We start from the raw sequence: 57,671 nt of genomic DNA on the forward strand, positions 1-57,671 counted from the left end.
AGGCTTCGGCCTGCACATCCTGGGGCAGACAAAGCGTCACAGCGCCGGTGGTAGCCGGGTTGGTCAAAGTCTCCATGGCTCTCATCAGGGAGGCCGACAGCTGCTCGGGCCGGTCGATTCGGTCCCAGTACCGACTGACGGCCTTAAAGGAGTCATTGGCGGAAATATCGTTGGACTGTTCATTCTCGACCTGCTGCAGAACCGAGCCTGTCCGTCGGGTCGAGAAATAGTCGCTGGGAAGCAAAAGGACCGGCAGACGGTTGACCGTCGCAGTGCCAGCCGCAGTGATCATATTCGCTGCACCAGGCCCTATCGAGGTAGTGACAGCCATGGCTCCCATTCTGTTCATCTGGCGGGCGTAACCGACGGCTATATGTGCCATGCCCTGCTCGTTCTTCCCCTGGATGAAACGGAATCGGTCGATCTCCTCCAAGAGCGCCTGCCCGACCCCGGCTACATTGCCATGGCCCAGAATGCCCAGAGCCCCGCCGAAGAAGGTGGATACCTGCCCATCCCTTTCCACTTTCTGGACCTCCAGAAAGCGAACGACGGCCTGTCCAACAGTCAGCCTGACTGTATTATCAGTCTTGCTCGTCCCTATCATTTCCTCACACCTTTCCTATTAGCCGCCGTGACCCTCTCAAACTGGGGTAATGCAAACCCCGCGCTGTCCGCCATGGACTAGGCCTGCGGGGAACCGTCACCGCTTGCCCTAGTTCGCTAGGGTTAACGGTCCATAGGTCAATCATGGCCGTCGACGGCCGCGCTCTTGGCAACCAAGGTATAAGAGCAAGTAATTTCATAACTATCCTGCATTTTTTGTATATCGACCCGGTACCCCGCAATGCCACGCCCTTCTTCCTGCCCTCCGACAGCCCAAGGCGGAGGTCGAACCGGAATGAAGCCGTCTTAGAAAATGGCTAGGAATCTTATAAATACTTGCAGACCTGCCGGGATCACCCCTGGAGGATGCAAGGTTGTGGCCTAGAACTGGAGAACAACCAATGTCTGGAGACAGAGTCGTGCCAGACAGTATCAGCTGAAAGGAATGGCCATGTCGTCATTTGAAACGCTGGCTAAAGCCGAGAGCCCCGCTGAGCTATCCAAACGCCGCACCCATTACACCCGGCTGATGATATGCCTGGGACTGTGCGCAGGGGGGCTGTACGGATACACGCTGACAGCCCTATCCGGCGCACTGATAACCATGAACATAGGATCAGGCCAGCTGGGCCGCCCCACCGACTTCGAACAGGGGCTCATCACCTCGGCAATGCTGCTGAGCGCAGCGGTAGGCGCCTTTGCGGGCGGCAACCTGAACAACCGCCTTGGGCCGAAAAAGATGATCCTGACCGGAGCAGTACTGGCAATCCCCGGGGCAGTAATCTGCGCTGTAACGCCCAGCATTCTCATCCTGTGCCTGGGCAGGGTCATTCTCGGCCTGGCGATCGGCTTCACATCGACCATCGTCCCTATTTATCTGGGGGAGATGACCGGAGCCGCCAATAGGGGACGCATCGTCTCGGTCAATTCAGTCATGATCGTGGTCGGACAGCTCCTGGCTGTGTCAGTCAACGCCATCCTGACACAGATGGGCATCGGCTGGAGGGCCATGCTGTGGGCGGCCGTCGTCCCAGGTATCCTGCTCCTGCTGATAGCCTTTGTCATCAAGGACAGCCCCGATTACCTGATTCGGCACGGTCTGCAGGATCAGGCCATCCAGCTTCTGACTGAAACCCGGGACCTGCCCGAGGCCGAACAGACCTTCAAATCACTTTCCCAGGCCCTTGAGAACAGCAGTCGAACCGCCGCCCAGAACAACTCCGACAGCAGTTTTGCGACACCGTGGCTGCGGAGGGTGCTGATAGTTGGCATCGGGCTGGCTTTGATTAATCAGCTCAGCGGGCAGAATATGGTCAATTACTACGCCCCAACTATTTTCACCAAAACCTTGGGCTTTGCGCCATCCATGTCCATACTGGCCACCGTACCTGTCATTCTGGTCTCCGCCATCGCTGCCACAATAGGCGGCCTGGGTTTCATCGACAAAATCAATCGACGGACCATTCTGACTGTCGGCCTGGTCGGCACGATTATTTTCCTGGTCGCTATCGGCATCAGCTACCGCTTTATCGATCCCTCCAGCAGTTCCCGTGCTGCCTCCTGGGTCATGATCGCCATGATGATGATCTATCTGGTGTTCGTGCAGGGCATGGTAGCGCCGGTGACATGGCTCTTGATGGCCGAAGTCTTCCCCACCAGCGTCCGTGGCAAGGGCATGGGATACGCCAACATAGCGCTCAATTTGGCCAACTTCCTCTTGTCACTGATCTTCCCGCTCCTGCTCAGCGGCCTGGGAGGCTCGGGAACCTACCTGCTGTTCGCCCTTATCAACATCGGGTGCCTGGTGTTTGCAATCACCATGATTCCTGAGACCAGAGGGAAGAGCCTGGAGGAGATCGAGGCCGAAGAACGCGCCTTGGGACAGCGGAAGTAAAAGGATTGAATAAAGGAGACAGGATGACTCAATGGGTATATCCAAACGGCAGCGCAGCCAAGGGTGATTGGGAGGTGAGCCTGGGAGCCTCGGACTCGCAACCCGTTCCAGGTTGGCAGTACACCGGCATCAGGGTCGCCAACCCCCGGAAAAACCAGGTTCTTACCCTGCCTGCAGCAGATGAGGAACGCCTGGTCGTCCCCCTCTTCCAGCGATTCGATGTCAGAACACCGGATGGTCTTTATCACCTGCGCGGACGCCAAAACGTCTTCACTGCACCAACCGATGTCGTATATGTAGGCACGGGAACGCCCTTGGAGATATATGGCCCATCGGGGGGACGGGTTGCCGTCGCATCAGCGCCCGCCAGCACCCACTACCCAGACCAGCTGGTCAAGGCGGAAGACAATGAAACCGTCCTCAGGGGCAACGGGCCCACCTCCAGGCAAGCCCGAAACTTCGGCATGATGAACAACATCGAAGCTGAACGGCTGTTGGTGTGCGAGGTCATCACCCCCAGCGGCAGCTGGTCCTCCTACCCCGTCCACAAACACGACCAGAACAATGACCATGAGACCGCTCTCGAGGAAATTTACTACTTCCAGATGAGGGCGCTGCCGGGTGCCCCTGACCAGGCCCGGCCCCTGGCCTACCAGGGTGCCAGCACAGCCGACGAACGGCCTCTGAATATTATGACCGAAGTGCATCCCGGCGATACGGTGCTCATCCCCTACGGCTGGCATGGCCCCTCCATCGCCGCCCCCGGATACGACCTTTACTATCTGAATGTGATGGGCGGCGGCGGACAGCGCGACTGGAAGGTGACCATCCGCGACGATCAGACCTGGATCAATCAAGCCCTGCAGAGCCAGCCCCGCAATGATCGGCTGCCCATGATCGACTAAAAGGGGCTCGGATCGCAGATTTCTATTGCAACAGAACAACTCCAACCCCAACAAGGAGAGCACTATATGGACATCACCGGCGCTGTGCTGAGGACGATGGGTACGCCTGGCCCGTATGCACGGACCGGACCGCTGTCTATCGAACACCTTGAACTGGATCCGCCCCAGCAGGACGAGATATTGGTCAAGGTCACCGCTTCCGGCATCTGCCATTCGGACCTGTCGGTCGTCAACGGCAGCAGACCAAGGCCCATGCCGATGCTGCTGGGCCATGAGACCACGGGCATCGTGCAGGCCTTAGGGCCTGGGGTTGAGGACTTGAAGGTCGGACAGCATGTCACCCTGGCCTTTCTGCCCCGCTGCGGCAAGTGCGCCAACTGCCTGACCGGAGGCCGGCTGCCCTGCACTCCTGGCTCCAAGGCCAATCAGGCCGGCACCCTGATGAACGGTGGCATTCGCATCCACAAGGGACCGGAGCGGATATACCACCACGTAGGCGTCTCCGGCTTCGCCACCTACGCCGTCGTCGATCGACGCTCAGCTGTGCCTGTCCCAGAGGAACTTCCCTCTGCCATAGCAGCCGTCCTGGGTTGCGCCGTCCTCACCGGCGGAGGCGCCGTGCTCAACGCCGCCGACCCCCAGGACGGACAGGATGTCATGGTGGTCGGACTGGGCGGAGTCGGCATGAGCGCCCTGTTGACGGCTGCAGCACTGGGCAGAGGCCGGGTCATAGGGGTGGACCGCAACAAGGATAAGTTCAACGATGCCTTGGGCATGGGCGCCACCGATGTCTACACGGTTGACGAAGCCCTAAGCAAGGGCATCAAAGCGCCTATCGTCATCGAGGCAGCCGGCGCTCCAGGAGTCCTGGACCAGGCCTTCGAACTGACAGACATCGGTGGCAAAACCATCACGGTAGGGTTCCCGGATCCCTCGGTCAGAGCGTCACTGCCATCCAGCATCATCACCGGTGAGGCACGAACCGTCATCGGCAGCTACCTGGGATCGGCGGTCCCCGCTCAAGACATACCCAGATATGCCCGACTATGGCTGGACGGCAAGCTGCCGGTGGAAAAGCTCATCAGCAATCACATCAGGCTTGATGACATCAACGAAGCCATGGACGATCTCGACAGGGGCCAGGCCTTGCGGCAAATCATCGAATTCGACTCATGAGCCAAGACCCGAACCGAACTAGCACCGCTTACGCCTTGATGAGAAAGGACACACAGTGAAGTGGACAAAGAAAATCGACACAGTGCTGCCAGAGGCATCGAACACCCTGTTTATTAACGGGCAATGGAGGAAATCCCGGACAGGAAGAACATTCGCCGTCGACAACCCATCAACTGGCGAGCGCCTGTTCGAACTGGCCGATGCCGGAGCTGAGGATGCCATTGATGCCCTGGATGCCGCAAGTTCCAGCGCCGAAGGCTGGGCAGCCTCTACGCCCGTCGAGCGCCGAAATCTGCTGGACAGCAGCTACGAGGCGGTCATGGACAACAAGAAGCTCTTTGCCGAGCTCATGACCAAGGAAATGGGCAAGACATACCAGGAAGCCCTGGGCGAGGTCGATTATGGAGCCGGCTTCCTCAAGTGGTTTGCCGAAGAGGCCATGCGCTCATACGGACGGACCTTCCACCTGCCCGACGGCCGCAAGGGCCTGGTGACCCACGATCCCGTGGGCCCCTGCTATCTGGTGACGCCCTGGAACTTCCCCTTGGCTATGGCTACCCGGAAAATCGGACCTGCGCTGGCAGCCGGTGACACCATGATTATCAAACCCGCCGGTTTGACGCCGCTGACAACTTTGGCCATGGTCGAGGTCCTCCGCCAGGCCGGCGTACCCGACGGAGTAGTCAACGTCATTACTTCAGAGCACTCCCCCGAAATATCCGATGCGCTCTTCGCCGACGGCCGACTGCGGAAGATCAGTTTCACAGGCTCCACCACGGTTGGCAAGACCCTGATGAAGCAGGCCGCCGACCAGGTTCTGCGCACATCCATGGAGCTCGGCGGCAACGCCCCCTTCCTGGTCTTCGACGATGCGGACATCGACCAGGCAGTCCAGGGAGTCATGATGGCCAAGTTCCGAAACAACGGCCAGGCCTGCACCTCCGCCAACAGAATTCTCGTCCAGGACGGCATAGCCGATGAATTCGTCGACAAGCTGCAGCGGGCGGTCAGCGCTCTGAAAGTCGGGGACGGCATGGACCCCTCCACCGATATCGGACCGCTTATCAACAAGAAGGCAGTGGACCGCATGGAGCGCATCGTCAAAGATGCCGTGGATGCCGGGGCCGACCTGCTGGCAGGCGGCCATCGCTCCGATCTGGGCGAATGTTTCTTCCAGCCCACCCTCCTGGACCATGTGCCGCGGGAGTGCGAAGTCTTCCGTGAGGAGATTTTCGGCCCCGTGCTGCCTATCTGCCGATTCAGCAGCGACGAAGAAGGAATGAAGGCAGCCAATGACACCATCTATGGTCTGGCCGCCTATGCCTACACCAGATCGATCAAGCGCAGCGAGTGGGTCCAAGGCCATGCTCAAGCCGGCGTGCTCGCCATCAACTCCGGTGTCCTCTCCGATGCTTCAGTGCCTTTCGGAGGTGTCAAGCAGTCCGGCATGGGCCGTGAGGGCGGCAGCGAAGGCATCTACGAGTACCTGACCACCAAGTACACGCTCCTTATTCCCTGATCGCCTGCAAGACCGACCAACCTCCTTCTACAAGAAGCGAGCGCCGACCATCAATATCCTGGTTGGTGTTCGCTTCTTGTTGTTTCGGAAACGCGCACATCTGATATCAGTATTTATAGAAAACGCCTCTCCCCCTCATTGGGACGCTCAATTTTCCTTAGGCTTATAACAGTCAGATCCACCGCCGATAACGATGTCGGAGCATTGGATACGGCATCATGCCAACTTGGAGGAACACCCATGTCCACCACCTATAGGGAGATCAGCCGCAACCTCGACATAGAGAAGCTGGCCGCCAACCGACGGCGATACTCCAGACTCATGATCGCTCTGGGCATTTTCGGAGGCGGTCTGTATGGCTACACAACCGTGGTCCTATCGGGGGCCCTGGTCACCATGAACTTCCACGGACAGGGACTCAACGCCTTCCAACAGGGAGTCCTGACAGCAGGGCTCCTCCTGGGCGCTGCCGTGGGATCCTTCCTGGGAGGCTCGTTAGCCGACCGATACGGCCGGAAGAAAATGATCATCACCGGTTCCTGCATCTCACTGCTGGCTTGCGCGGCCTGTGCACTGGCGACCGACTTCTCCCTTTTCCTCATTGCCAGAATCTCAGTCGGACTGGGTGTTGGATTCACCTCCTGCGTGGTGCCTATGGCCATCGGAGAGCTGGCTTCGGCGGACAAACGCGGCCGCTTGGTGTCTGTCAACTCGGTAATGATCAATATTGCGCAGCTCCTGGCTACCTGCGTCAACGCCATATTGGCCAAGGTCGCCGACTGGCATGCCATGCTCTGGGCCAGCGTAGTGCCCGCGCTTTGCCTGGTCATCATCGCTTTTCTTATTCATGACACACCCAACTACTTCATTCGCCATGGCATGGACGATCAGGCTGTGCGCATCCTGCTCTCCACACGCGATGAGCAGGAAGCCAAGCAGACCTATGAGTCCATGCAGACCAGTCTGGCCTCCTCCAGCCGAGACTCACAGCACGCCAAGAAGGAGAGCTTCTCCACGCCCTGGCTCCGGCGGGTGCTCATCGTTGGCATAGGCCTGGCCGTCATGCAGCAGTTCTCCGGAGTCAACGCCATCAACTTCTTTGCCCCCACCATCTTCTCGACCACGCTGGGATTCGGATCAACTGATTCAGTCATCGCCATGGTGCCGGTCATGCTGGTCTCGGCCATAGCCGCCGTGGTATTTGGCCTGATTCTGATCGACAAGATCGATCGCAGAACCGACCTGCTGATAGGCACGGCCGGCGTGACCGTATTCCTGACTGCCATCGGCATCTGCTACCTCTTCATTCAGGGAGGCAACACCAGCAAGGCTATGTCCTGGACCTTGATCGCCATCATGATGATTTACCTGCTCTTCGCCCAAGGAAGCATGGCACCCGTCACCTGGCTGATGATCGCCGAAATCTTCCCCACCGCAGTCAGGGGCCAGGGGATGGCATACGCCAATATCGCCGTCAACACCTCCAGCTTCATACTGACATTGATTTTTCCGGTCATGCTCGAAAAACTGGGCGGTGCAGGCTCCTTCTTCGTTTTCGCACTGATCAACGCGGGCGCCTTCCTTTTCACCAAGGCCCTGGTTCCGGAGACACGCGGCAAAACCTTGGCCCAGATAGAAGCAGAGGCCCGGCAACGCGTTAAGTGATGCCACACAAAACAACAACGCATACAAGCATCAGGAGGAGTGACATGGCTCTCATCAGCATGAATCAGACCGTGACCATGTACGGCAACGTACGAACCGATATACGTCTGGCCAAGGAGGCCGGCTACGACGGCATTGACCTGCAGACACCCAAACTCTACCGTTACCTGGACAAGGGATTCACTGCAAAGAGCCTGCTGCCTCTGCTTGACGGGCTCGCGGTCAGCGACATCGGGTCCATTCAGGACATCGAGCGGGAGGGATCCGCTGCCAGGGATCTGATGGACGAGGTGCGACGCATGTGCCAGGTGGCCTCTGAACTGGGGGCCCAGTACATCCAACTGTGCACAGGACCGGGACGGTGGGAGGTGGTCGAGGACTATGCTGCGGGCAGGCTCGCCGATGATGACCCCCGATACCGAGGCTTCCTGGGACGCGATGAGGCAGAGATGATCCGCGTTACCGCCCAGAACGTCCAAGAGGCTGCAGACATCGCAGCCGACTTCAACCTAGGCATCTATCTGGAGCCCCTGGCCTGGGCTCCGCTCAACCGCTGCAGGCAGATACTGGAGGTCATCGATCAGGCTTCCAGACCCAACATCGGTTTGGCCGTGGACACCTGGCAGTTCTATTCGGCCGGGGATACTCCTGACGACGTGCGGGCGCTGCCGGGAGATCTGATCAAGGCCGTTCACGTATCTGACGGGCTGGCTCTGACCCCCGGCAAGGATGTTGCCAACATGGACATCTACCGCAACACCATGATCGGAGGCGGCGTCATCCCCCTGCAGGAATGGCTGGATGCCGTGAAATCCACTGGCTTCGACGGCTGGTATTGCCCCGAGATCTTCTCCGACAGAGCCAGCGAAGAGGATATGGCGACCATGGCCGCCCTCACCCGGCAGACCATAGCCAGCCTGCTCTACTGAAACTTGCAGCCAAGCAGCCCGGCCCCTGGTACCGGACCGGGCTGTCCTCTATGAGATCATCCGTTGATACGCCAATGTCAGCAGGCGAGAATCAGACCAGCTGACTGCTGATGATGTCCTGAACGCCCTCCTCAGTCAGGTCGCACATCTTAGGGAAAAGCGTCTTGAAATGTTGGCTCTGGCAGTGGGCTTCGTGGCTGTCTGGCGTGGGCCAGAACTCGATGAAGGCAAATTCGTTGTGATTATCCACTCGCTGAACAAAGTGGTAGCCGCCGCATTCCGGCTCAGCGGCTGACTTACGAGCAAGCTCGGTCATCACATTCAGGAATTCGTCCATGTTCTCGTCCTTGACATGAACCGTGGCGTAAATGACTTCCATGACTTGCATCCCTTTCAGACAAACACATACGCACGCCAGCTATTGGCGGTTTACGACATGCGACGACCGTCAAAAAATGGGCCGGGGTGAGGGCTATCGGCTCAACCAGAACATCTGACTGCGAGGGCCATACTTGTTGCTGCCCCGCTCCACCCCTGGGCCTGTTGAAAAAAGAAAACCGGTATCCGACAGTATTTGCATACACATCGCCAGACACCGGTTCCGTTGACATATTGAGAATCAGAGAGTACCCAGACCGCAGGAAGCGAGATACTCGCGGGTCTTGATCGCATTAGGCAGAGGGAAGGAGGGATCAGCAGGATAGAGATCCTGCTCGCAGATCACATACATCTCCTTGTCCAAGGCCGCCAAGGCGTCGACCAGCTCCTGCATATCAGGCTCGCCGGCCGGGGGTGTCACCGATGCGCCACGAGCCACCGCTTCGCCGAAGGGCCAGTCCTTCTCATGGGCTTCCTTGACCAAAGCCGGGTCGAAAGCCTTGATATGAACGTAGGTGATCCTTTCAGGATACTTCTTGACCATCTCGATAGGATCACCGCCGCCGTACACGATATGGCCGGTATCCAGGCACAGATTCACATATTCAGGATCCGTGTTCTCGAAGATCCTGGCGATCTCCTCAGGGGTTTCGATATGGGAATCGCCATGAGGATGCAGGACCATCTTCAGCCCATAGTCCTCCTTCATGATCTTGCCCAGCTTGTTGGCATTGGTAATGTAGGTGTTCCAAGCCTCGGGGGACAGGACGCGGTCATCGGTCCACTCCCAGGTCTTGTCATCACGGTAGAGCGGCGGCAGATGCACAATGTACTCTGCGCCGACAGCGGCATGGGTCTCGGCGATCTCGCGGAAGTGCCGCTCGGTCTCCGGCCATTGTTCCGGCTTGTGCAGGACTCCCCAGCTGGTTCCGGCCACCACCTTCATGCCGTATTCATCGGTCCAAGCCTTGAGCTCCTTGGGATCCTTGGGGAAGTAACCCCAGGGGCCTGTTTCAAGAATCTCGAATCCGGCCTCAGCCATCTCCTTCATTGTCTGACGGGGAGGAATCTGCTTGTCGTCATTGTCGAACCAGACACCCCACTGGTCCGGGCATACACCGATGGACAGCTTGGAGTATTGGGGATCCTTCAGATTGCGCGCCTTGCCCTTGTTGTTCGTCATGATCGCGCCTTACTACTCTTGGAAGAAGGACGGGGTCTCGGGCAGCTCGATCTTCTTGCGGACGCCGCCCTCGTCACGGGACGCGAAGAGCGCATCGCAGGTCACGCAGGCGATGAGGCCATCCCAGGAGGTGGGACCGGTCAGCTGGTCGGCGTTGATGCCGTCGACGAAGGCCTGCATCTCGCGGTCATAAGCCTCCTTGAAACGCACGGTGAAGTCATTGGGAATGGACTCGCGCTCGGACTCGGCCACCTTGACAACGGTGTTCTGCGGAGCGTGCAGGGCGATCTCGCCCTCTTCGCAGACCACACGGCAGTTGATGTCGTAGCCCATGTGGTTGCAGACGAAGACCTCCAGGTCGATGTGGACGCCGGACTTGGTGTCCATCTCGATGATCTGCGGATCATGCAACCCCTTGTGGGTGTGGCGGGTCTGCTTCTTGGGCAGGAAGCAGAAGACCGAGTCATAGTCCTCGCCCAGCAGCCAGTGCAGCACGTCCACCTCATGGATGGCAGTCTCCACAATGGCCATATCGGAGTTGTAGTTGAGCGGGGTGTCCTCATTGCGGTGGGCGCAATGAATCAGCAGGGGCTCACCGTAGGTCTTGTTCTGAATGGCCTGCTTGATCTCCTGGTAGCCCTGATCGAAGCGGCGCATGAAGCCCACCTGGACCAGACGCTTACCTCCGGCGATCTCGGCATCGACCACGCGACGGCAGCCGGCAGCGGAAGTGGTCAAAGGCTTCTCGCTGAGCACATACTTCTTCTGCTTGATGGCTTCAAGAACAAACTGCTCATGGGTCTCATGAGGCAGGGTCGCCACCACGACAGCGTCGATGTCCGGGGAGTCAATCAGGTCCTTGCCTGTTGCATAGACCTTGGCCCCGTACAGATCGGCCATCTTCTGAGCCCGTTCCGGAATCAAATCGCAGACGCCGGCGAGAGTGGCACCGTTGATTCTGGTCGAAAGACGCTTGGCATGGTCGGAGCCCATGGTTCCAACACCGATGATTCCAATACGTAGTGTCATCTTCGTTCACTTTCCCTTGTCGATGTAATTGCTATCGCTGTAATTACTGTGCTATTGAGGGAGCTGCACTGCGTCCCTCTCATTGCATCGTAGGGTGCCATGCACTCCCCGACTGCTGCCAATCGACCGGGAAAACATCTTTTCTTATCTTCCCTGCAGAAATCAGAATATTGAGCATCGCCATTCCAGAAAATCTGCAGATTATGAAAAATTCCGCCGGAACTCAGAAGGCGAGACACCCACAAGCTTCTTGAAAGAGGACGAGAAGTGCGAGCTCACCGTAAATCCGCACTCCTTGGTGATCTGGGCGATGGGGATCTTGCTGGTCGTCAGCAGGTATTTGGCATGCGAAATCCGGCACTCCAGGACGAATTGATGCACACCCATATCCAAATGCCGCTTAAAAGCATGGGAGAGCTGCGACTCGCTCGTATTCAGAATCTTGCTGAGCGCATGGATGGATACATCCGAGTCGAAGTGCCTATTGATGTATCGTATGGCCGCTGACAGATCCGGGGGTACATTGTCGTCATAGTGCACCTCCAGGCTCTCATCGACTCGGCGAGTGAGCAGCACCAGCACATGCTCCAAACGGCGGTGGAGCAATTCGTCCAATTGTCTTCGCGACAGTGACACATCCCCGGAGCGCATCTGGTCCAGTATGGAGATCAGTTCATCCCCGGCATCTTGAGAATCGGTGAACAGGGGACCGTTGACATCCTGCAGATAGTCAGCGTATGCCTGTACGCCGTTGCCCTGAAAATGCAGGTAGGAGAATCGCGTCAGCCCGCTTGACCGGTAATCATTATGGTTTTTGCAGTCCAGCAAAACAACGTCTCCTGCATGAGCAGTAAATGAAGCACCCTCATAGACATAATCAAGACTGCCTGACTCAATGAAGAACAGGAGGAAGGAGTTCATATACTCACGTTTGCAGGAATAGTCCGAATTGACCCGGTATGTCCCGCCCCACAGCGGATGGAGGAAGACTGCGCGCGCCAGCCTTCCTGCGTCATTTATCTGTATGGCTTTCTTCCCGAGAATTCCGGATTCATCCGTCGGTATCCATTTTTTATAATCCTTAGGTGTCATATCCCACGATCCCCTTTACTCGCGTCCTTGCCAGTTCAGGTCCATGAATTGTGCTTTTATTGCTTTATTCTATTCGATTGCGTTGTTGAAATGTTGTCTGCTCTGTGCCCCCTCCCCCGGGCAACACCCAAGGACCGATACACACGGAGCAGCAGAAGGCACGGATATTCAGCATACTGCCTGTCGAATGATCCGCTGTATTTTCATGTTATGCAGCTATTGGACAGTCCTCTACCCACTTTGATAAGTAAATCAAGGGAATGGCGAATTTTCGACACGATTATGCGAATATTGATATGAAAATCCCGTATATCGGTCTTTTTAGTGGTTTTCTGATTGCTATGCCGCCGGGCAATCATTAACATGAAAGGCATGAATACCCAAACATCAAAGAAGACATTGGACATCGCGGTCATCCCCGGTGACGGAATCGGCCGTGAAATCGTGCCAGTCGCGCAAGCTGTACTCAAGGAAGCCGTTGGCGACAGCGTTTCCTTTAACTACACCAACTATGATCTGGGCGCAGACCGATACCTTCGTGACGGTACCCTCATCACAGATGACCAACTCAAGGATATGGACCAAAAGGATGCCATACTCCTGGGGGCTGTCGGCGATCCACGAGTCAAGTCAGGAATCCTGGAGCGCGGCCTGCTGCTCAAGCTCCGCTTCGCATTTGACCAGGCCATCAACATGCGGCCCTCCAAACTCTACCCCGGCGTCAAATCCCCTTTGACCGACCCTGGCGACATCGACTTCGTCGTCATCAGAGAGGGCACGGAAGGCCTGTATTCCGGCATGGGCGGTCTGCTTCGCATGGGCACTGAACACGCCATAGCAACCGAGACCTCGATGAACACCGAATTCGGCATCGAGAGGGCAGTGAGGTTTGCCTTTGAGCTGGCTCGCAAGCGCGGAGACAAGAAGCACGTAACCATGGTCAACAAGACCAACGTGCTCTACTACGCCGGCCAACTCTGGCTGTGGGTCATGGACAAGGTCGGCAAGGAGTACCCCGACGTGACCTATGACTACCTGCATGCCGATGCCTGCACCATCTTCCTGGTCACCGATCCCTCCCGGTTCGACGTGATTGTGACCGACAACCTCTTCGGAGACATCATCACTGACGAGGCCGGCGCAGTTGTGGGCGGAATCGGCTATTCGGCATCAGCCAACATCAACGTGACCGATGAGCATCCCTCCATGTTCGAGCCCATCCACGGCTCCGCCCCCGACATTGCGGGCAAGGGTATAGCCAACCCTTCGGCCACGGTCCTGTCTGCCGCCATGCTCCTGCAGCACTTCGGGTACGACGAAGCAGCCGCCCGCATCGATCGCGCCGTGGAAGCGGATGCTGAGGAGAATTCCTCACGCAAACGCAGCACAGATCAAATCGGCCAGGACATCATCGCAAGACTGTAAACAAGCAGCAACATACCTGTAAGCGCTCCGGAGGATTGAAACTCTGAACTCCGGGCGCCTACCTACCCTGTTCGCAGCAAGGATGCCGACGAACAGGACGAACCAGGGGCATCCATAAGTTCCGACAACGAGGTTAGACAATATGAAAATCGCATTGGATCCCACACCATTCCATCCCGACCTGCCATTCCTGGAACTGCCCAAGGCGGTAGCGGACGCCGGCTATAAGTACATGCAGCTGGCTCCGCACGATGCCTTCCTGCCGTTTTATGTGCATCCCAAGGCGGACGACGAACTGGTCAAGGACTTCGCGGCCGCTCTGAAGAAGGCGAACGTTGAGCTGTGCTCGCTGCTGCCGGTCTACAGGACCTCCTGGCCCGACGAGCGAGAGCGGCAGACAGCAGTGCGCAATTGGAAGCGGGCCATCGAAATCGCGGCTCTGCTGGACGTGCACGTCATCAACAGCGAATTCAGCGGCATACCGGAGCGCTATGAGGAGTCCGAGGCTGCCTTCTACGCGACCATGGAGGAAATACTGCCCCTGCTTGAGCGGGAAGGCATCCGCATCAACTTCGACCCGCATCCCTACGATTTCGTCGAGAACGGCATTGATGCGCTAAGGATCACACGAGGCCTCAACAGCCCACTGGTCGGCGCGGTCTATGTGGCTCCTCATACCTTCCACTACGGCAATAATGTGGATGGGATCACCGCCCTGGCCGGCAAACGACTCAGGTCGGTCTATATCTCAGACAGCTATGACCATCATCGTTCGCATGATCTGCGTTATATAGCCAATCCTCCAGGGACCAACGCCCGCGTTCACCAGCACCTGAAAGTGGGCGACGGCGATGTGGACTTCAAGGCCCTGTTCGCCGCCCTGAAGAAGAGCGGGTTCCTGGATCGGGAGGATTCCATCATCGTCTCCAACGTATTTGCCGAGGACGAGACCGCCCACGAAACGTCCGTCTACCAGCGTGAAACCATAGAACGCCTGGTGGCGGAAGCCTGAACGCAACTGCCTGTTTCCTCAGGAGTTGCCATGTCGGCCGACACTGATGTGACGCAGTGTCGGCCGACACATCTTCTTATAAAGAGCGTGCGCCAACAAAGGAAGTGACCTAACATGAACCTCTGGCTGATCATCGGTTTGGCGGCGGCTGCTGTCCTGATCGGCCTGGACAAGTCGTTGATACCAGGCTCAGCCATCCTGGCGGTGGCCGCTCTGGCGTCACTGATGCCCGCCAAAGAAGCCACCGAGCTGACGCTGATCATGGCTGTCGTCGCTGACTGGACCGCCATCTGGGCTTACCGACACGACATCGTGCTGGCTTCCCTGCTTAGACTGCTGCCGACTGTGACCATAGGCATCCTCGCCGGTGTCTGGTTCTTGTATCACGCTGACAATGACGCGACCAAAAAAACCATCGGGGTCATACTTGCCTGCTTTATTTCGCTTTACTTCCTCTCACGCATAAGGTCCGCGCTGAAAACGCGGCACGGCGGCAAGGATGAAGCCCTCCAAATCGAAACCAAAAGCAAGAGCAGGCAGAAGCAGTGGATAAGCGTGGCCTTCCACATGCTCTGCGGCGTTCTGGCGGGTTTTACCACCATGGTGGCCAATGCCGGAGGACCGGTCACAGCCGTCTATTTCAGCAGCGAGCGGTTGCCGGTCAAGCAATTCCTGGGCACCACGGCAGCTTTCTACTTAGTGGTGAATATGGTGAAGCTGCCTTTCGCAGTCGGACTGAACACAACCAACAGAGAAACCGCGCTTGCCCTCCTATGCGTTCTCCCGCTCACATTGCTCGCCGTCTTCTGCGGCAGGCTGATCGCCGGTCACGTCAACCAGAAAGCCTTTACTGCGGCAATCTATATCTTCGCAGTCATCGCCGTCATCAACCTTCTGGTCTGAAAGGCGCCATTATGGCAACAGTACCGATTCCTGCACAAAAATTGGCAGAACACTCCCAATCTCAGCAAAAGACCAAGACAGACTTGAATCTGGCTGAAGGCTTACTACCTCTGCCAATGCCGCGAACAAACACAGCGCGTGTTGTCTATTCAACGCCTTCGATCCAATGAGGGAAATGCTATGCGCAACACTACAGAACAATTCGTGTACAAGCTGTCTGAAGGCGATGCCTCCATGCGTGATCTGCTGGGAGGCAAGGGAGCCGGCGTGGCTGAGATGACCAAACTCGGCATGCCTGTGCCCGAAGGTTTCACTATCACCACGCAGGCCTGCAGAAGCCATCTATCCGGATCCAATGACATCAGCCAGGAAATCCACGAGCAGGTGCTGAGCAGTCTGTCCGATCTGGAGAAAGCCACTGGCAAGCGACTCGGGGACGGCGTTAATCCCCTGCTGGTATCGGTTAGATCAGGAGCTCAGTTCTCCATGCCCGGCATGATGGACACCATCCTCAATCTGGGACTGAACGAAGAGGTGGTGCAGGCTCTGATCAGTAAGACCGACAACCCCCGCTGGGCCTGGGACTCCTACCGCCGGTTCATTCAGATGTACAGCAATGTGGTGATGGGCGTGCCCGAGGACGTCTTCGAACAGCGCCTCTCCGAGCGCAAGGCCGAGCGACAGATCAGCGGCGACAACGACCTGGATGCCGAGGACATGGAATGGCTGGCCCACCGTTTTCTGGACGACTACAAGCAGCAGAAAGGCCGCGAGTTCCCGACCGATCCCACCATCCAACTCTTCGAATCCATCAAGGAGGTCAGGGCCAACGCAGACACGCCGCAAGACGCCCGACGCTCACAGGAGCTGGGTGCTGAAGGAATCGGCCTGTGCCGCACCGAGCATATGTTCTTCCAGCCTGATCGCATCGAGGCCATCAGACGGATGATAGTGGCAGCAGACGAAGAAGAACGCCAGGAAGCCCTCGATGCCCTCCTGCCTATGCAACGCGAGGACTTTACCGCCATGTATGAGGCCTTGGGCGGAAGGCCGATGACTGTCAGACTGATCGATCCGCCACTGCACGAATTTCTGCCCAAAACCGCTCAGGCTGTGGAAGCTCTGGCAAAGGCGACCGGGCATACAGCCGAGGAGATCAAAGACACTGCTGACGAACTGACCGAAGTCAATCCCATGCTGGGGCACCGCGGCTCACGCCTGGCAGTCACCTACCCCGCCATCGCCCGCATGCAGACCCGGGCCGTGGTGGAAGCCGCCATCCAGGTCAAGCGCCGACACCCCGACTGGTCCCTTGCACCAGAGATCATGGTGCCTCTGGTCAGCGAGCCGGCGGAATTCGAATATGTCAAGCAGATTGTGGAGGAGACGGCAAACCGTGTCATCAAGGAGTCCGGGCTTCCCATGTACTGCTCGGTCGGAACCATGATCGAAACCCCCAGAGCGGCACTGCTGGCCGGTGATATAGCAGCCGGCGCTGAATTCTTCTCTTTCGGCACCAATGATCTTACCCAGATGACCTTCGGGCTCAGCCGGGACGATGCCGGATCCTTCCTTCAGGACTATTACGACAAGGGGCTTCTGCAGGAGGATCCCTTCTCCCATCTGGACCAAGCGGGAGTCGGCAGGCTGGTTGAGATGGCGGTGAAGTATGGCAAACGCACCCGTCCGAACCTGAAGGTCGGCATATGCGGCGAGCACGGCGGGGATCCCTCCTCCATCGAATTCTGCGAGCGCGTTGGCCTGGACTATGTATCCTGCTCAACCTACCGGGTGCCGGTGGCGAGACTGGCCGCGGCCCAGGCCAGTCTGGGCAGGCATGCGCCCGAACGCAGGTAGGACAGCGATCAGGGAAACCAAACACCGCCGCAATAAGGACCAATCTACAAGAATAGTAAGGAAATCAACATGAACGAAAGCACCGATGCGGACAAGGTCAGAGAACTCAAACAGTTCGCTGGTCGGATCAGACAGGAGACGATCAAGGAGATCTCAGCCTTTGGGACCGGCCACGTAGGGGGATCCCTGTCGATAGCCGACCTTTTGGCCGTCCTGTACGGACAGGAGATGAACATCAAACCCGAGGATCCACAGTGGGCCGACCGGGACTGGTTCGTCCTGTCCAAGGGCCACTGCGCCCCGGCCCTATACGCCACACTCGCCTTGCGCGGATACTTCCCCATGGATTGGTTGAATACCCTCAACCGCAACGGGACCAACCTTCCCAGCCATGCCGACAGACTCAAGGTTCCCGGGGTGGACGTAACCGCCGGGTCCCTGGGTCAGGGGGCCTCAGTAGCCTCCGGCGTTGCCCTGGGACTGAAAATGGATGGTCGGGACAACAAGGTCTATCTGGTCATAGGAGACGGCGAGAGCCAGGAGGGGCAGATTTGGGAGATGGCCCTTTTCGCCGCCCAGCATCGCCTGAGCAATCTGATTGCTTTCATGGACTATAACGGCCTGCAACTGGACGGATACTGCAAGGACATCTGCTCCTTGGGAGATGCCGCAGCCAAGTTCGAGGCTTTTGGGTGGCAGGTCGTTGACGTTCCCGATGGCAATGACGTCCCCTCCATTCTTCAAGCTTTGGAGACAGTCCGCAGCAAGACAGAAAAGGGCGACGACCGACCTTCAATGATCGTGCTTCACACGGTCAAGGGCCTGGGATGGTCCGAAATTGCCGGAACTCCGAAGAGTCATTCAACAACAATCAACGAGCAGCAGCGCGACCAGGCCTTGGCGGAAATCCAAACAATGATGGATGCAGCCTGAGCATGAGAGCCATGTGCGCGAGCCCAATTGCACACGGACAGGTGAAAAAGGAACAGGAATGATAGAACATACTTTGGAAAACGAGAAACAGGAAATGCGACAGGCCTTCTGCCAGTGCCTCCTCGATCTGGCGGCCGACGAGGAGCGTCTGGTTCTGCTGGATGCTGATTTGATGAGTGCCATGGGCACCAAGCCCTTCCAGGAAGCCTACCCCGAACGGACAGTGGACTGCGGTATCCAGGAAGCCAATATGATCGGCACTGCGGTAGGGCTCTCCCTTACCGGCAAAATACCGTTCGCACACACCTTCGCCTCCTTCATGAGCCGAAGGGCCATGGACCAGATATTCATTTCCGGCGCCTACAGCAAGGCCAATGTCAAACTCATTGGCTCCGACCCGGGAATCACCGCCAAGACCAATGGCGGCACCCACATGTCCTTTGAGGATATGGGGATCATGAGGGGCATCCCCACAATGACCGTTCTGGAAGCCACCGACATCACCATGCTGAAATGGATAATGGGTTGGATGGCCCGAACCTACGGCATGCAATACATGCGGTTGGTGCGCAAGCAGTGCGTCAAGATCTACCGGGATGGAACTGATTTTCAAATAGGAAAAGCCGTGCAGGTCATGAATCAGTTCGACGCACAGGCAACCATCATCGCCAGCGGCGTCTGCGTGGCTGAATCCATCAAAGCTGCCCGCACCCTGAGCGATGAAGGCATAGGGGTCCGCATCCTCGACATGTTCACTTGGAAACCATTGGACAATCAGGCTGTGATCGATGCGGCCAAACAGACCGGGGCTATCGTGACCGCCGAGAACCACAATGTCAACACAGGTCTGGGTGCTGCCGTCAGCGAAGCAGTGGCAAGCAGCTGTCCGGTTCCTATCGAATTCATTGGAGTGCACGACCGATTCGGCCAGGTCGGCGACCAGGACTATCTGGCTCAGCAGTATGGAATGACCGCAAAAGACATTGTAGAAGCCGTCAGAAAAGTCGTCGACAGAAAACGCCTGTATCTTCACCGCTGACATCTAAGACGTCACAGAAGCAGAAGAGGGGCAGGGTGTCGGATTGCCGACATCCTGCCCCTTATTGACCTGTGGCTTAACGCGAACTCTAGCCTGCAACCCTGGACCGGGTTGCAAGCACGTTTACCGGATCAGTCCTATTTCTGAGCCAGCATGGACTGGTTGATCGCCGCCAGGAAGTCCCGGTTGGTGGCGGTCTTCTTCAGCCTGGGCACCAGGGTCTGGTAGGCCTGCTCGGTCTCCATGCCGCCCAGTAGGCGACGCAGCCGGTAGACCACAGCCAGCTCCTCGGGTGCGGTAATCAGCTCCTCGCGCCGGGTGCCAGAGGCGTTGATGTCGATGGCGGGGAACATGCGCTTGTCGGCCAAATCCCTGGTCAGCCTCAGCTCCATATTGCCGGTGCCCTTGAACTCCTCGAAAATGACCTCATCCATCTTGGACCCGGTCTCCACCAAGGCCGATGAGATGATGGTCAAAGAGCCGCCGTTCTCGATGTTGCGGGCGGCACCGAAGAAGCGCTTGGGCGGATAGAGGGCCTGAGCATCCACGCCGCCGGAGAGGATGCGTCCGGAGGCGGGAGCCGAGATGTTGTAGGCGCGGGCCAGACGGGTCATGGAATCCAGAAGGACCACCACATCCTGTCCCAGCTCCACCAGGCGCTTGGCACGTTCGATGGCCAGCTCGGCCACGGTGGTGTGATCGCTGGCAGGGCGGTCGAAGGTGGAGGAGATGACCTCGCCCTGAACCGTGCGCTCCATGTCAGTGACCTCCTCGGGCCGCTCATCCACCAGGACCACCATCAGGTGCACCTCGGGGTTGTTGGCGGTGATGGAGTTGGCTATGGACTGCAGGGTCAGGGTCTTGCCGGCCTTGGGCGGCGAAACGATCAAACCGCGCTGACCCTTGCCAATGGGAGCGACGATGTCGATCAGACGACCGGTGATGTTCTTGGGCTGGGTCTCCATCCGCATACGCTCCTGCGGGTAGAGGGGAGTCAGCTTGTTGAAGTGAGGGCGCCCTGCAGCGTCCTCCACGCTCATGCCGTTGATGGTGTCAATGGCCTGAAGAGGAACGAATTTCTGCCGCTGATTGCGATGCTCGCCCTCGCGGGGGGGACGGATGGAGCCATGCACGGCATCGCCCTTGCGCAGGCCGTACTTCTTGACCTGGCCCATGGAAATGTAGACATCGTTAGGGCCGGGCAGGTAGCCGGAGGTACGCACGAAAGCATAGGAGTCCAACACATCCACAATGCCTGCCACGGGGACCAGATCCTCGGGCTTGAAGTTCTCCCTGGGCTCATAGTCACGATCCCGGCCGCTGCTGCGATGGTTGTTGCGGTTGCGTCGGTCGTTGCGATCGTTGCGGTCATTGCGGTCGCCTCGGTTTCGGCGATCATAGCCGTTGTGACGGTAGTCGCGTCCTTCCTCGCCGCGATCCTCATAGCTGCGCCGACGGGGCCGGTCATTCCGTGAAGGCAATGCTGCCAGAATGTCGTCCAAGTTGCGCACTGAACCTGAGCCGGAACCTTCGCGCTCTTCACCATGCTCACGCTCGCTCCGGCCGCGGTTGACGTGGGAGCCTCGGGATGAATCCGTGCTGCGATGACGGCGGCGGGATATGACCACATTTTCCTCGTCGGCCACGGTATGGGGGAAGCGGTTCCGGTGTTCGGTATGACCGCTCTTATGATCGTCAATGCCCAAAACATCGAAGAGGTCTCCGACAGGACTGTCACCCTTATCACCCTTGGATTCCTGGGTTTCCGTGGACTCCTGTCCGCCTTCCGCGGAGGACTTCGCCTCCTGCTTTGTAGGCTGCTGCTGATCGGCGGCCTGGCCTCCCTTGGCCACGGCGGCCGCAGCCTTGGGCTTGCCAACGGTTACTCCCTCAGGGGCCTTGCCACCCGAGCGTGCCGCCTCGATCGTCTCGATCAGGACCGGCTTGCGCATGCCGGAAATACCGCGCAACCCCAGCTGCCTGGCCAATTCCTTGAGTTCGGGCAGCTTCATGGAATGAATATCTTGGCTTGTTGCCACTGTTGTAATGCCTTTCCTTCGCTATGCCTAATTAGGCTAGGCAAATAGCTTGAGAATAGTGCGGGGGTACCGCTCATGAAAATTCGATGCCGACTCGGCTTATCGAACTTCCATAAGCCTACAACGACTGCCCGACCGGTGCAAGGAACAGCCTGCGTGTCCAAATATTCATGGGTAAACCTCTAGACTGGGCATATGAATGATCGATCATCTCTGCGTGAGCAACGGCGGAGCGAATTCGTAACCACCGCCATGCGGGTCTTCGACCGGAAAGGTGCTGCAAACACCTCCCTGCGCGACGTAATCCACGCCATGAACCACGGCAAGGGCGTGGGCATGAGCGTCTTCTATTACTACTTCAAATCCAAGGACGATCTGATAGATGCCTGCGTGCGCACTTACCTGGCCTCCTACGTGGATCATGTGGTCGACATTCTGCATGATTCTGACCTGAACGTTCAAGAGGCGCTGGACGACATCTGCCCGCATCTGATAAGGGCCATCTGGAAGATGGACGTCATCTTCGCGGACAAGGCCAACTGGTACAGCTACCTGAGCACCAATAGCAATGTGATGGAGGGCTTCGTCAGACAGATTATCGACCCTTTGACCAAGGCGCTGGACCGCTGGCTGGATCGGGGCGACCTGCCGCAGACTCCGCTGATCCAAACGGCCGGCACCCGTACTGTGGCCTGGCTGATGGCCGACGGGCTCTCGTCCATCGTCAGCAACGGCAGAGAAGCCGCCGGCCACCCGCAGATCAGAGAGGTGGTCCGCCAACGGGTCCGCGAGAGTGTGGCCTTCTTCTCACAGCTGCTGGGCCTGCCCCTGAAGGCTCCGGCCATCGCCCTGTCGTGATGGCAAAGCCCCCGAACTTTCGATCGGAGGCTTAAAACGAAACGAAAACCGAGGTTTGTCTACTTCTCCTCGTGATAAGACTTCTCGGTATTGACGTTCCAGACGTTGGTCTTGTCGGCACGCCCCGATTTGATGTTGGCCACGGCTTCCATGGATGTGGCCATGGAGTGGTCCTGGTTGTTGTAGTGGTGCTGCCCGTTGCGACCCACGCAGTAGAGGTTGCCGAAGGAGTCCAGCCATTTGACCAGCTCCGGCATCTGGGCGTAGGTATCGAAGTAGGCCGGGTAGGCCTTGACCACCCGCTCCCGGTGGGAATCCAGCACGTCGGCAGGCCCGTTGATGATGCCCATCCGAGTCAGCTCCTTGATGGCGAAGTCAGTCGTCTGCTGATCGCTCATGCTCCAGAAGTCATCACCCTCTTTGCAGAAGTACTCCAGGCCGATCCAGACAGTTCCGTCCACGTTCTTGACCATGTAGGGGCTCCAGTTGTTGAAAATCTGGATGCGGCCCATCTTGTATCCGGGATCCTGCACATAAATCCAGCAGTCGGGAACAATGGGCGGATCACCCAAGGTCTTGATGGAGGTGGTGTTACGGATGCGCAGGTGGCGGACCAGCAGGCCAACGGTCACGAAATCGCGATAGGGCAGCCCCTGAGCCACCCTGACCATTTCCTTGTCGGTGGATGGCTCCTCGTGGGCGATGGCCTCCACCAGGTCCTTGATGGGCATGGAGGAGATGATCTGGTCGGCTTGCAGAGTCACTTCTTTGCCATCAGCGTTGCGATAGATGACACCGGTCATGTGGCCGTCATGCTGGGTCAGTCCGATCACGCGGGCATCGGTGATCACGTGAACCCCGTGCTCCACATTGCGACGCTCCACGGTCTCCCAGAGCTGACCCGGACCCAGCTTGGGGTACCAGAACTCCTCGATCAGGCTGGTTTCGACCTGATGGGCATCGCGCTTCTTGGGCAGCAGCTTCTGGAAGGCGTTCTTGAGCACGCCCATGATGCTGAGCCCCTTGACTCGCTGGGCACCCCAGTCGGCGCTGATCTCGCGGGGATGACGACCCCAAAGCTTTTCGGTGTAGCCCTCGAAGAACATGGAGTAGAGCTTGCGGCCAAAGCGGTTGATATAGAAGTTCTCCAGGTTGTCCTCAGGCAGCTTGTGGACGACGGACTTCAGGTAGCTGAACCCGGCCTGCATGGTCAGCTTGAAGCCCATGGCCCTGAGGGTGTTGAGCGTCAAGGAGATGGGATAGTCGAAGAAGTGGTGATTCCAGTAAATCCTGGAGACGCGGTGACGCTTGAGCATGACCCGGTCGGTCTTCTCCGGATCAGGGCCGCCGGGTTCGAGGTCGTGGTGGCGGCCAAGTTTTTTATCGTCATAGGAGGGCGCGCCCTGCAGAGGCAGGACCTCCTTCCACCAGTCCATGATCCGGTCATCCTTGGAGAAGAACCGATGGCCGCCAATGTCCATGCGATTGCCGTTATGCCGGACCGTGCGGGAGATGCCGCCGAAGGCATCGGTGGCCTCCAGAACAGTGACGTCATAGCGCTCGTCGCCGCCGTCCTTGACCAGTTCCCATGCCGCTGTCAAGCCGGCGGGCCCTCCGCCGATGACAATCACGGACTGCTTGCGCTCCATGCCAACCTCCTGAAAACCGTATGAAATCACCACTACTGTACCTGGCTCGTCCCAGGCCAGAGGCTGCCGAGGGACTTCCCACACGAATTCCCGCCATTGCGTGGAACAAACGTGATGATGCTCGCCCCTGAGCGATATTTAGCCCAACGTATCGGGGATGTCGATATCCGTCTTTTGCACTTCCTCCACATTGACATCTTTAAAGGTGACGATGCGGACATTCTTGACGAACCGGCTGGACCGGTAGACATCCCAGACCCAGGCATCGGTCAGCCGGACGTCGAAGTAGACATCCTGCCCAGCGGACCGGACGTTGAAGTCCACCTTGTTGGCCAGGTAAAATCGCCGCTCGGTCTCGACCACATAGGTGAACAGCTTGATCACGTCCCGGTACTCGCGGTACAGGGCCAGTTCAGCGTTGGTCTCGTAGTTGTCGAGATCCTCAGCACTCATCGACTACCTCCATTCGCGCGATCACGGCCATGACCAAGCGTACGCCACCAAGCACGCTTGGAACGTTTGGCCTCAGCCGACCCATAGGCCCAATCAGATGCCGTATGCTCCTCGCCGGACTGCTCGGCAACAGATTCGTCAGAATCAGGCTTATCCCCGGCATCTGTGACGTCCGTCTGACCAGAGTCTGCCCTCTCATCATTCCTGCTGTCAGATCCTGCATGGTCTTCAGCAGGTTTGTCTGAATGCGGGCCACCTGATGCAGACGAATCCTGAGATGCCGAGGTGGACTCCCCAGGCTCGGACCCGCTTATGCCGCCATTCTCATCCGCCGCGTATCCGTGTGCAACAAGAGCTTCGGCCACACCGGGGTTTTCGCGGATGACATGCATGCCGAAAGCATTCAAAGAACGGATGGGATCATACTCGTCGACCAAAGCGTCCATGACGATCTGATCCTGATACTTGCCGTTCTCGGCATCCCAGAGCGCATCACGGGAGGTACCCGAAATCATGAATCCCAGAGACTGGTATACAGAGATCGAGCGAGTGTTTTTCTCTGGCACAGCCACCCAGATCCGGTGCAGACCCAGACCCGTAGGAGCAGCCGCGTACCCGTAGGTCATGATTCTGGGCATGGCATCCCGGGAGTAGCCACGCCCGCGGAAGTGCCTGCCCAGGACCACCTGGATTCTGGCCGAGCGTGACCAGCCGTCCACGTCGATCAGGAAGATCATGCCGATGACCCCCCTGGTGGCATCAGCATCGGGCGAACCATCCTGGTCGGTGTCCGCATCAGTGACCATGGCCCAAGCCAGGGTGCGGCGGGACTCGGGATCGCCCACGCCCGAATCACGGGCAGCCAGACCCTTGGACCAGGCCACCGATCGACGTACCCAGGCATTGACCACGGCTCGTTCAGCGCTAGGCCCCTTGCCGGTGATGCCGGTGGAATTGTAAAAGGCCTCCAGCTGGTCCATTGCTGTCAGATCGGCGATGACCGCCGGACGCAGGTGCAACATCTCGCCCCGGATGTAGGGAATCTCAATCCGGTCGGGCAGCTGCCTGTTCGCCACGTCGTCAGATCCCTCGGATTGCATTTGCGGTCGGTCATTGCCCCTGCCGCTCATAGACATCACGTCACCTCCATGATCGCCACCTTGCGATGGCAATCAATTGTAATCCCTCGCCCCTGGGAAAACCATGAGAGGCTGGGCAGGTCCGCCGGTCCGAATCCGATGGAACCAGGTCGGCGGACCGGGCGTGGTCAGGATTTAGCGATGCGCTCCATGACGATCTTGCTGACAGCCTTGGCATCGGCCTGGCCCTTGGTGGCCCTCATGACCGCTCCGATAATAGCGCCCATGGGCTTCATATTGCCGCCTTTGAGCTTGGCCACGATGTCCGGGTTGTCCTTAAGGGCCTGGTCGACGGCAGCATCCAGAGCCCCGTCGTCCGAAACCACCTGATAGCCGTGCTTCTTGACGACTTCGCTGGGCTTGCCCTCGCCTGCCAACACGCCGGAGACGGTTTGCTTGGCCAGCTTGTCATTGAGTTTGCCGTCAGCGATCAGCTGCTCCACATCGGCGACATCCTGAGCCGAAATGGGCAGCTCCTGCAGGCTGACCCCACGGGCATTAGCTTCGCGGGAGATCTCGCCCAGCCACCACTTGCGGGCTCCGGCAGCCGTAGCGCCGGCCTTGACCGTATCCTCGATCAGGTCCACAGCATCGGCGTTGACCGCATCCTGCATTTGCCTATCGGTGAAATCCCACTCCTTCTTGAGACGGGCGCGGCGTTCGCGCGGCATCTCCGGCATCTGAGCCTTGAGCTCTTCGATATGATCCTTGGTCACATGGACCATGACCAAATCAGGGTCGGGGAAGTACCGGTAATCGTTGGCATCGGTCTTGACACGGCCGCCCGCCGTGGTCTGTGTGGACTCATCCCAGTGGCGGGTCTCCTGCAGCACCTCCCCGCCGGACTCCAGCAGGGCTGCCTGACGGCGGATCTCGTAGGTCAGCGTCTTCTCGATGCCCTTGAAGGTGTTGACGTTCTTGGTCTCCGACCGGGTTCCCAGAGGGGCGTCCGGCCCGGCGTGCAGGGAGACGTTGACATCGGCGCGCATGTTGCCCTGCTCCATCCGGGCGTGGGAGATGCCCAGTGCCCGGACGATGTCTCGGATGGCCCGGACGTAGGCCCCTGCCACCTCGGGGGTACGCGCCCCGGCGCCCTCGATAGGCTTGGTCACGATCTCGACCAGAGGGACACCAGCACGGTTGTAGTCCACCAGGGAGTGATCGGCACCCTCAATGCGGCCGTCAGCCCCGCCTACGTGGGTGTTCTTGCCGGCATCGTCCTCCACATGGGCCCGCTCGATGGGCACGCGGAAGATGCTGCCGTCGTCCAGCTCCACGTCCAGATAGCCCTCGCCATTCAGGGGCTTGTCATATTGGGAGATCTGATAGTCGCGGGGCATGTCCGGATAGAAATAGTTCTTTCTGGCGAACTGGCTCCACTCATTGACCTTGCAGTGCAGGGCCAGGCCCAGCTTGACCGCATAGTCGATGGCGGTCTTGTTGACCACAGGCAGGCTGCCGGGCAGGCCCAGGGAGACCGGGGTCAGCTGGGTGTTGGGCTCGCCGCCGAACTCGATATGGGCCGGGCAGAAGAGCTTGGTGTTGGTGCAGAGCTCGACATGGACCTCCAGTCCGAACACCGGGTCGTACTTGGCCACGGCATCGGCGTACTTCATCAGTTTTTCAGCCATTGTGATTCCGTTTCCTTCCGATGCCTACTTGTTCGATCCCTGGGCCAGGCCATCCAGCCAGGGGGTGGACAACTTCCGGGAGATGGGTCCGCCCCACTGCTCCTCCAGGGCCGCCTCAAGAGCGGCGGCAGGCCGGTACATGACCTCATCGCGCATCTGGGGGGCAAAGAATTGGAAGCCGACAGGCAGCCCGTCGTCGCTGAGCCCGGCGGGAATCGACATGGCCGGAGTGCCGGCCAGATTGGCAGGAATGGTGGCCACGTCGTTCAGGTACATGGCCAGCGGATCGTCCATCTTCTCGCCGAAACGGAAGGCCGTGGTCGGCGAAGTGGGCGATACCAGGACATCGGCCTGCTCGAAGGCCTTCTCAAAGTCGCGGATGACCAGGGTGCGGACCTTCTGAGCGGAACCGTACCAGGCATCGTAGTAGCCGGCGGAGAGGGCGTAGATACCCAGGATGATCCTGCGCTTGACCTCGTCGCCGAACCCGGCCTCGCGTGTGGCGGCCATCATGTTGGCTGCCGTCTGGGGGACGCCATCGGGAGGCATGACCCGCAGGCCGTAGCGCATGCCATCGTAACGGGCCAGGTTGGAGGAGACCTCAGAGGGCATGATGATGTAGTAAGCAGCCAGCGCGTAGGGGAAGTGCGGGCAGGAGACCTGAACCACCTCGGCGCCCATGGATTCCAGCAGCGAGACAGCCTCATTGAAACGTGCTTCGACACCGGGCTGATAGCCCTCGCCGCCCAGCTCCTTGACCAGACCTACCTTGAGGCCCTTCAGATCGCGCTTCTGACCCTGACGAGCAGCCTGGGCCAGAGGGGGAACCGGCTTGGGAATCGAGGTGGAGTCTCGGCGGTCATACCCACCAATGATCTCCTGCAGCAGGGCGGCATCCAGCACTGACCTGGAGACCGGACCAATCTGATCCAGGGAGGATGCCATGGCGATGGCCCCGAACCTGGAAACACCGCCATAGGTGGGTTTGACACCCACGGTGCCGGTCAGGGACCCGGGTTGGCGAATGGACCCACCAGTGTCGGTGCCCAGGGCCAGCGGAGCCTCAAATGCGCCGACAGCCGAGGCCGAACCGCCGCCTGAACCGCCCGGGACCCGCTCGGTATCCCAGGGGTTGTGTGTGGGCTTGAAGGCCGAGTGCTCAGTGGAAGACCCCTGGGCGAACTCATCCAGGTTGGTCTTGCCCAGAATGGGCATGCCTGCGGCCTTGAGCTTCTTGATGACGGTGGCATCGTAAGGTGGCACCCAGCCCTCGAGAATCTTGGAAGCAGCCGTAGTGGGAATGCCCTTGGTGACGATCATGTCCTTGATGGCAATGGGAACGCCGGCCAGTTCCGGCAGTCCTTCGGTGCCTTCATGGGCCATGCACTTATCGAAAGCGTCAGCCTGCTCCAGGGCCTGATCAGCGCTGACCTGCAGAAATGCATCAATGCTGGGCTCGGCGGCTTCGATCACATCCAGATGAGCCTGAACCAGCTCGCGGCTGGAGACCTGCCCCGACCGCAGCTGTGCGGCCATGTCGGAGGCGGATTGTTTGACCAATTCTTCCTGTGCACTCATCGTCTCACTCCTCACCCAGAATGCGCGGGGCCACAAACATACCGGACTCAGTTACCGGCGCCCCCGAAAGGGCAGCCTCCTGGGTCAGCGGCTCTTCAGCCTCATCGGGCCGCAGATAGGCCTCCAGGGGAATGGGGTTGGCAGTGGGGGGCACATCATCGCCGGCCACCTCCTGGACCTTGGTGATGGAATCGGCGATCACGTTGAGTTCGCCCTTGAGGCGGTCGGCCTCCTGATCGGTCAAGGCAATACGGGCCAGATCGCCCAAGTGCTTGATCTCTTCACGTGTAAAAGTTGGCATACCACTTATCATATGGGTGCTCTATGACACGCAGAAGACAGGGTCAACCGATGTCTGCGCGCCGGAAGACCAGGGTTCCCAGCGCACAGCATAGGGCTGTCCAGACCATCATGATCAGGCCGGCCTGCCACCAGGTGGGCCACCATCCGCGACCTGCTTCTGCCGTCCGGCCCAGGCCCGAGAGGAAGGTGACCAGCAGGCTGGTTGGGGTCAGCCTGAAGGGAATCTGCAGCCAGCCAACATGAGGGATCACACCCCGCAGGAGACCCAGAATCAATGGCAGGATCAAGGTCAGTCCAAGAAACAAGCCGATCCCACCGGCCTTGGATCGGCTCAAGGCTCCCAGGCCTAGACCCATCAAAGCGAAGAGGACCAGCATGAGCGGGCCGCCCAGCAAATCAATCAGGACCAGCCCAGGCCTGGATGCAGACGAGGTGCCGGATCTGACTGATAGAAGCAGGGTCGCCAGTATCCAGCTGAGTAGCAGGCCCACCTGTGCCGCCAGCCAAGTCAGCAAGGCCAGAACAAAACCCTTGGCCATGAGGACCATGCCCCGACGAGGATTGGCCGTCAGCGTGCTCTCAATGGTGGCGCCGGAAAATTCACGCGTAAGGGCCAGAACCCCCAGAACACCCGCCACGATCATGGCCGGAAACAGACCAGCTGCGACGGCCGACCAGAAAACGTCACTGGAGGCAGGCATGAGGTGGGCCGGGTATTGGCTGGCCTGTCGCCCCAGGTCAGCCAATACCCGGGGCGCACAAGCCATCAGGCCAGTGGTCAACGGCTGCAAGAGCATGACGATCAGCAGCAGAACCCAGGTCGATCGCAGGGAGAACATCTTGCGCAGCTCCCCTCGGACCGCCCCGGAAAGGGTCAAGCGACCGGATGGCCGATGCAAATCCATGAAGGACAGCCCCGAGGTCCGACGCAACCTGGTAAAAGCGGAGCCATGCCGTGGAGTTGCGTAATCAAGCCCTGCGGGTGCCTCTCGCCGACTACGACGAGCCCGACGACCGTTGTCAGCACTCACAGTCGTGCCTCTGAATCACTCTGCCGCGCGCCCCTTCTCCCGTGGATGATGTCCTTGTAGGCCTGTTCCAGGGAAACTTCCTCCTGCTGGAAATCGTAGAGAACCACACCCTCCTGGGCCAGAATCGAGGCTGTGGACGCCAAGGGCGCACCCTGGATGCGGAAGCGGGCGGCATCTGGTGGACAGTTCTCGTCTGCCGGCAGACGAGTGATGCTGATCCCGGCAGCCGTTGCCAGGGCGGCCTTTAATTGGTCGGGCTGCGGCGTCACCGCATAGATGGAGTCACGGGAGTGCTCGCCGATGAACCGGGCCACGGTCGTTCTCTCCAGTATCTGTCCCTTGGCGATGATGACCAGATCGTCAGCGATTTCAGCCAACTTGTTTATCTTACGGGAGCTTAGGAGGACTGCCTTTCCCTGTGAGGCAAGGCTGTGCCAGATGCCCCTCACCCTCTCGGCTCCCTCCGGATCCAGTCCATCAAAGGAATCATCCAGAACCATGTTGCGTGGGTCACCCAAAAGGGCTCCGGCCAGGGCCAGCCGCTGACTCATCCCCAAAGAAAAAGAACCCGTCGATCTATCGGCGACCGATTGCAGGCCAACCATCTCCAGTACCTGGTTCACCCGACGCTGATCGATGCCATTGACTGCAGCCAAGGCCAGCAGGTGGTTCCTGGCATTGCATGCAGGATGGGCATTACGTGGATTCAGTACTGCTCCTACTGTCCGCATGGGCGATGAGAGCCGGACGAAAGGCTGGCCGTCGAACAGGGCTCTGCCTGAGTCAGGACGAACCAGTCCTAGAGCGATGCGCAGTGTGGTCGACTTGCCAGCGCCTTTAGGCCCCACAAACCCGGTCACCCGACCGTCTCTTGCCGTGAAGGAAACACGGTCCAGTGCTTTGCGAGAGCCGAAACGCTTGGTCAGTGAGTCGATGACAATCATGGACCCGCCACCTCCGCATGCTGGCAGATCCAGGAGTGCATGGCCACGGCAGCCGCAGCCCCCGCGTTGATGGATCGCACCGATCCAAACTGGGAGATGTAGACCACATCGTCGGCCAACTCCAAGGCCTTCTCGGAGAGCCCCGGCCCCTCGGCGCCGAACATGAGCAGGCAGCGACGAGGGAAGCTATAGGTCTCCATGGGAACGGCCCCAGGGACGTTGTCGATGGCGATCATACGGGGCATGGACTCCCCCTGCCCGGCTGCCTCTTCTCGCAAGGTGGCCGTCATGGTTGCTATGTCGGGGTCGTGGACCACGTGCTGGTAGAGCTCGGTCATCAGGGAGCCTTTGCGGTTCCATTTGTGAGGACCAACTATATGGACGCGGCGGGCGGCAAAGGCATTGGCGGTTCTGACCATGGAGCCGATATTGAAGTCGTGTGTCCAGTTCTCCACAGCCACCTCGAAATCATGGCGGCCCCGGCGATCCAAGTCGTCCCGAATAGCCTCGACCTTCCAGTAGCGGTACTGGTCCAGGACGTTGCGGCGGTCCCCCTGATCCAGCAGTTCACGGTCATAGCGCGGGTCTATCGGAAGGGGCTGCTCAGGATGCTCTTCCTGCCAGGGGCCCACCCCCACTTGCCGGAAGACCGGCTCATCCGAGGCCATGGCCGCTCGGGTGACTGGATCAGGCTCCCTCATGATCGCTCCGGCGAACCGTCGGCAGTGTCGGTGAACTGATCCTCCTGGTAGGCGCAGATGAAGGGCAGCTGCTGCCGGGATCCGTCCACCGGATCGACCACCTGAATGCTACCGTCTGTCCGGCCGCCCACCAGCGAAGCGATAGCCAGCGTCTTCGCGCCCTGGCGCTGAATGATCCCGCAGTCAAGATTGAGCTCGTTATTCTTGCCCAAGGTAACCAGGGATGAAGTCTGCACATAGGATTTCCGGCCTAGCCAGGCATCCAGCAGGATGACCCGCCTGCCTTCGATGGATGGGCCCTTGATGGAGGGGTAGACGAAGTCCATGACGAAGGCATCCAGATCCTGCCCTCGCGAGGCCGCGGCATGAAGCATGGCATCAGCCAGTGGCACGGCAGCGGCGGTCAGAGCCCCGACCGCATCGAAGTCGTCGACTGAATAGCCCGCATCCTCCAGGGTGTCCAGAAGAACGTGTCCGGCAAGTTCGGCCCCGCGGTGGTGGAAGGTGACCCCGCTCAGCTCGGTGAAGGGACGCCCGCCGATCTCCTGGGCCAGGAGTTCGCGCAGCTGATCGACCGGCTCAGGCAGGTCCATGTCGGATTTGCGCCCGACCAGATCAGGCGACCCAGTGGGCCTGAAGGATGAACCCGCTTGTCTCTTCGATGCCTCGTTCATGCTTATCAGACTAGCGCCGGAGGCCCCTAAGCGGCACTCACTGCCCTTGGTCGGGCAAAACTTCCGGCGCGGTCAGCTCCCTGATATTGCCCTTGTCTGAATCGATCATGTCGACCGAATCGATGACCTTGGAAGGGTCCATCTGCTGCAGCTTGCGGGCGGTAACCAGAACCCGCGATTCCAAAGAGGATGCGAACTTGTTGTAAGCGGTCACTGTGGCAGTGATGGAACGGCCCAGTTTGTTGGCCCGATCGCCCAGGACCACAAAGCGGTCATAGAGCTCGTGGGTCAACGTGAATAGGGTGCGGGCGTCCTCGGACAGGTTCTGCTGCTGCCAGGCATAGGCCACCGACTTGAGCACAGCCCAGAGGGTCACTGGCGAGGTCAGAGCCACCTTTTGGGCAAAGGCATCATCCATCAGGGTGGGATCCACCTCCAGAGCGGCCTGCAGAAGGGAGTCATTGGGGATGAAGGCCACCACGAAGTCCGGGGCCGTTTCGAAGGCGTTCCAATACTCCTTGTCAGCCAGGGCCTTGACGTGCTCGCGTAGGGCACGGGCATGCGCCTTGAGCAGCTCGTCCCGGCGGCGCAACTCGTCATCCGAAGCAGTGTCGGGGATCTCGCAGGCCCGCTGATAGTCGGAATAGGGGGCCTTGGCGTCAATAGGAATAGTCTTGCCGCCGGGCAGGTGGACCACCATATCGGGGCGCAGAACGCGACCATCCGAGGCCGTGACCACAACCTGAGTGTCGAAGTCCACATGCTCCAAGAGCCCCGCCGACTCGACGATATTCCTGAGCTGAGCCTCTCCCCAGGCGCCGCGCACCTTGTTGTTGCGCAGAGCCGAAGCCAGAGAGCTGGTCTCCTTGTCCAGCCGCCCCTGCTGCTCACCCAGACTCTTCAGCTGCTGCCCCAAGGAACCCATCTCCTGCTTGCGACCCTCCTCGATTTGGGCCACCTTATGCTGGAGGGCATCCAGATTCTTCTGCACGGGAGCCAGGGCCGAGAGCACCTTGCTCTCCTCCTCCATGCTCTGAGCCTGTCTGCGCCGCTTCTCCTCCTCCTGAGCCTGTGTACGGCGGCGCTCCTGCTCGATTCTAATTTGCTCGGCCTGCTGGGCCTGGGCCAGCTGGGACTTGACAAAGGAGAGCTCGCGGTTCAGGCCGTCCACCTTGGTCCGCGCCTCCACCAGAGCCGCCTCGGATCCGTGAAGCCTGTCCTGAGCCTGGTCCAGCTGCGAACGCAACTCATCCACCTGGCCGTCAGACCCCGTGCCAACGGCCCTTCGACCCTGGGCCCGACCCAGCGCATATCCGGCCAATCCTCCCAGGACCATACCGATCAGCAGGAGAAGCACAACCATGACTACCGATGACGTAGAATCGAACATATGTTCTAGTAAACCTCCACGACTGGACCCGAAAGTCAGATCGGCACAGCAGGCTGTCGGCGATAATTCGAGAATTCGTTTTTTCCGCAAGGAATCGGCCTTAAGACCAGTGCCGAACCGCAATAACGGGCAGAATAGGAAATATTGAGGGGTTGGAGCAAGACCGAAGGAGATCCGTGGGTATCGATATCTTCCTGGCGATAGCCGATCTGGTCGTGGCCTGTGCGGTCACCTGGCTGATCATCTGGTACTTCCTTATGCCTTCGGCTCATGTCAGCGACCAAGATGCAGGCGCAGACTCCCCGGCCAACCGACCCTGGCGCGATCCCGAGGATTGGGGCAAATGGGGGGCCGATCTGGACTCTCGCAGCCACCGTCTGCTCAGGCCTACCATCATTAGCGCCCTGCTGACCGCACCAGTTTTGGTTCTAGATCTGTTTGATCGCTTCGGCCCCGAACTGATTCCCTCCTGGCTGACCAGCCCCTGGGTCCAGGCCATTCTGATAACCCCAGTCATCTTCTATTGCGGCCGTGGAATACTCATGGACGGGTGGAAGTCCATGACCGAGCACCGCTGCAGCCCCGATCTTTTGGCCATGCTGGCCACAAGCCTGGCCTACCTGTACAGCCTGGCCACCTGCCTGGCCGGGTCCCTGTTGCCGGAGGGCTCCCGATCCCCATACTTCGATCTGATCGGCGTAGTCATCACCCTCCTATTGCTGGCCCGGGTCATCGGCACCAGAATGGAAGCCTCCCTTGTGGCCTCTTTGAACCATCTAACAGAAATCCGACCAGCCTCAGGCCTGGTGGCTGATCCCGAGCATCCGCAGACAGTCCCCGCCCAGATTCTTGCACGTGACCGGATTCGCCCAGGCGATTTGCTTCTGGTGCGCACAGGAGAGCGCCCAGCCGCGGACGGGGTTGTGGAGTCGGGGTCGGCCCTGGTGGACGACAGCGAGCTGACCGGCGGCGACCGACCCCGGCCTTGCGGACCCGGCGACCGGATCCTGGCCTCCAGCAAGATTCTGGAAGGTCGACTGTCCATCCGCGTGGATGCCGCCGGCGACAACACCTATGCAGCCAGACTCGTGAAGATCATCCCCCAGGCCCTGGTCGAACGCTCCCCCGCCATGCGCAGAATGGATCGGATTGTCAACACAGCCATCGCCCTGATCATGATCCTGGCTGTCTGGACCTTCATGCTCTGGCTCATGCTGGGACCGCAACCCCACCTGGCCCACGCTGTAGGCAATGCGGTCTGCGTACTGACCATCGCCTGTCCCGCTGTCGCAGCCATGACCATCCCCATGGCCTTCCGAACCAGCTTGGAGACCGGCCTGGCCCACGGTCTGCTCTTCACTTCACCAAGAGCCATGAACCACCTGGGCCGGGTGCGCACGCTGATTCTGGACGACTCCTCTCTGCTGGATCCCGACGACTCGGAGAGCCAGGGTGTCCACGCGGAATCCCTGACCCGTACCGCCACCCATCTGCGCTCCCTGCGAGTGAGCAGCCTGATTCTGGATGGAAGCCGCCACCCGGATGACAGGATTGAGCGGGCAGCCCGTCAGGCGGGCGTGGATATGCTGATCACCCGACTGACCCCCGAACGCAAGCGCGAGTGCATGGATCGTCTCAACCACGACCTGACCCGGACCAGCAGAGGTGTTCCAGCGGATCGGACTGGTCAAGACACCGCATCCGCCGGGGAGCAGGGCCGAACCAGCCTGGTGGCTCTGGCAGCTGGTACTACAGCGGATCCCAAGCTGGTGGCCAGGGCTCAGGTGAGCATCACTTTGGGTCCAAAACTTCAGGCTGACACAGACGATGCCACGGACGACATTGACCTGCCGCACCCGGATCTGATCCTGCACCAAGGCGACCTTGACGGGACAGGCAGGGCCATTGAACTGAGTCGGGCCACCACCCAGGTCATCAGGCAGAACCTGACCTGGTCCACTGTCTACAACGTCATCGCCCTGGCCATTGCCACCGGAATCTGCCAACCCTTCTTGGGCTGGATGCTCAACCCCATGATTGCAGCAGTAACAGGGGCCCTGTCCACCATCCTTGCCATGCTCAATGTTCGTCGACTGCATCGGCTGCAGCACCTGCGCCGTCGCTGGTTGCACCTCGCCCTGATCGATACAGACCAGCTTCCGACTGTAGCGGCACGGCGCCCTCAGGTCATCGTTGACAGCCAGTGGGAATCCATGCAAGAGGGCAAAGATCCGGCGGCCGCTATGGACTGAATCCACAGAGCACAGCACGTGGTACAAAAAGGGTCGACACCCGGGATTATCTCGGGTGTCGACCCTTAATTGATCTCAGTGAGACTGGACCTGACCCTGATCGTCGCCACGAGCGGCATGACGGCCACGACCACCGTCGCGTCCGTCATCGCCAGCATCAGCATCGGCATCGCCATCAGCTGTCACGTCGTTGACCGTGACCGAATCATCGACCAGATTCTCAGTGGGCCAAGCGGTCAGCTCCAGGTGGTCGCCGCCGGTCTGATCCACCAGGACCGTGTCGCCGTCGTGAACCTTGCCAGCCAGCAGCATCCTGGCCAGCTGATCGCCCACCTCGGTCTGGACCAGCCGACGCAAGGGCCGAGCGCCGAAGGCCGGATCATAGCCCATGTTGGCCAACCACTCCCTAGCGGAGTCGGTGACGTCAAGGGTGATGCGCCGGTCGGTCAGCCGCTGGGCCACCTGCTTGACCTGGATGTCCACAATGGAACCCAGCTCGTCGCGGGTCAGCGGGTGGAAGATGACCAGATCGTCCAACCGGTTGATGAACTCGGGCTTGAAGTTGGCATGCACCGCGTCCATAACGGCCTTGCGCTTGCCCTCCTCATCCAGGTCGTCCCGGACCAGGAACTGCGAGCCCAGGTTGGAGGTCATGATCAGAATGGTGTTCTTGAAATCCACCGTCCTGCCCTGGCCATCGGTCAGCCGACCGTCATCCAAAACCTGCAGCAGCAGGTCGAAGACCTCAGGGTTGGCCTTCTCCACCTCGTCGAAGAGGACCACCGAGTAGGGCCGCCTACGGACGGCTTCGGTCAGCTGGCCACCCTCCTCATAGCCCACGTAGCCGGGAGCAGCACCAATCAGCCGGGAGACCGAGGCCTTCTCCATGTACTCTGACATGTCGATGCGGACCATGGCCTTCTCGTCGTCAAAGAGGAAGTCAGCCAAAGCCTTGGCCAGCTCCGTCTTGCCCACGCCGGTGGGACCCAGGAACATGAAGGATCCTGTAGGCCGATCGGGATCGGCAATGCCGGCACGCGAGCGCCGAACCGCGTCGGATACCGCGTGGATGGCCTCCTGCTGGCCGACAACCCGCTTGCCCAGGTAGTCCTCCATATGCAGAAGCTTCTCATTTTCGCCCTCCATGAGCCGTCCCACAGGGATACCGGTCCAGTCCGAAACGATCTCCGCTACGGAATCCGCATCAACATGGTCAGGAACCATGGGCTCCTGGGCCGGACCTCCGGCGATGTCAGCCCCATCGGGACCCGCGTCATTGGCGGCGTTCTTGGCCTGCTCGGCCGCGTTCTCCGCCTGGGCCAGCTGCTTACGAATGCCGGGGATCTCCCCGTAGAGGATGCGGGAAGCCTTCTCCAGGTCGCCCTCGCGTGTGGCCTTGTCAGCCTCGACCCGCTTGGCATCCAGCTGGGCACGCAGATCACCGACCTTGTTGTGGCCGGCCTTCTCGTTCTCCCAACGAGCCTTGAGGCCACCCAACTTCTCGCGAGAGTCCGCCAGCTCGGCCTGCAGCTTGCTCAGACGGTCCTTGGAGGCTGGGTCATCGGCCTTCTTCAGCTGCATCTCCTCCATCTCCAGACGGGTGACGCGACGTTGAAGCTCGTCGATTTCCTCAGGCTGGGAATCCAGCTCCATCCTCAGGTGGGCAGCGGCCTCGTCAACCAGGTCGATGGCCTTGTCTGGCAGCTGACGACCCGAGATATACCGGTTGGACAACGTAGCTGCCGCCACCAGGGCATCATCCCCGATGGTCACCTTGTGGTGAGCCTCGTAACGCTGCTTGAGACCACGCAGGATGGCCACGGTATCCTCCACGGAGGGCTCGCCCACGAAGACCTGCTGGAAGCGGCGCTCCAGAGCCGGGTCCTTCTCGATGTTCTCACGGTACTCATCCAGGGTGGTGGCGCCGATCAAGCGCAGTTCTCCCCTGGCCAGCATGGGCTTGAGCATGTTGCCTGCGTCCATGGATCCTTCGGCAGCACCAGCACCGACAATGGTATGGATCTCATCAATAAAGGTGATGACCTGACCGTTGGCGCTCTTGATCTCGTTGAGAACAGCCTTGAGTCGTTCCTCGAATTCGCCACGGTACTTGCTGCCAGCCACCATGGAGCTCAGGTCCAGGGAAATCAGCCTCTTGCCTTGCAAAGTTGTGGGCACATCACCGGCCACGATGCGTTCGGCCAGACCCTCGACCACGGCTGTCTTGCCCACACCGGGCTCACCGATAAGGACAGGATTGTTCTTGGTCCGCCGGGACAGGATCTGCATGACACGACGAATCTCCTGATCCCTGCCGATGACCGGGTCCAGCTTGCCCTCCTTGGCCTGGGCGGTCAGATCGGTGGAGTACTTCTCCAGGGCCTTGTAAGTGCCCTCGGCATCCGGGCTGGTCACCTTGGCACCGCCGCGCACCTGGGGCACGGCCTTACGCAGGGTATCGGCCTGCAGACCGTTCCGGTTCAGAATATCGGCGGCCTGCGAGGGACCCTGGGCGATTGCGATAAGCAAATGCTCGGTGGACACGTATTCGTCCCCCATGGCCTGCATTTCCTTCTCTGCCTGAGCCAAGGCCATGCTGAGCTGGCGGCTGGCATCGGGCTGCGATGCCGTGGATCCGCTGGCCGACGGCAGAGCCACCAGGGCCTGACGGACCTCGGCTCCGACCCGTTGGCTGTCACCACCAGCGGCTTGAATCAGTCCAGGCACCACTCCGGACTGCTGACGCAGCAGGGAGTCCAACAGATGGAGCACATCCACCTGGGGATTGCCGGCCGCCGAGGCCGACTGGATCGCATCGCCTATGGCCTGCTGAGCCATGGTGGTGAAGTTTTCGTTCATAGAGCATCCTCCAACATTCTTCGGCGGGGCCAGCCGAATCATTCGACCAGACCCCGTCACGGGTTCATCTGCCTTCTACAACAGCGAAAGGAGGATGCCTATTCCCAAACTTGAGCCTAAATGACTCAAGTTTTTATATCGCTTGTTTTCCTGCTATTCGCTACTCGTCGATGACCACATTGCGCAGGTATCCGATTCCCTCAACCTGAACCGTGGCCTCGTCTCGGTTTTTCAGGGAACCTGTGGCGTGCGGCGTGCCGGTCATGATGACATCGCCGGGCAGCAGGGTGGCGAAGCTGGAGATGAAGGCGATCTGCTCAGGAATGGAGTGGATCAGGTTAGCGGTGGTGCCGCTGGCCTCAGGCACCTCTTCCCCGTTGAGTTTGAAGGAAATCTTCGCATCACGATAGTCCAGGTCGGTCTCGATCCACGGCCCGAGGGGACAGGCGGTATCAAAACCCTTGCAACGGGTCCACATAGGATCGTTCTTCTGCAGGTCACGCAGGGTTACGTCATTGACACAGGTGTAGCCCAGCACATAGTCCATAGCCTCGTTGACGCTCACCTTCCGCGCCATCCTGCCCATGACGACGGCAACCTCAGGCTCATAGTTCATGTCCTTGCTGTAAGAGGGCTTGACGATGGGGTCGTCAGGGCCGATGACCGAGGTGGAGGGCTTCATGAAGAGCATGAGATTCTCCGGAGGCTCCGGATTCGAGGACTGGCCATGTTCGGCCATGTAGGCGGCATGGGCGCGGTAGTTCTTGGCCGCTCCGTAGATCTTGGAGGGGATGACCGGGGCCAGCAGCCGCACATCCTCGTCGTCCAGAGGGTAGCGCTGACCGGTGGGCTCGACCTGCTGGCCGGTCAGGGGGTAGCCGCTCAACTCGACCAGATAGTCCTTGCCGTCCTGCTTGTCAGTTTGGACAAAAGCGTATCGTGGGGTGTCCTTGTAGGAAAAACGCGCGATTCTCATAGGGCACAGTCTAGCCCCAGTCCGAGCCTCTTAACAGAATCGGGTTCCGAAACAGGCAGTGGCTGGTCAGATAAAAGCCCTCGGGCCGAAGATGGCTGTGCCTACACGGACCTCGGTCGACCCCTCAGCCACGGCATACTCCATGTCTCCGGTCATTCCCATGGACAGCATGGTGCAGGTGTCAGTGCCTGGCTCCCCCGAATCCCTGATGCGATCGCGCAGACCGCGCAGGTGAGCGAATCCTCTCCTGATGATGGCCTCATCATCCACATGTGCGCCGACGGTCATCAGACCCTTAAGCTGAATCCCCTCCATGGCAGCCAGTTCATAAGCCAGATCCAGGGCCTGGTCGGGAGCGCATCCCGACTTGGCCTGTTCGCCGGACTCGTTGACCTCCAGGAGTATACCCACAGTTCTGCCTGCAGCCAGTGCCCGCGTGGCCAGCTTCCGAGCCAGCGAGGGCCCGTCGACCGACTCGACCGTGTCGACATATGGCAGGATCTTATTGATCTTGTTGGATTGGAGCTGCCCAATAAGGTGGAAGCCAACGCTGGCACTTGATGAATCACTGTTTGCAATGTCTGTGCCGAGGGACAACCCCCTGTCCCGACAAAGTTCCAGCAATTCCTGGGCCTTGGCGGTGACTTCCTGAGGACGGTTCTCGCCAATCCGACGCACCCCGGCATCGATTGCTGCCATGATCTCGCCCACGTCGCGGGTCTTGGTGGCCGCCAGCAGAGTCACCGAGCCTTCTTCTCGACCGGCGGAGTCCTCCGCTTTGGCGATTCTTTCAGCTACACGCCTGACCCCATCCGCGATCTGCCCAGCTCGTTCCCTGCTGATCTGCCGATTGCCCAGATCCTTGTGGTCCATATAGGCGACCATGACCCGCTACCTCCTTAAATCCGGAAGCCTTGACTGAGGCCATGGTAACCAGTGGCTCATACCGGAATTCGCTCCGATCCCGAGCACCAAGCGGCAAGACTGATGAACCAGGATCTATGAGTCACGTTGCACGGTCACGAATATCGCTATTCAGCAGTCACTAAACAATAATTCCCGCAAGCCCGAAAGCCGGCAGGTAAGCATATGCCGTAAATGATCGGCGCGGCTCAGGACTGGAGAACTCAAAGATCCGGCTTTGCTCCGGAAACGTTCAGCTTGCTCAGATCCAGCTTTCTGTCCTTGCGGTCAGCAGCCAACATGTTCCACGTGAAACCATCCAGCAGCTCCTGCACACTCACGGGTCTGGGTCGATCCAAGAGTCCTAGGAGCCATCCACAGACCCCAAGCACCTGCCTTGCCGTCCAGCCGTCTCTTCTGAGCGAGCCCAGGTCTGGCGATCCGAAACGCTTGGACATCCTTCTGCCGTCCACGCCGTCAATCAGAGGCAGATGCGCATACTGAACATCAGGAGCCTGCTGCTGAAGATGATTCCGGATCCACATCTGAATGGCCGTGGACCTCAGCAGGTCCCTTCCTCGCACAATCTGATTGACACCCATGGCCAGATCGTCCACCGTCACTGCCAGCTGGTAGGAAACCAAACCATCCGAGCGTTGAACAACCACATCACCGACCTGCCTAGGCAAATTGAAGGACTGCGGGCCAAAAATCAGATCGTCGAAGCGACAGGTGGCATCCGACTCGTAGGGCTGATCAGGGACTGCGATCCGAAGGCTGTGCCTCTGCGCCCGAGCCAGCCTTTCACTGACCGCCTGAGGGGAAAGTCCTCGGCAGGTGCCCGGATAGACGATGAACCCGTCGCCTTCATTCGGCGCCGATGCCGCGCGGATGTCGGCACGGGAGCAGAAGCAGGGGTAAATCAGGGGCTGCCCGCCAACTAATTGCTGCGATTCCAACAACTTCAATGCCTGGCTGTAAGCATCAGCGCGCTGGGACTGGTAGACCACCTCGCCATCCCAATCCAATCCCAACCATGCCAGGTCGTCCATGATCCAGCGATCGGCGTCCTTGACCACACGCGGCGTATCTATGTCTTCAATGCGAAGCCGCAGAACCCCGCAAGACCCTTGCGACCTGACACCCAGCCAGGCCGCCAGACATGCATAGATATTGCCCAGATGCATTCGCCCAGTCGGCGAAGGCGCCAACCTTCCTACGACCTTAGCCTGGTCGGCCTGGTCCACTCTCGGTTCTCCCTTGTGCATACCGACATGCTTGCATACCACCCGGTCAAACTATTGCACGCCTCTTGCACGCTTCTGAATGGCCCTGCAGCAAATGATCAGAAGCTGTCGAGCAGGCGATCGATCTCCTCGAAGTGCTTGACCTCAGGCCGCCATACCGGCTTGCCGCGAGCGATGACCAGCTTGGGATTGGCCAGGGTCCGCACATTCTTGGCAGGGTCCTCGTCAAGGACGATCAGATCTGCATCCTTGCCCGTGTCGACCGAACCGGTGACACTGTCGAAGCCCAGGTTTCGTGCATTGACCTGAGTGGCGGCGTGGAAGGCCTGCGCCGGGGTGAAGTCCGCGTACCGCACCAGATAATCGAGTTCTCGCCAAGTACCGTACTGGGGCACGAAGGTCATGCCTGTGTCGGTGCCGACTCCGACGGCAATGCCGTTCTCATGAGCCTGCTTGGCGCTCTTGACCATGCCGTCAACGACCAGCTCAGAATTGCCGCGAACTATATCGCTAATCCCCAGCTCCTGCTGACTGATCTTGACCAGAGGCAGTCCGGCGGACAGGGTGGGATCCAAGGCAGAAAAACCTCGAAGCGAGCGCGGATTGTCAAGGAAGAGCCCAATCATCTCGTCGTCCAGAGCGCTGCCATGCTCAATGGTATCCACGCCTGCCTTGAGAGCGGCCTTGACACCCTCAGGGCTCTGGGCATGCGCTGCGACCAGCACACCAAACTCATGGGCCTCATCGCAGACGGCGGCCATCTCCTCCTCGGTCATCTGCGGGCTGCCGGCCTCGCCAAGCTTGGTGGCATCAGTGACGCCGCCGGTCGCAGCCACCTTGATGGCATTGACCCCATGGTCCAGGTTCTCCCTGGTCCGACGCCTGGCCTCTTCTGGAGAGGAGCAGGACAGGGCGATGAAGGGATCGCCATGCCCTCCGGGAATCGCCAGAAGAGGGCCAGCAGCCAGCATGCGCGGGCCTGTCAGCTCGTCGGCATCGATCTTGTCGCGCAGACGAACCGCCTCATAGCCCACATCACCCAAGGTACGAATGGTCGTTACTCCCGAGTTCAACAGCGTGGAAACGTTGCCCTTGATCCTGGCATCCATAATGACTTTGCCTGCAGGACTGTGCATTACCTTCAAACCGGCATCGACCACACGCGGCGACAGGTCAGTACCGCCAGACAAGGGCTTGCCGTCGGCAAAAAGATGGGTATGGGCATTGATGAGTCCAGGTGCCACAAACTTACCCGTAGCGTTGATTCGGTGATATCCGGAGGGCACGTAGGCCAGCGGGGTCGGGCAGACCTGCTCTATCCGGCCGTCCGCGGACACCAGAACAGACATATCCTTCTGGACCGTGCCTTTTTCATCACCGGTCGCGATGCTGGCATGCTCGAGCACAAACGACTCGCGCTCTTTCCTGCCTTGAAGACGCCCCATGGTCGTACCTGCCTTCCCATCTCCGATGCACTCATTACGAGGAATCGGGCATATATGTTCAATACTATCCACTGCAGGACGAACCATTCAAGCCTGACGCACAAGCAAATGAGGCTATTCAGAAGCAGCCTGGCAGCAGAAGCAGGGGCGAAATTGCCGAAACGCAGCAGACGCATTCGAAGTAATGGCCACTAACCGTTGACGACCTCTCTGAGCGCGGAGCATCATCTGGAGTCCGGCATGCTGTTGATGACGAACTCTATTTCGGAATATGCAGGCGGTTGAAGAGCTACGCCGAATGCCACCACCGAACCGAATCCGTCAAAGACGGTGGAGTCCATGGCCAGCACAGGCCGACCCCTGTCCACATGAAAGTATCCGGCGATCCGTGAATCGACATTCTCGATGCGGACCACAACCTCGTTTCTGGCGAGCCTGACGTCGTATTGTTCCTCGATGAAGCTATAGAGGGAGCCATCGGAGAAATCATGCTCAAGTATTTCCGGAAACTGGACAGCTGACAGGTAGGTGCAGACATATTGATGCAGATTGCCATCGACATAACGCAGTCGTTCCAGTTCGATCAGGTCTGCCTCAGCATCGATACCCAACTTGGACGCAAAATCGGCATTCTTGACAATCCTGTTGCCAAGCACCCGGGTCTTGACCGTTCTGCCTAGGTCACGCTGCTGGCGCCAGAATCCCCTGATGTGGCCGTTGATCACCTCACGAGAGGACGAGGGCGACTTCAACTTGAAGGTACCCTTGCCCTGACTGCGAACGATCAACCCTTCACGAATCAAATCTTCTATGGCATGACGAACCGTAATCCGACTGACATTGTAGCGTGTGCAAAGTTCGGACTCCGTGGGCAGCTGCGCCCCATCCTTCATCCGTTTGATGCTTCCGCGCAGATGGTCTCGCACGGACACATACTTGGGAATTCCATCTACCATTGCAAAACCGACCCACCTGATTTCATTGCCCTCATGAATCGAAATCCCGCGACCTGCGTTAACCGGAGGCCTGCTGCCTTCAATGATTGTAAAAGCCCTTGCCCGTTTCTGCCCAACACAGGAGCCAAGCAGCAATATTCTCCAGCTACGGATGGGTCATGGAACTGATATTGAAAGTCCGTTAGTCCCATGACCCCTCTCCATCGCTGTCCCTGCCAGCTTCAGATTGGACAGGGGATTCAATTCAGGCGACGGCCTTGGCCTTGTCAGCCGAGTCAGCTGCAGCGGCAATGGTCTTCTTGCGCTTGTTCATGAAGTAGGAGACCACATAGACCAGGATCAGCACAACAATGATTCCCGCGATGATCGCAATCTGGCCGCCGGCCTTGTTGAGGTAGCCCAGGAAGATGCCGGCCACACCAAAATCGGCATCCGAGTATGTGGCGGCGCCCTTGCCTACAGATCCCAGCACCGGCAGAAGCAGGAGCGGCAGGAAGGTTATGGCCAGGCCGTTGACGAAGGAGCCGAGAATGGCTCCACGCCGACCACCCGCGCCGTTGCCGATTACGCCTGTGGCACCGCCGGTCATGAAGTGGGCCACGACGCCGGGAATGATGACGGTGGTTCCGGCCAGAGCCATGATGGCCATGCCTACGATGCCGCCGACGAAGCTGGACAGGAACCCAATCAGAACGGCGTTAGGAGCGAAGGTGAAGGTGACGGGGACATCCAGTGCAGGCTTGGCGTTCTTGACCAGATGCTCGCTGATGCCCTTGAAGGCGGGAACAATCTCTCCCAGGACCACACGAACACCTGCCAGGATGATGTAGACGCCGGCAGAGAAAGTAGCGGCCTGCAAGATCACATAGACGATGAAGTTCTGTCCGTCGCTGAGCTTGCTCTCGATATAGCCGGGACCGGCAAAGAGCGCCACGATGACATAGATCACAGCCATGGACAGAGCCACAATGACTGTTGTATCGCGCAGGAAGCCCAGGTTCTTGGGGAAATTGATATCCTCAGTTGATTTGGAGGGATGCTTCTTGCTGCGGGTGAGCGTAGCCACCAGACCACCTAGGGCGATGCCCGAGCCGCCGGTGTGGCCCAGGGCCACATCATCGGTACCAGTCACCTTTTTCATGAAAGGCTGCACGACCGCGGGCGAGAGGGTCACAACCAGGCCCTGAGCGATTGAGCCCCAAAGCAGGGTCTGCCAAGTGGAGAAACCGGCCGCCACGAAGATGACCGTTATCATCGTGGCCATATAGAAGGCCACGTGTCCTGATAGGTAAACATATTTGAAATATGACGTTGCAGAAAGAATGATATTGACAATCATTCCGAAGAAGAAGATGAGCGCAGCTACGGATCCGTACTTGACCAGTACCGTGCCGACTATGGCCTCGTTATTGGGAACAACGCCCTGGACATGGAAGGCATGCTGGAACATATCCCCAAAGGGGGTCAATGCGTTGGTCACTACGCCAGCACCAGCGGCCAGGACCAGAAAGCCCACGAACGTGCGTATGGTCCCCTTCATGACATCCGTGGCAGACTTGCGTTGCAGAGTCAGGCCGAGCAGGGAGATCAGCGCGACGATGACGGAAGGTTGTCGGAAAATGTCCAAAAGGACTTTTAATACCCCGTTCATGCCGCCTGCCCCCCTTCAGGAACATCCATGCCATGGCGCTTCAGGGCCTCGGCAAGCTTTTCTTTGATCTCATTCATGTCGATCAGACTGTTCAAAACGACTACGTCTCCCAGATCCTTGGCAGCATCAGCGATGTCACGCCCGACAAAAATAATATCGGCATCGCCCTTGTTGACTGAACCCAGATCGCTATGGTTGGTCTCGACCCCAGTCACGCCAAGCTCTTTCAGCGCCTTGTCAATATTGAGCTGGGTAATGAAGCTCGACCCCAGTCCAGTGCTGCAAACCGTCAGAATCTTCATGTTGATTACCTTTCTTCCTCGAGGATCGTCCTCAATTCCTCAACGTTCGCGGCCTTGCCCAGCCGTTCCTGATTCTTCGCGTCACTCAGGAAGGTCGCCAGCGATTGCATCAGGCTTAGATGGCTGTTCGAGTCCTGCGCAGCCAGGCAGAAGAGCGTGCTGATCGGGTGGTCCTGAGAATCGGCCAACAGGAAGGGACTGCCAACCTTCAGCACCGATAGAGAGGTGGTCACAACGCCTGCCTCGGGCCTGGCATGAGCCATGGCAATGCCTTGACCCAGATCAATATAGGTGCCGCCTGGTTTGCGTATCGAAGCCTTGATGGCATCGACATAAGAGGGTTTGATCCTTCCAAGATCAACCAGCGGGCCGGTGACCACGTCCACCGCTTCTTCCCAACCGGCTACGCCGTCCCTGTACATGACGGTGCCTTCCGGGAAATACTCGTTCAGCAATTTGCCTCCTCGCATACGATGAAGCCCATCCGCTTCGGAGCGAATGATAGTGGGAGAATACCTCCCCGGAACTTCAACCTCGAATTCCGCAAACATTATAACAACATGACAATATGATGTCTAAACGTGCGTGTTCAAACATCATATTGTTCAGGCACCATCTTCCGAGTCTTTGACTAAGACCCGGGCCCCTGGCACAGGCAAAATCCGGCGAAGTGAGCGCGGCAACAAGTCGCATACGGATTCAGATCGGGGCCGCTGGGATCGCTCAAATAAGCGATCAGCCTCCACGCAATCAAGCAAGCAACGATGGAGGCGGCAGCTTAACCCCCCCCCCCTACCCTTGCAGTCAGCAGAGGATTCCTATTACCAGCGCAAGGCTCGCATACCCTTCTACTAGTCAGAAATGAACGGCTTTTGTTCTTGCAGGTTTTATGCTCAGCATGCACGGAACGGTGTGCCGGGGTTAAGATCATTGGCCAAGGAAAGCAGCAGGCAGGCCGGCGACGCGGAAACGTACTCATCGATTAAGGAACGATCTTCGAGCCCCGCTTCGGCGGGGCTTTTTCGTGCTCCGGGAGTGTCGGAATAATCCGATGCAATTTAGTATACATTGAGTATACATTGAGTATACATTTTGGAACTTGTAGGCCTTGGCGTAGATAAAGGAAAAGCCCCGCAGCCTTTGCGGCTGTAGGGCTCTGACTCTGTGCCCCCACGGGGGCTCGAACCCCGGACACGCTGATTAAGAGTCAGCTGCTCTAGCCAACTGAGCTATAGGGGCAGGGCACTTTCAAGAGCCAAGTAGATACTATACACGGTTTCAGCAGGGCCGCAACACGGCGCGTCACAGGTCTGCAGAATCCATGCATAGCCTGCTCAGACGATCTTGGGCATGGGCGTGGTCAGGGAAGTGGTCAGATTCACCTGCAGGAGGCCAGCACCCGTATGGGCCTCGACCTTCTTCAGGGTGACTGTGCGCTTGTCCTGGTCGGCCCGGTCATCGTCGGTCATGGTAGCCGGCGATTTGACCGCAACTACAACCAGATCCTCGAGGGAAATGCCAGCCTTGCTGCACAGGTCGGAGGCTGCCTGGAGGCTGTCTGGGAAGCCCTCGCGCTCAATAACCCGATCAGCCGGCACCCCGTAAGCACTCTGGGCGATCCACCGAATCCGATCCGGCACGGACATATCATGCAGGCTGGCTGTATCCATCTGGGCTTTCACGGGTTCCTGCAGGGCCTTGATCAAATCATCCAGCTGAGACTCCAGGGCCTTGCCACCGTCCCGGAAGAGGTTGCCCGCGATAGGCCTGCGGAAGCCCAGGCCGTCGGCGGTCTCCCGCAGGGAATCCACCTGGTCGTCCTCGCCCTCCCAAAGGTTGATCAGAGGGAAGGTGGGGATGCCCAGTCCCTCAAGACGGTGCACGTGGAAGGGATAACGCCAGCTCAGCTTGGGATCGTCCCGCCAGGTGGTGGCACGGGTGACGACCACGGCGGCGGCCGGCCACTGGGCCCCATACTCTCGGGCAGCAATGTCCAGCCACTTCTGGGCGCCGGCATCGGCTCCGTAGCCCGCCTCAACGACGACCACATCATGCCGGGCACAGGCCATCTCCACGGACACCAGGCTGGGGATGCCGATGGAGACGTTGGCGAATGGCCCCCCATGCACGTAGACCGGAGAACCCTCCAGGGTCTGGGTGAAAGCGGGCTTGACCGCATCGGTCAGAATGCCGGTGATACGCCACAGGTCCACAAACTCTCCGAAGGTGACGGGACGGCCATCCAAGGTCCCCGCGACCATGGCGGCCACGCGCCGTTTGATCTCATCCATGCTCCGGGAGAGCACTACGATCTGCATGAGCTCACAGGTGGGCGTCAACACGGTCCGTTCGGGCAGATCGCCCTTGCCGCGGTCCACGGTGATCTGGCGTAGGGACCGCGAAGGCACCTCGCTGACCCTAGGCACCAGGACGGTGTCCAATCGACCCTCGTCCACAGCCTTCTCTGCAAAAGAGACCAGCAGGTTCTGGGCTGATTCAATGGCCGCCATCTCCCCGCACAGGCCCCAATCCACCAGCTCAGGATGGGTCAGGGAGGACTTGCCCCCACCAGAGGCGCCACCCTTGGAACCGGCAGCGGTAATGCCCATGCTGGGCTGACGCAGGACAGCGGCGGCGTCCACTCCCCGGGCGCGCAGGGCGTCGATCAGCGCGATGGTGGTGGTGGTCTTGCCCTCCCCTCGCGAAGCCTTGAGCGGGGTGTCTGCGGTAACAAGCAGCACCCGGCCATGCTTGCGCGGCATATCCGGATGATCCTGCAGATCCTTCAGGTAGCCGAAGGCATCGATCTTGTCAAACAGACCGTATGGCCTGACGTAATCGTCGAAGCCCGTCATGAGGCTCTCCTCCTTTATGATCCTTGTCAATCGGATGGCTCAGTTGTCGGACAGATGGTAGCCATTGCGCATGCCCATGCTGGCCGTGTAGAGCACCTGACTCAGCAGGTCGTCGGTTTCCTTGCGCAGAAGGTCGGCCATGTCCTTGTTAGCAGCCTCCAGCACCTGGCGAACCTCGGGGTTGTCAGTGCCTTTATCGGCACCTTCCAAGCGGGCCACCTGTTCATCTGTGGCGGCAATCATGCGATGACCCTCAGCGCCAACGCCCTGTTGGTAACGTTCGACTGCCGCCAGAGTGCCGGCAAAGGCCGAGTCACACAAGGCGGCGATCAGTCGGTCGGACCAGTAGAGGCTGTCGGTGGAAACCCGGCCCGTAGTGTTGGCCAGATAATCGGGCGTACGATCCACATTTGCATAGAAGGGAACCAGGGCATTGAAGGCGTTGGACCCGTATGAAATCCACTGGATGGCCCGGCAGGATTCAGGCTGGTAGGGGCGCAGCTGAATCAGGGACAGCTGGTCGTTGCGATTGATACCGATGGGGCGGTAAAGCCCCTTGGTGTGCTCGTCGCCGGTCCGCCCATAGGGATCGTAGGGTGTGCCCTGGTAGTGAGAGCTGAGCAAGTATTTGACATCCTCCACGGTAATCAGCCGCTCAGGCTGACGGCACCAGGGGATGTTGTCGCTGGTGGGAGTGTGATCGGCGTCCGGCCCGTCCCAGATCTCGTCATAGGGGTTGAGGAAGCGCTGCATGTACCAGGCCCGAGGCGTGTTGTATACATGGTCCGAGTCGCTGTGGGATCCAAAGGCATCACGCGGGTTGAAGGGCGAAGCTGACTCTACGGACAGATCCAGGTAGTTGTCAGCGATGAACTCCCGCAGGTCGGCCGAGCAAAGGTGGTCGGTCTGGTCTCCGAAGGCGTCGTCCAAATCGAACTCGTCGATGCCCAGCTGGTTGGGCATGGTCACATAGGAATCATCAGGCACGCGCTTGGCTATCCAGTGGTGGCCACCCACGGTTTCCATCCACCAAATCTCGTCCACGTCGCTGAAAGCGATGCCATTCATCTCGTAGGTGCCGTAGCGCTCCAGCAGGGAGCCCAGCCGTTGGACGCCCTCCCGAGCCGAGTGGATATAAGGCAGGACGATGGTGACCAGGTCCTCCTCGCCGATGCCTCCGGGCACTGCGGCCAGATAGTCCTTATCCCCGGGACGGCCCTGGGCAGGAGTGGGCTCAACCAGCGGATCTGCACCCAGAACACGTTCGTTGGTGGTAATGGTCTCGGTGGCTGACATGGCCACATTGGCGCTGTTGACGCCTGCGGCAGCCCAGAGCCCCTGATTGTGCAAAGCATCGGGCACCGAGGTATAGCGCATGGGATCGTCGGGCAGATCTATCTCCAGGTGGCTGATCACACTGTGGTAGTGCCGCGGCTGCTGGTCAGGAGCGACTAATACGAAGCGCTTGGGACGAAACTCTCCGTTGGACGAATCCTCATCCCGTGCGATGATGGTGGATCCGTCGTAACTGGCATTCTTGCCTATCAGAAGCGTGGTGCAGGGCATATAAGCGTCTTCCTTTGTCTGGTCGTGGTCAACTGTCATCACCAGTCCGGAAGTCGGGGGATGCCTTTACACCCGACTGCGTGAGCAGGCAGGGATGACGGCTGTCTGCGCACTTGGGGCATGACCTCACTCTAGTGCTAGACCGCCCCAACCAGATCAGGCATCAGCTGGCAGCCAGGCCTGAGCTGCTGCAGCCACCGGCTGGGCGGAATGGATGGCATGGGCCAGGGCATTGAGCCAGAATCCCTCCTCCAAGCCGGGCAAGGCCTGTTGTGTAGCCCAGACCGACAGCACATAGTCATGAACCCGGTCCGGAGGCGTGGGGCCGTTGTAACGCATAAGCACGGCGGGATCGTCAGCGATCTCCTCCTCCATAACCAGGGGCGAGGCTGCCGAGGTGCGCCCTTGGGGCACACCGGGAATCAGATTAGACAGATTTCTGGAGAAGTCCTCAGGAATCGCCAGCACGGAGCTTCCGGTCCCCTCAGGTTGCAAGGAACGCAAAGCCTCGATGGGCAGGTTGGCCAGAGACCAGTGAATCCAGGGGAAGCCACACACGGGCACGGAATCAGGATCCACCAGCATCCAGTGCAGGTATCGAGCCCCTTGGGGCACATCCTCGAGCCGGAAGGGGAAGGAGACTACAGGACGTCCCTTGCGGGTAAGGGACTGAGGGGCGCGCTTGGCGTACCGATCGGGAATAGTGCCGAAATCAGTGATAATCCTCATGATTCGATTCTCGCCCGCCCAGCCGACGAGGTCAAGTTCTTCCGTGAAACCGGCCGCAAACAGCACCCCGCACGATAAATTCCACTACCCTGCGCAAAAAGTGCAAGAGCCGCCCGGATCCTTCCACATGGAAACGATCCGGGCGGCTCTAAATCGGACTAGGAGAAAGGAATCAGCAATACCTCTCTCCCGGCGCTTATACGGCGCTTGTACACGCCTATTCGGCCTTTGCGGCCTTGGCCTGTGCACGAGCGGCCTTGGCGGCTGCACGAGCCTGAGCCTTGGCCTCCTTCTCTTCAGCCTCGACGCTGGCGATGAACTCAGCATGCTTGGCGGCAGGCAACCATCCGGTGTTGACCACCTTGACCTGCCAGACCCAGGCCAGGGCGAAGATCACCACTGCCAGAATCACCAGGACCACGGCCCCAACGGGGATGCCCAGCTGGGACAGCTTGCCAACCACAGTGCCGTACCAGGCAAAGTCGGCATCGCCGAAGGTGGCGTTGGACAGGCCGAAGCTGCCCAGAACCGTCATCAGGATGGCCGGTAGGAAGGTGATCAGCAGACCATTGATGAAGCCGCCGACCACAGCCCCGATGCGGCCGCCGGTCGCGTTGCCAAAGACACCGGCACCGCCGCCATCGAAGAAGTGGGGCACCATGCCCGGCAGAATCAGGGCCAGACCCCAGACGGGCCCGAGCCAGACGGCGATGATGACCAGAGCCACCAGACCGCCGGCAAAGGAGGCCAGGAAGCCAATCAGGGATGCATTGGCACCGTATGGGAAGACGATGGGGATGTCCAGAGCGGGACGGGCGCCGGGGACTACCTTGTTGGCGATGCCCTGGAAGGCAGGCACCAGCTCACCCAGGATGATACGGACGCCGTAGAGGATGATGCTCACGCCGATACCGAACTGCAGGGCCTGGGCGAAGGCGGCCATGAAGAAGGATCCCCAGTTGGCCGGATGGGAGGGGAAGACGGCGAAGGCGGCCTTGGCCGGCACCACAAAGGCGGTCCAGACGGCGAAGACCAGGTAGAGGACGACCATGAGCAGGGTGGTGGAAACCATGGAATCACGCAGGAAGCTCAGCCCTTTGGGGAAGTCGATATCCTCGGTGGAGCGCGACTTCTTGCCCACGGCGCTGCCAACCGCGCCCGAAACCACGTAGCCCAAGGTGTTGAAGTGGCCGATGGACAGCTTGTCGCTGCCCGTCACCCGGTTCATGTACGGCTGGGCGAAAGCGGGCATGGCCACCATGATCACGCCCATGAGCAGGGAGCCAATCAGCACGATGAGCAGGTTGTTGCCCTTGCCGAACCCGATCGAAAGAACCAGGGCCAGCAGGGTTGACATGAAGACCATATGGTGGCCGGTCAGGAAGACGTACTTGAGCGGGGTGAACCGTGCCAGCAGGATCATGACGATGAAGCTGAGCACGATGATGTAGGCGGAGGCTGCACCGAACTGGCTGGAGGCCTGGGCCACGATCACCTCGTTGGTGGGGACGACCCCGTGGGCGCCAGTGGCCTTGAAGACCAGCTTGCCGAAGGGATCCAAGGCGTTGGTCACCACGGTGGCGCCGGCACCCAGAATCAGATAGCCCATGGCCGCCTTGAGGGCGCCCGAAATGACCTGGCCTGCGCTCCGTTTCAGGGCGATCAAACCGATGGCCGCCACAATGCCAATCAGATAGGCGGGCACATTCAGAATCTCCTGGCTGATGAAGTTCAGCACCGCAAGGAAGACATTCATTGTTTGTCCTTACTATTTCTCTCTTGTTGTCAAGTTAAAGAGCGGGTATCCCATCGGCCTGGCGATGATGAATGTCCGCCGGACTCATCAGTCGGCGTACTGCTCCAGGATGCCCTTGATCTCGTCCTTGTCCATGAAGTTCTGGACGGTCTCGACCGGAGTGGTGGTCCCCTCCAGCTCGGGCGCCAGCTGAGGCGAAGTCAGCACCAGGTCGTTCATGTTGGCCGTGCCCTTGGCGCTGCCCGCGTCGGAGGTGGTCACAGTCACATCCATGCCCAGCTCCGATGCCACCTGCTCGACGTTGACCTTGAGCAGAACCGAAGTGCCGATGCCGTTGCCACATACACAGAGAATATCCATGAGTTGCTCCTTTGTTCCTTGTTTGTTCCTACTACTTCTTGCGTTTGCCATGCTGGGATCCGCAAAAGCGGGTCTCGTTCACGATTCGAGAATGGCGCGAACTTCGTCAGGTGTGCCGGCCTTGGCCAGCTGCTCGGTCTTCTTCGCGTCGGTCAGAGCACCGGCGATGGCGGACATCACCTGCAGGTGCTCCTGCTCATCCCGCCCGGCCAGACCAATCACCAGTGAGACCGGATCATTGGCCTTGTTGCCGAACTCAACAGGTGTGGACAGCCTTACCCAGCTCAGGCCGGTTCCCAGGACCGCTTCGCTGGGCCGGGAATGAGCCAGAGCCAAACCGGGGGCGATGACGATGTAGGGACCCATCTTCTCGACGGTCTCGATCATCTGGTCCGTGTAGGCATCTGTGGTGAACCCGGATGCCACCAGCCTGTCGCCCGCCTTGCGGATGGCATCCCGCCAGTCAGATGCCGGTACATCCAGGGCGAAGGATGTGTCGGGAAGGAAGGCTTGGAAATCCGTCATGTCTGCTCCTTGCTCGTGCTGTTTGACTTGATCGACTGCACCGGATCCGATGGATTTACACAAATCCGGCCGGCTGCTCACCAACCCTGGGGATGGTAGAACTCTCCGTCCAGAGCCTTGGCGGCGAGCGCCTTGGCTTCATCCATGGTGTGCTTGGCCAGTTCGGCGCGAACGTCATCCAGGGCGACCGGAGTCATGGACAGGCTGGTCACGCCGATGCCGGCCAAAACCACGGCCAGGTCAGGATCGGCAGCCGCCTCGCCGCAGACTCCGACAGGCATATTATTGGCCTGACCGGCATCAGCGATGAGCTTGATGGCCCTGAGGACGGCAGGATGCCAGGCGGTCTGGTAGGAGGCGACCGAACCCAAGGTGCGATCGGCGGCCAGCGTGTACTGGGTCAGATCGTTGGTGCCGATGCTGACGAAATCGGCCACCTTGGCCACCTTGTCGGCCATCAGTGCAATCGAAGGAACTTCGGCCATGACACCCACGCGCTTGAGCCCCTTGCTCTTGCCCAAACGGACGAAATAGTCAGCCTCGTGTTCGTCGGCGACCATTGGCGCCATGACCCATAGGTCGGCATTGGTCTCGGCATCGGCCCGGGCAAGGGCCTCCAGCTGATCCTCCAGAACCTGGCTGTGGACCTTGAGCGTGCGCAGACCACGCAACCCCAGGGCAGGATTAGGCTCGTCGGCCTGCGTCAGGAAGGGCAACGGCTTGTCAGCACCGGCATCCAACAGGCGGATGACCACCTTGCGGCCAGGGAAGCGTTCAAGAAGAGCGCGGTAAGCCTCGGCCTGCTCCTCGACGCCGGGCGCCTGCTCGTTGCCCAGGAAGAGGAACTCCGAGCGGAAGAGTCCAACCCCCTCCGCTCCATACTCCAGGGCAGGATCGGCATCCGCAGGCTTGCCGACATTGGCCAGGAGGGGAATCCTTGTTCCGTCCTTGAGCTGGCCTGGGCGGCCCCGCAAAGCCTTGGCCTGATCCGCTTCGCGACGGGCCTGCTCAGCTTTCTCAATCTGTTCCTGGGTCGGATCGGCCGTCACCTTGCCGGCAGCAGCATCGACGATGACCGTTTGTCCGTCGGACAGCCCAGCTGCGTCCTGAGCGCCCACGACGGCGACGATCCCCCTGGACCGGGCCAGGATGGCGGTATGGCTGGTCGGACCGCCCTCAATGGTGACAATGGCCAGAACCTTGGTCATGTCCAAGCTGGAGGTGTCGGCCGGAGACAGGTCAGGGGCGACCAGGACGAATGGCTTGTCGCTTTCCGGCACGCCCGGTGCCGGGACACCGAGCAGATGGGCGATGACACGCTGGCCAACATCATGCAGATCGTTGGCACGCTCCCCCATGTAGCCGCCGATAGCCTGAAGCTTTCCCTCGAAGTCGGCAAAGGCCTCATAGACGGAACGCTCGGCGGTCTTGCCACCGTCAAGCAGAGATCGAATCGAGGTCTTCAGAGCCGGGTCCTGGGCCATCTGGGCCAAGGCTGTCAGAATCGGAGCAGCGTCCTTGGCCCCCTGCCCGTCTTGGGCGGCCTTGGCGCGCGCAAGCAAGTCCTTGTTGACCGCTGTCAGAGCGGATTCGACCCTGCCGAATTCAGCATCCGCCGTGAGGTTCTCAGGCCTCGCCTCATCGCCGGGTACATCCAGTCCGGCCGCCATATGGATAACCGGGCCAACGGCAACGCCGCGGCCAATGCCTACGCCTTGGATCTCCATGTCGCACTCCTTAGTGCCTGCCCACTGCACGTGAGCCGCCCCTGAGGCGAGCCGAACAACGACAGTGGAAACGTTCTTCATGCAACGATGTTCAGTATACACATATTCATTCGTTTTTCAACGGTAATCGTTTTCTGTAATTTCCCTTCTGCAGTGGTAGGATATCCAGCGTATCCACCACTAGGCATGCCGGTTCGACAAGATCGGCCATATATTCAGGAGAGATGATCACCATGGCAACAGCGCAACGTTCCACTGTCATCACCGACCCGGTGGGCATTCATGCCAGGCCCGCTTCGGAATTCTCGCAGGCCGCCGCATCCAGCGGTTGCAAGGTCACCATAGCCAAGGGCGAGGGCAATCCCGTAGACGCCGGCAGCATTCTGATGGTCATGAGCCTGGGCATCGCTAAGGGCGACAAGGTCACTGTGACTGTCGAGGGCGACGAAGCCGAGTCCGTAGCCGACTCCCTGGTCACTAAGCTGACCCAGGCCGAGTGACCCGCCGCTAGCTGTAGCCGACATCGACGGAAAGAGCCTTCGAGGGAAACGATGGGACACACGGCGGACAATAAGCCTTCCATTGCCAACGTCGCAGCCCTGGCTGGAGTTTCGACGGCGACCGTGTCCCGCGTCCTTTCCGGCCATAGACGCAAGAACGACGACATCAGCCGCAGGGTCAGAGCTGCTGCCGAAAAGCTCAACTACTCGGCCAATTTTGCTGCCAGCACCCTCCGATCAGACCGCAGCAGAACCATAGGACTGATCCTGTGCGGCACATCCACGGGCATAGACGGGTCCATCCTGGATCTGCTCAGCAGGAGACTGACAGAACAGGGTCGCTACCTGCTGGTCATATCCGTCAGGGGCGACCAGGAGCGAGAGGCGGCCATCAGATCCATGGCAGCCCGACAAGTCGAAGGAATCATCATCGTTCCTTCGCTGGACGACGATCCGGTCGGTATGCCCGTCGACCTGCCGTCCGGACTGCCCATCGTCCAGGTCGGTGGCAGACCGCTCTCCTACCACACCAGCTGGGTCGGCATGGACCAGGCGGCTTCCATGCGGCTGATCATCGCCCACCTGGCCGAGCAGAACGCGCATTCGGTGGCCTATCTAAGCCGTGAACTGAACACCAGTGCGGCCACTGAGCTCTTCACGACCTTCTCCACTCTGACCAACACCCTAGGGATGACGCCTCAGCCGGACTGGATCCAGTTTGGCCCCTGCAGCATGCGCCGCGGCCATGATGCCGTCATGACCATGCTCGCTGAGGGAAACGACCGTCCCGATGCCATCATCTGCGGGGACGACTCACTGGCCCTGGGCGCTCTGATGGCCTGTGACCAACTGGGCTTCCAGGTTCCCGACCAAGTCAAGGTGGCTGCCTTCGTGGACAGCCCAGCCTGTCTGATCAGCAGTCCGACCTTGACCGCAGTCAAGGCTCCCCTGAACGGCATTGTCCAGGAGGCACTGCGGCTGGTCGACGCCAAGGGACAGTCCATTCTGCCCTCTCACGTGGCTCTGCCGCCAGCGCTGGAGTGCAGGGAATCGACCTGGTCGCCAAGAATTGGCAGCAGCGACATGACCTCACCGGGCACTTTCGCCTGATAGCAGTTAAGTCCGTACTC

General features: G+C 59.4%; 50 protein-coding genes and 1 tRNA gene (2 of these 51 cut by a window edge). 16 read left to right on the forward strand and 35 right to left on the reverse strand.

The features are described 5' to 3' along the window. Positions 1 to 604 carry the 5' end (the start) of a 3D-(3,5/4)-trihydroxycyclohexane-1,2-dione acylhydrolase (decyclizing) gene (gene iolD, locus H3V09_RS05820; RefSeq protein WP_198191298.1) on the reverse strand. 1,286 nt of this gene lie to the left of the window's left edge, so the window shows 604 of its 1,890 coding nt (coding positions 1-604); its start codon is at positions 602 to 604; its stop codon lies off the left edge, out of view. A gap of 450 nt (positions 605 to 1,054) precedes the next feature. Between iolD and H3V09_RS05825 the strand changes: the two genes are divergently transcribed. From H3V09_RS05825 to H3V09_RS05850, 6 genes are all read left to right on the forward strand, one after another. Beyond that, positions 1,055 to 2,497: a sugar porter family MFS transporter gene (locus H3V09_RS05825; protein ID WP_198191297.1), complete on the forward strand. Its 1,443-nt coding sequence runs from the start codon at positions 1,055 to 1,057 to the stop codon at positions 2,495 to 2,497. Positions 2,498 to 2,520: 23 nt separating this feature from the next. Further along, entirely contained in the window at positions 2,521 to 3,402 is an 882-nt protein-coding gene (gene iolB, locus H3V09_RS05830) for a 5-deoxy-glucuronate isomerase (RefSeq protein WP_198191296.1), read from the forward strand. 66 nt (positions 3,403 to 3,468) lie between these two features. After that, positions 3,469 to 4,578: an alcohol dehydrogenase catalytic domain-containing protein gene (locus tag H3V09_RS05835; RefSeq protein WP_198191295.1), complete on the forward strand. Its 1,110-nt coding sequence runs from the start codon at positions 3,469 to 3,471 to the stop codon at positions 4,576 to 4,578. A 55-nt stretch (positions 4,579 to 4,633) separates the two neighbouring features. Continuing rightward, positions 4,634 to 6,097: an NAD-dependent succinate-semialdehyde dehydrogenase gene (locus H3V09_RS05840; protein ID WP_313840850.1), complete on the forward strand. Its 1,464-nt coding sequence runs from the start codon at positions 4,634 to 4,636 to the stop codon at positions 6,095 to 6,097. Positions 6,098 to 6,337: 240 nt separating this feature from the next. Next, positions 6,338 to 7,762 carry a sugar porter family MFS transporter gene (locus H3V09_RS05845; protein WP_198191294.1) on the forward strand — a complete coding sequence of 475 codons (1,425 nt, stop codon included), beginning with the start codon at positions 6,338 to 6,340 and terminating at the stop codon, positions 7,760 to 7,762. A 44-nt stretch (positions 7,763 to 7,806) separates the two neighbouring features. Beyond that, positions 7,807 to 8,691 (forward strand): sugar phosphate isomerase/epimerase family protein, encoded by an 885-nt coding sequence (locus tag H3V09_RS05850; RefSeq protein WP_046323413.1) that lies wholly within the window; start codon positions 7,807 to 7,809, stop codon positions 8,689 to 8,691. Between the two features lie 91 nt (positions 8,692 to 8,782). Here H3V09_RS05850 and H3V09_RS05855 read toward each other — a convergent pair whose 3' ends face one another. From H3V09_RS05855 to H3V09_RS05870, 4 genes are all read right to left on the reverse strand, one after another. Then, entirely contained in the window at positions 8,783 to 9,070 is a 288-nt protein-coding gene (locus tag H3V09_RS05855; protein ID WP_198191293.1) for a putative quinol monooxygenase, read from the reverse strand. A 240-nt stretch (positions 9,071 to 9,310) separates the two neighbouring features. Next, complete coding sequence (locus tag H3V09_RS05860; protein WP_198191292.1) at positions 9,311 to 10,252, reverse strand: TIM barrel protein; 942 nt, start codon at positions 10,250 to 10,252, stop codon at positions 9,311 to 9,313. Positions 10,253 to 10,264: 12 nt separating this feature from the next. Further along, positions 10,265 to 11,281: a Gfo/Idh/MocA family protein gene (locus H3V09_RS05865; protein WP_198191291.1), complete on the reverse strand. Its 1,017-nt coding sequence runs from the start codon at positions 11,279 to 11,281 to the stop codon at positions 10,265 to 10,267. A 201-nt stretch (positions 11,282 to 11,482) separates the two neighbouring features. Beyond that, the gene (locus H3V09_RS05870) at positions 11,483 to 12,373 is read right to left on the reverse strand and encodes an AraC family transcriptional regulator (protein WP_198191290.1); all 891 of its coding nucleotides are present in this window, start codon (positions 12,371 to 12,373) and stop codon (positions 11,483 to 11,485) included. A gap of 372 nt (positions 12,374 to 12,745) precedes the next feature. Here H3V09_RS05870 and H3V09_RS05875 point away from each other — a divergent pair, with 372 nt between their 5' ends. The 6 genes from H3V09_RS05875 (at position 12,746) to H3V09_RS05900 (ending at position 19,542) form a co-directional block, all read left to right on the forward strand. Next, positions 12,746 to 13,798 (forward strand): 3-isopropylmalate dehydrogenase, encoded by a 1,053-nt coding sequence (locus H3V09_RS05875; RefSeq protein WP_198191289.1) that lies wholly within the window; start codon positions 12,746 to 12,748, stop codon positions 13,796 to 13,798. Positions 13,799 to 13,940: 142 nt separating this feature from the next. Then, positions 13,941 to 14,810 (forward strand): sugar phosphate isomerase/epimerase family protein, encoded by an 870-nt coding sequence (locus H3V09_RS05880; RefSeq protein WP_198191288.1) that lies wholly within the window; start codon positions 13,941 to 13,943, stop codon positions 14,808 to 14,810. Between the two features lie 114 nt (positions 14,811 to 14,924). Then, positions 14,925 to 15,713, forward strand: a complete 789-nt coding sequence (locus H3V09_RS05885) for a sulfite exporter TauE/SafE family protein (RefSeq protein WP_198191287.1) — start codon at positions 14,925 to 14,927, stop codon at positions 15,711 to 15,713. A 180-nt stretch (positions 15,714 to 15,893) separates the two neighbouring features. Further along, on the forward strand, positions 15,894 to 17,570 hold the full coding sequence (locus tag H3V09_RS05890; RefSeq protein ID WP_198191286.1) for a putative PEP-binding protein: 1,677 nt from the start codon (positions 15,894 to 15,896) through the stop codon (positions 17,568 to 17,570). Positions 17,571 to 17,639: 69 nt separating this feature from the next. Continuing rightward, positions 17,640 to 18,503, forward strand: a complete 864-nt coding sequence (locus H3V09_RS05895; protein ID WP_198191285.1) for a transketolase — start codon at positions 17,640 to 17,642, stop codon at positions 18,501 to 18,503. A gap of 58 nt (positions 18,504 to 18,561) precedes the next feature. After that, positions 18,562 to 19,542 (forward strand): transketolase family protein, encoded by a 981-nt coding sequence (locus H3V09_RS05900; RefSeq protein ID WP_198191284.1) that lies wholly within the window; start codon positions 18,562 to 18,564, stop codon positions 19,540 to 19,542. A 137-nt stretch (positions 19,543 to 19,679) separates the two neighbouring features. On the opposite strand, the gene rho is transcribed toward H3V09_RS05900, so the two are convergent. Next, positions 19,680 to 21,554 (reverse strand): transcription termination factor Rho, encoded by a 1,875-nt coding sequence (gene rho, locus H3V09_RS05905; RefSeq protein ID WP_232339481.1) that lies wholly within the window; start codon positions 21,552 to 21,554, stop codon positions 19,680 to 19,682. A gap of 222 nt (positions 21,555 to 21,776) precedes the next feature. On the opposite strand from rho, the gene H3V09_RS05910 reads away from it, so the two are divergent. Next, positions 21,777 to 22,439, forward strand: coding sequence for a TetR/AcrR family transcriptional regulator (locus H3V09_RS05910; protein ID WP_198191282.1), 663 nt, complete (start codon positions 21,777 to 21,779; stop codon positions 22,437 to 22,439). A gap of 59 nt (positions 22,440 to 22,498) precedes the next feature. Here H3V09_RS05910 and H3V09_RS05915 read toward each other — a convergent pair whose 3' ends face one another. The 11 genes from H3V09_RS05915 to rmuC all read right to left on the reverse strand — a co-directional run bounded on the left by H3V09_RS05915 (position 22,499) and on the right by rmuC (position 33,932). Next, a complete protein-coding gene (locus H3V09_RS05915) occupies positions 22,499 to 24,088 on the reverse strand; it encodes an NAD(P)/FAD-dependent oxidoreductase (RefSeq protein WP_110425855.1) in 1,590 nt (529 codons plus the stop codon). A gap of 138 nt (positions 24,089 to 24,226) precedes the next feature. Further along, positions 24,227 to 24,541, reverse strand: coding sequence for a DUF2469 domain-containing protein (locus H3V09_RS05920; protein ID WP_198191281.1), 315 nt, complete (start codon positions 24,539 to 24,541; stop codon positions 24,227 to 24,229). After that, positions 24,538 to 25,641 (reverse strand): GNAT family N-acetyltransferase, encoded by a 1,104-nt coding sequence (locus H3V09_RS05925; protein WP_198191438.1) that lies wholly within the window; start codon positions 25,639 to 25,641, stop codon positions 24,538 to 24,540. Before H3V09_RS05925 ends, H3V09_RS05920 begins: the two co-directional genes overlap by 4 nt. A 167-nt stretch (positions 25,642 to 25,808) precedes the next feature. Beyond that, positions 25,809 to 27,311 carry an Asp-tRNA(Asn)/Glu-tRNA(Gln) amidotransferase subunit GatB gene (gatB, locus tag H3V09_RS05930; protein ID WP_046323426.1) on the reverse strand — a complete coding sequence of 501 codons (1,503 nt, stop codon included), beginning with the start codon at positions 27,309 to 27,311 and terminating at the stop codon, positions 25,809 to 25,811. A gap of 24 nt (positions 27,312 to 27,335) precedes the next feature. Continuing rightward, positions 27,336 to 28,889, reverse strand: coding sequence for an Asp-tRNA(Asn)/Glu-tRNA(Gln) amidotransferase subunit GatA (gene gatA, locus H3V09_RS05935; protein ID WP_198191280.1), 1,554 nt, complete (start codon positions 28,887 to 28,889; stop codon positions 27,336 to 27,338). A gap of 4 nt (positions 28,890 to 28,893) precedes the next feature. After that, positions 28,894 to 29,190, reverse strand: a complete 297-nt coding sequence (gene gatC, locus H3V09_RS05940) for an Asp-tRNA(Asn)/Glu-tRNA(Gln) amidotransferase subunit GatC (protein WP_015022515.1) — start codon at positions 29,188 to 29,190, stop codon at positions 28,894 to 28,896. A 43-nt stretch (positions 29,191 to 29,233) separates the two neighbouring features. Continuing rightward, a complete protein-coding gene (locus tag H3V09_RS05945) occupies positions 29,234 to 30,223 on the reverse strand; it encodes an ABC transporter permease subunit (RefSeq protein WP_198199041.1) in 990 nt (329 codons plus the stop codon). Further along, positions 30,220 to 31,167: an ATP-binding cassette domain-containing protein gene (locus H3V09_RS05950; RefSeq protein ID WP_198191278.1), complete on the reverse strand. Its 948-nt coding sequence runs from the start codon at positions 31,165 to 31,167 to the stop codon at positions 30,220 to 30,222. Before H3V09_RS05950 ends, H3V09_RS05945 begins: the two co-directional genes overlap by 4 nt. Further along, entirely contained in the window at positions 31,164 to 31,868 is a 705-nt protein-coding gene (locus H3V09_RS05955) for a TrmH family RNA methyltransferase (RefSeq protein WP_198191277.1), read from the reverse strand. Before H3V09_RS05955 ends, H3V09_RS05950 begins: the two co-directional genes overlap by 4 nt. Next, positions 31,865 to 32,461, reverse strand: coding sequence for an orotate phosphoribosyltransferase (locus tag H3V09_RS05960; protein ID WP_198191437.1), 597 nt, complete (start codon positions 32,459 to 32,461; stop codon positions 31,865 to 31,867). The genes H3V09_RS05955 and H3V09_RS05960 overlap by 4 nt, the downstream gene beginning before the upstream one ends. Before the next feature lie 118 nt (positions 32,462 to 32,579). Next, complete coding sequence (gene rmuC, locus H3V09_RS05965) at positions 32,580 to 33,932, reverse strand: DNA recombination protein RmuC (protein WP_198191276.1); 1,353 nt, start codon at positions 33,930 to 33,932, stop codon at positions 32,580 to 32,582. Positions 33,933 to 34,108: 176 nt separating this feature from the next. On the opposite strand from rmuC, the gene H3V09_RS05970 reads away from it, so the two are divergent. Further along, the gene (locus H3V09_RS05970) at positions 34,109 to 36,184 is read left to right on the forward strand and encodes a P-type ATPase (protein WP_198191275.1); all 2,076 of its coding nucleotides are present in this window, start codon (positions 34,109 to 34,111) and stop codon (positions 36,182 to 36,184) included. A 75-nt stretch (positions 36,185 to 36,259) separates the two neighbouring features. Here the strand turns inward: H3V09_RS05970 and clpB are convergent, their stop codons facing one another. The 17 genes from clpB to ptsP form a co-directional block, all read right to left on the reverse strand. Then, complete coding sequence (gene clpB / locus H3V09_RS05975; RefSeq protein WP_198191274.1) at positions 36,260 to 39,043, reverse strand: ATP-dependent chaperone ClpB; 2,784 nt, start codon at positions 39,041 to 39,043, stop codon at positions 36,260 to 36,262. A 160-nt stretch (positions 39,044 to 39,203) separates the two neighbouring features. Continuing rightward, entirely contained in the window at positions 39,204 to 40,019 is an 816-nt protein-coding gene (locus tag H3V09_RS05980; RefSeq protein ID WP_121912918.1) for a fumarylacetoacetate hydrolase family protein, read from the reverse strand. A gap of 66 nt (positions 40,020 to 40,085) precedes the next feature. Further along, positions 40,086 to 40,904 (reverse strand): YggS family pyridoxal phosphate-dependent enzyme, encoded by an 819-nt coding sequence (locus tag H3V09_RS05985; RefSeq protein ID WP_198191273.1) that lies wholly within the window; start codon positions 40,902 to 40,904, stop codon positions 40,086 to 40,088. Positions 40,905 to 41,146: 242 nt separating this feature from the next. Next, positions 41,147 to 42,190, reverse strand: coding sequence for a tRNA glutamyl-Q(34) synthetase GluQRS (gene gluQRS / locus H3V09_RS05990; protein WP_198191272.1), 1,044 nt, complete (start codon positions 42,188 to 42,190; stop codon positions 41,147 to 41,149). Between the two features lie 77 nt (positions 42,191 to 42,267). Beyond that, entirely contained in the window at positions 42,268 to 43,614 is a 1,347-nt protein-coding gene (locus tag H3V09_RS05995) for a metal-dependent hydrolase family protein (protein ID WP_198191271.1), read from the reverse strand. Between the two features lie 224 nt (positions 43,615 to 43,838). Further along, the gene (locus H3V09_RS06000; RefSeq protein WP_121912914.1) at positions 43,839 to 44,570 is read right to left on the reverse strand and encodes a GntR family transcriptional regulator; all 732 of its coding nucleotides are present in this window, start codon (positions 44,568 to 44,570) and stop codon (positions 43,839 to 43,841) included. Positions 44,571 to 44,814: 244 nt separating this feature from the next. Continuing rightward, positions 44,815 to 46,221: a PTS ascorbate transporter subunit IIC gene (locus H3V09_RS06005; protein WP_198191270.1), complete on the reverse strand. Its 1,407-nt coding sequence runs from the start codon at positions 46,219 to 46,221 to the stop codon at positions 44,815 to 44,817. Continuing rightward, a complete protein-coding gene (locus tag H3V09_RS06010) occupies positions 46,218 to 46,523 on the reverse strand; it encodes a PTS sugar transporter subunit IIB (protein WP_046323441.1) in 306 nt (101 codons plus the stop codon). The genes H3V09_RS06005 and H3V09_RS06010 overlap by 4 nt, the downstream gene beginning before the upstream one ends. A gap of 5 nt (positions 46,524 to 46,528) precedes the next feature. Then, a complete protein-coding gene (locus H3V09_RS06015) occupies positions 46,529 to 46,978 on the reverse strand; it encodes a PTS sugar transporter subunit IIA (RefSeq protein WP_232339451.1) in 450 nt (149 codons plus the stop codon). 710 nt (positions 46,979 to 47,688) lie between these two features. Then, positions 47,689 to 47,762, reverse strand: a tRNA-Lys gene (locus H3V09_RS06020). 95 nt (positions 47,763 to 47,857) lie between these two features. Continuing rightward, positions 47,858 to 49,378 carry a formate--tetrahydrofolate ligase gene (locus H3V09_RS06025; RefSeq protein ID WP_198191269.1) on the reverse strand — a complete coding sequence of 507 codons (1,521 nt, stop codon included), beginning with the start codon at positions 49,376 to 49,378 and terminating at the stop codon, positions 47,858 to 47,860. 39 nt (positions 49,379 to 49,417) lie between these two features. Next, positions 49,418 to 50,944, reverse strand: coding sequence for a C69 family dipeptidase (locus H3V09_RS06030; RefSeq protein ID WP_198191268.1), 1,527 nt, complete (start codon positions 50,942 to 50,944; stop codon positions 49,418 to 49,420). Positions 50,945 to 51,100: 156 nt separating this feature from the next. Beyond that, positions 51,101 to 51,673: a YbhB/YbcL family Raf kinase inhibitor-like protein gene (locus tag H3V09_RS06035; RefSeq protein ID WP_198191267.1), complete on the reverse strand. Its 573-nt coding sequence runs from the start codon at positions 51,671 to 51,673 to the stop codon at positions 51,101 to 51,103. A gap of 217 nt (positions 51,674 to 51,890) precedes the next feature. Beyond that, a complete protein-coding gene (locus H3V09_RS06040) occupies positions 51,891 to 53,429 on the reverse strand; it encodes a PTS ascorbate transporter subunit IIC (protein WP_121912909.1) in 1,539 nt (512 codons plus the stop codon). Positions 53,430 to 53,516: 87 nt separating this feature from the next. Further along, on the reverse strand, positions 53,517 to 53,789 hold the full coding sequence (locus H3V09_RS06045; RefSeq protein WP_024626949.1) for a PTS sugar transporter subunit IIB: 273 nt from the start codon (positions 53,787 to 53,789) through the stop codon (positions 53,517 to 53,519). A gap of 78 nt (positions 53,790 to 53,867) precedes the next feature. After that, positions 53,868 to 54,314 carry a PTS sugar transporter subunit IIA gene (locus H3V09_RS06050; protein WP_046323446.1) on the reverse strand — a complete coding sequence of 149 codons (447 nt, stop codon included), beginning with the start codon at positions 54,312 to 54,314 and terminating at the stop codon, positions 53,868 to 53,870. 77 nt (positions 54,315 to 54,391) lie between these two features. Beyond that, on the reverse strand, positions 54,392 to 56,041 hold the full coding sequence (gene ptsP / locus H3V09_RS06055; RefSeq protein WP_121912908.1) for a phosphoenolpyruvate--protein phosphotransferase: 1,650 nt from the start codon (positions 56,039 to 56,041) through the stop codon (positions 54,392 to 54,394). A gap of 233 nt (positions 56,042 to 56,274) precedes the next feature. Between ptsP and H3V09_RS06060 the strand changes: the two genes are divergently transcribed. Continuing rightward, the gene (locus H3V09_RS06060) at positions 56,275 to 56,541 is read left to right on the forward strand and encodes an HPr family phosphocarrier protein (protein ID WP_121912993.1); all 267 of its coding nucleotides are present in this window, start codon (positions 56,275 to 56,277) and stop codon (positions 56,539 to 56,541) included. 51 nt (positions 56,542 to 56,592) lie between these two features. Next, on the forward strand, positions 56,593 to 57,651 hold the full coding sequence (locus H3V09_RS06065) for a LacI family DNA-binding transcriptional regulator (RefSeq protein ID WP_121912907.1): 1,059 nt from the start codon (positions 56,593 to 56,595) through the stop codon (positions 57,649 to 57,651). An 18-nt stretch (positions 57,652 to 57,669) separates the two neighbouring features. Here H3V09_RS06065 and H3V09_RS06070 read toward each other — a convergent pair whose 3' ends face one another. Continuing rightward, positions 57,670 to 57,671: a 2-nt sliver of a DNA polymerase III subunit delta' gene (locus H3V09_RS06070; protein ID WP_121912906.1), read on the reverse strand. The gene runs 1,159 nt beyond the window's last position; a 2-nt sliver of its 1,161-nt coding sequence is all that appears in the window; the start codon falls outside the window, past its right edge; its stop codon straddles the right edge of the window (only 2 of its three bases are visible, at positions 57,670 to 57,671).

The organism is Bifidobacterium sp. M0399 (assembly GCF_016100595.1).
Classification (GTDB): domain Bacteria; phylum Actinomycetota; class Actinomycetes; order Actinomycetales; family Bifidobacteriaceae; genus Bombiscardovia; species Bombiscardovia polysaccharolytica.

Bases quoted from the DNA above. Each gene is read 5' to 3' on its own strand.
- H3V09_RS06010 (WP_046323441.1), bottom strand. From the start codon at position 46,523: ATGAAGATTCTGACGGTTTGCAGCACTGGACTGGGGTCGAGCTTCATT.
- H3V09_RS05850 (WP_046323413.1), top strand. From the start codon at position 7,807: ATGGCTCTCATCAGCATGAATCAGACCGTGACCATGTACGGCAACGTA.
- H3V09_RS05895 (WP_198191285.1), top strand. From the start codon at position 17,640: ATGAACGAAAGCACCGATGCGGACAAGGTCAGAGAACTCAAACAGTTC.
- H3V09_RS05980 (WP_121912918.1), bottom strand. From the start codon at position 40,019: ATGAGAATCGCGCGTTTTTCCTACAAGGACACCCCACGATACGCTTTT.
- H3V09_RS05925 (WP_198191438.1), bottom strand. From the start codon at position 25,641: ATGCAATCCGAGGGATCTGACGACGTGGCGAACAGGCAGCTGCCCGAC.
- H3V09_RS05835 (WP_198191295.1), top strand. From the start codon at position 3,469: ATGGACATCACCGGCGCTGTGCTGAGGACGATGGGTACGCCTGGCCCG.
- iolB (WP_198191296.1), top strand. From the start codon at position 2,521: ATGACTCAATGGGTATATCCAAACGGCAGCGCAGCCAAGGGTGATTGG.
- rho (WP_232339481.1), bottom strand. From the start codon at position 21,554: ATGAAGCTGCCCGAACTCAAGGAATTGGCCAGGCAGCTGGGGTTGCGC.
- H3V09_RS05860 (WP_198191292.1), bottom strand. From the start codon at position 10,252: ATGACGAACAACAAGGGCAAGGCGCGCAATCTGAAGGATCCCCAATAC.
- H3V09_RS05825 (WP_198191297.1), top strand. From the start codon at position 1,055: ATGTCGTCATTTGAAACGCTGGCTAAAGCCGAGAGCCCCGCTGAGCTA.
- H3V09_RS06065 (WP_121912907.1), top strand. From the start codon at position 56,593: ATGGGACACACGGCGGACAATAAGCCTTCCATTGCCAACGTCGCAGCC.
- gatA (WP_198191280.1), bottom strand. From the start codon at position 28,889: ATGAGTGCACAGGAAGAATTGGTCAAACAATCCGCCTCCGACATGGCC.
- H3V09_RS05845 (WP_198191294.1), top strand. From the start codon at position 6,338: ATGTCCACCACCTATAGGGAGATCAGCCGCAACCTCGACATAGAGAAG.
- H3V09_RS06045 (WP_024626949.1), bottom strand. From the start codon at position 53,789: ATGGATATTCTCTGTGTATGTGGCAACGGCATCGGCACTTCGGTTCTG.
- H3V09_RS05960 (WP_198191437.1), bottom strand. From the start codon at position 32,461: ATGGACCTGCCTGAGCCGGTCGATCAGCTGCGCGAACTCCTGGCCCAG.
- rmuC (WP_198191276.1), bottom strand. From the start codon at position 33,932: ATGTTCGATTCTACGTCATCGGTAGTCATGGTTGTGCTTCTCCTGCTG.
- H3V09_RS05880 (WP_198191288.1), top strand. From the start codon at position 13,941: ATGAAAATCGCATTGGATCCCACACCATTCCATCCCGACCTGCCATTC.
- H3V09_RS05920 (WP_198191281.1), bottom strand. From the start codon at position 24,541: ATGAGTGCTGAGGATCTCGACAACTACGAGACCAACGCTGAACTGGCC.
- gatB (WP_046323426.1), bottom strand. From the start codon at position 27,311: ATGGCTGAAAAACTGATGAAGTACGCCGATGCCGTGGCCAAGTACGAC.
- clpB (WP_198191274.1), bottom strand. From the start codon at position 39,043: ATGAACGAAAACTTCACCACCATGGCTCAGCAGGCCATAGGCGATGCG.
- H3V09_RS05900 (WP_198191284.1), top strand. From the start codon at position 18,562: ATGATAGAACATACTTTGGAAAACGAGAAACAGGAAATGCGACAGGCC.
- H3V09_RS05955 (WP_198191277.1), bottom strand. From the start codon at position 31,868: ATGAGGGAGCCTGATCCAGTCACCCGAGCGGCCATGGCCTCGGATGAG.
- H3V09_RS06030 (WP_198191268.1), bottom strand. From the start codon at position 50,944: ATGCCCTGCACCACGCTTCTGATAGGCAAGAATGCCAGTTACGACGGA.
- gluQRS (WP_198191272.1), bottom strand. From the start codon at position 42,190: ATGCACAAGGGAGAACCGAGAGTGGACCAGGCCGACCAGGCTAAGGTC.
- H3V09_RS05995 (WP_198191271.1), bottom strand. From the start codon at position 43,614: ATGGGGCGTCTTCAAGGCAGGAAAGAGCGCGAGTCGTTTGTGCTCGAG.
- H3V09_RS05985 (WP_198191273.1), bottom strand. From the start codon at position 40,904: ATGGTCGCCTATATGGACCACAAGGATCTGGGCAATCGGCAGATCAGC.
- H3V09_RS05855 (WP_198191293.1), bottom strand. From the start codon at position 9,070: ATGGAAGTCATTTACGCCACGGTTCATGTCAAGGACGAGAACATGGAC.
- H3V09_RS06000 (WP_121912914.1), bottom strand. From the start codon at position 44,570: ATGGTAGATGGAATTCCCAAGTATGTGTCCGTGCGAGACCATCTGCGC.
- H3V09_RS06005 (WP_198191270.1), bottom strand. From the start codon at position 46,221: ATGAACGGGGTATTAAAAGTCCTTTTGGACATTTTCCGACAACCTTCC.
- H3V09_RS06040 (WP_121912909.1), bottom strand. From the start codon at position 53,429: ATGAATGTCTTCCTTGCGGTGCTGAACTTCATCAGCCAGGAGATTCTG.
- H3V09_RS05865 (WP_198191291.1), bottom strand. From the start codon at position 11,281: ATGACACTACGTATTGGAATCATCGGTGTTGGAACCATGGGCTCCGAC.
- gatC (WP_015022515.1), bottom strand. From the start codon at position 29,190: ATGCCAACTTTTACACGTGAAGAGATCAAGCACTTGGGCGATCTGGCC.
- H3V09_RS05950 (WP_198191278.1), bottom strand. From the start codon at position 31,167: ATGATTGTCATCGACTCACTGACCAAGCGTTTCGGCTCTCGCAAAGCA.
- H3V09_RS05885 (WP_198191287.1), top strand. From the start codon at position 14,925: ATGAACCTCTGGCTGATCATCGGTTTGGCGGCGGCTGCTGTCCTGATC.
- H3V09_RS06035 (WP_198191267.1), bottom strand. From the start codon at position 51,673: ATGAGGATTATCACTGATTTCGGCACTATTCCCGATCGGTACGCCAAG.
- H3V09_RS05915 (WP_110425855.1), bottom strand. From the start codon at position 24,088: ATGGAGCGCAAGCAGTCCGTGATTGTCATCGGCGGAGGGCCCGCCGGC.
- H3V09_RS05875 (WP_198191289.1), top strand. From the start codon at position 12,746: ATGAATACCCAAACATCAAAGAAGACATTGGACATCGCGGTCATCCCC.
- H3V09_RS06025 (WP_198191269.1), bottom strand. From the start codon at position 49,378: ATGACGGGCTTCGACGATTACGTCAGGCCATACGGTCTGTTTGACAAG.
- H3V09_RS05910 (WP_198191282.1), top strand. From the start codon at position 21,777: ATGAATGATCGATCATCTCTGCGTGAGCAACGGCGGAGCGAATTCGTA.
- H3V09_RS06050 (WP_046323446.1), bottom strand. From the start codon at position 54,314: ATGACGGATTTCCAAGCCTTCCTTCCCGACACATCCTTCGCCCTGGAT.
- ptsP (WP_121912908.1), bottom strand. From the start codon at position 56,041: ATGGAGATCCAAGGCGTAGGCATTGGCCGCGGCGTTGCCGTTGGCCCG.
- H3V09_RS05870 (WP_198191290.1), bottom strand. From the start codon at position 12,373: ATGACACCTAAGGATTATAAAAAATGGATACCGACGGATGAATCCGGA.
- H3V09_RS05890 (WP_198191286.1), top strand. From the start codon at position 15,894: ATGCGCAACACTACAGAACAATTCGTGTACAAGCTGTCTGAAGGCGAT.
- H3V09_RS06060 (WP_121912993.1), top strand. From the start codon at position 56,275: ATGGCAACAGCGCAACGTTCCACTGTCATCACCGACCCGGTGGGCATT.